This window comes from Bacillus sp. HY001 (assembly GCF_007558965.1).
Lineage (GTDB): Bacteria > Bacillota > Bacilli > Bacillales > Bacillaceae_G > Bacillus_A > Bacillus_A mobilis.
This window is the reverse complement of sequence record NZ_VLTE01000038.1, coordinates 1-42,095: the sequence shown is the minus strand read 5'-3', so window position 1 is coordinate 42,095 and position 42,095 is coordinate 1. Positions and strand designations below refer to the sequence as shown.

Genomic DNA, 42,095 nt, shown 5'->3' with positions numbered 1-42,095 from the left:
GGAATTTAAAAAAGATGACTCCTGTTGGATACAGAAATCATCTTCTTGATGTTGCCTAACTTTTTTCAAAATGTCCTTTACAAAGGGTACAGATTAATATCTTCTTTCCTTTTTACTATAGTTGTTCAAATTCATTATTACTTATCCTGATTAGCTATGTACTATGGGTGAATCCCGATTTCTAATAGTTCAGTAAATGCATGCGTATGGATAGGTTTACTATAATAGTAACCTTGAATAAACCGACATTTATTTTTTTGAAGGAAATTTACGTGTTCTTTTGTTTCTACCCCTTCAGCAATGACAGACATTTCTAATGTATGTGCTAATGTAATAATCGTTTTAATAATTTCCATTCCATCTTCACACGTTTCAGACATTGTAATAAATTCTCTTGGGATTTTTAAAGTATCGATTGGATATAAAGGTAAGTAGGCTAGCGAAGAATAGCCTGTACCAAAGTCGTCGATTGAAATGTGAATCCCTAAACTTTTTAGTGTGCGCAATTTTATCAATGTTTCTCGCTCATCCATCATTGCAATTCGCTCTGTTAACTCAAGATCGAGAGAACTTGCTGGTAAACCTGTATTTGCTAATGTAGAAGAAATAGACTTTACAAAATCTTCTTGTTCAAATTCTTTAGCAGATAAATTTACGCCTATTTTTAAATGAGAATATCCGAGTGTATGCCAACGTTTCATTTGCTCACAGGCTTGCTGCAATGTCCACTTTCCTATTGGAATAATTTGTAGTGTTTCTTCAGCAATCGGAATAAATTCATATGGAGAAATAACACCTAATTCGGGATGGTTCCACCTGATTAAAGCTTCAGCACCGATAATTTTGTTAGATTGGCTATCAACTTGAGGTTGATATAAAAGGAGCAATTCTTTATTTTGTATTGCGTTTGGTAAATCTTTTTCTAATCGTAATCGTCTTTCAATCTTTCTAGCGATTACATCGTCATAAATAGAGACAGAGTTAAGCTCTTTTGCCTTCGCATCATACATTGCAACATTAGCGTTTTTCAGAAGTGTAGCGGTATCGATTCCGGAATGTGGATAAATTGCGATGCCGATACTTAGTGATAAAGTTAATGTATGCTCATGTATGACAAACGGCTTTTCCATGCATTCAAATAACTGGTTACATAATTGGAATAAGGAATCTTCGTCAGTATAGTTTTCAATTAAAATTGTAAATTCATCGCCACCGATTCTTGACAGATGAGTATGTGATGGAAGACAGGATTGGAATCGCTTTGCTACTTCTTCTAATATGTAATCTCCTGACGAATGTCCCAGTGTATCGTTAATTGCTTTAAAACGATCTAAATCTAAATATAATAATGCGAACTCACTGTCTGTTGTTCTAGCATTTTTTATAACTCTTTTTAATTTCTTATGGAAAAAGGCACGGTTCCCAATTTTCGTTACAGTATCATGGAATGCTAAATATTTTATTTCTTCTTGCTGTTTTTTTAGTGCAGTAATATCTTTCACCATTATATAGCTTCCTGAAATTTGCCCGTCTATCATAATAGGGACGATGGTAACGTATAAAAAATAAGTAAAGCCATCTTTATATTGAGAACTAAGTTGTAAGGATGCCGATTCTTGTTGTTTCACTTTTTCTAATGCTGATGCTAGTTTATGTTTATCTTCATCTAAAATAATCGAAAAACAAGTTTCACCAAGTAACTCGTCCGTTGGTGCTCCAAGTAGTATACTTCCAGCTTTATTTACATTTAAGAATACCCCATTTAAATCAATTGTAAAAATAGGATCAGGGTGATATTCATATAATGATTTAAATTTTTGTTGCTTTTGAGACAGAGCCTCTGATTTATGAACTAAATCTGAAGTCCGTAAAGTAACTTTTTCTTCTAATTGGGCATTAAATGCCTGTAAGCGTTTGGTTAGGGAATTGTTTTGCATACGTACAATAGAATGACGAATGAGTACGAAAATAAAAGTAATACAATTTCCCGTAATGAGAGTTGAAGATGATGTTTGTTCTTTTAACGTAAACCCGATTAGTATTGCAACGGCAAGATAGGGAAATACAACTAAAACCTTTTTTCCTATTATAGGGTTAACAATGAAATAATTTTTATGGCTATTATGATCTTCTGAAATAGATCCAGCTATTGCAATAAGTAATATAGGTATTCTATATAAAAGACGTAATAATGTTATCGTTTCTGTTGATAAATGGTTATTTAAGTAAAAATAAATATAGTTAAAAGTTGCAGAACTTATTAATACAAAAATAAAGATGTAAATTTTCCGCTTGGAATTAAAAATTGTTGGACGGAAAATGAGACTAACACCTAGTAGAAGAAATAATAAATCTGCAATTGGATATAGAAATGAAAGGAAAACATCTCCTAGTGAAAGAGAGAATATATTTAAATTTGGTTGATTAAATAAATACCACTCCAATGTGAATATGGAAGTAAGTACTATGCATATATCACAAATAAAGAACGCTTTTTCCCATTTATCGCATTCTTTTAAGATTTTATAGCAGAAAGCGATAAGACAGAAGAGTAGAAAAAACATGTAAAATACATCAGAAATAGTAAAACGATGTATTGGAATTTCGAAGAAGCTATCTTGATATGTATATACTATTTTTCCTAATAAAAAACTCCCAATTGCTATTGTGATACATATCCAAAACGGATTTGAACTAACTTTTTTAGAATATATAGAGTAAATGAGTGATACAAATGTAATGGCTTCAACAATAAGAGAAGCGAAGCGTACGTCTGAATTTGAAAAATGAGTAGGGAGCAGATAAAAAAACATAAAATAGATTGAATAGCATATCAATGTCCCAATTAATATACATAGTTGTAAATTTTTATTTAATTTCAATAAAATCACCTTCTTTAATTATGCACTATATTCGTAATATCTATACATAATAATATTATTTAAGAATTGTATCAGATTTCCTTATAAAAATCATGTTTATAAGGAAAGTGTTAAAAAGTGTAATACTTCTTAAAATTAAAAAAGTGTTGTTTTTAATAATATGTACTTCATCAAGATTTTAAATGGGAATTGTATATTTAGTCATCCTTTGAATTCTATAGGTTTTTTAATAGTTCGCAAGTGAATATGCATAATTGCATAAAGATAATACATTCAATTTTATATAAAATGTTTTTGTTATAAAGTATGAACTAAACTTTTGTATGTATTTATTCTCATACTAATGAGGGATTTCAAAAAGAGGTTACGTATATACAATAATACGTAAGCATGTATGAAATTTTTAGTATGGGAGGAAAAGCATGAAGAATTGGGTGAAATTTCGAATAGCACGTCCAACTGATCAGTTTGAAAAGGTTATAGAATTTTATGAAAAAGGATTAGGATTAAAACGTATAGGTGAATTCTACGATCATGAAGGCTATGATGGGGTCATGTTTGGACTCCCAGATGAAGAATATCATTTAGAATTTACAAGACATATAGATGGGAGTCCATGCCCAGCTCCGACAAAAGATAATTTACTCGTATTTTATATGCGGGAAGATAGTGAAATGAAAAAGGTGAGTAAAAGGCTGCATGCATTGGGATATGATGAGGTCGAACCTGAAAACCCATACTGGAAAGACAAGGGGATAACGATAGAGGATCCAGATGGCTGGAGAATTGTGTTGATGAAATTAGAAGAATAATGTGTGATGATGCTTGAAGTGCAAGTAGGAGGAAATACGTAAAAGAGCTTTCTTTTGAGGGGATACACTCATGGAGGGCTTTTTGTTTAAAATCTGAAAAGTGAAATTTGAATTTATGTTCTGAAGAGTTATAAAATAAGAATGTATATTCCTATTGGTTTGAGAGGGGTGTCTGTAAAGATGAAGAGAAAACTAGGGGGCTTTTTTTATGATATGCCGGATTAAGGATGCAGAAATATATTATGAAATCATTGGTGAAGGAAAACTAGTCATTATTATACATGGCTGTGCTCCTGATCATAGGTTAATGCAGAGATGCATGGAATCAGTATTCGAAAAATATAAAGGTTACCAAAGAATATATATTGATTTACCTGGCATGGGGAAATCGAATGCTCCAGATTGGATAAATAGTTCAGATCATATGTTAGAACTGTTAATTGCATGTATTGAAGAAATTATTCCAACGAAAAACTTTTTATTAGTAGGGGAGTCCTATGGCGGATATTTAGCCAGAGGCATACTCACAAAGCTGTTTGAAAGAGTGACCGGATTACTATTGGTATGTCCTGTTGTTGTAGCGGAGCAAGAAAAAAGGGATCGTCCGAATAAACAGGTAACTGTACAAGATAAGGAGTTTTTAAATACACTAACTTCCACTGATAGAGAAGAGTTTTGCGAGTTAGCAGTAGTCGCGAATGAATATACATATACGAGATTTAAAGAGGAGATTAAGCCGGGACTAGATATTGCTAATTATGAATTTATTGAAAGGTTGCAACAGAATTACTCTCTTACTATGAATTTTCATCATATGAAATATGAGAAACCCGTTCTTTTACTAGCCGGAAGACAAGATATATCGGTAGGTTATCAAGACATTATAAGAATTATTGATGATTATCCAAGAGCGACATTAGCGGTGTTAGATATGGCAGGGCATAATTTACAAATTGAACAACCTGAAGTATTCGAGAGTTTAGTAGGCGAGTGGATTAGACGAACAAATCAACAAAGTTTGTAAAAGACAAATGAATATTTTCAAGGAGGAAGTATGAGTACATATGTTTATATGGTTAGACATGGGGAATCACCAAAATTAGAAGGAAATGAAAGAACGCGTGGGTTAACTGAGAAGGGAAGTTTAGATGCTCATAGAGTAACTGACATATTAAAAACAGAGGGAATCGATACTTTCATTTCGAGTCCGTATAAGAGGGCTATGTTAACGATAGAAAAAGCAGCTGATTTCTATGAAAAAGAAATAGTAGTATATGAAAATCTCAAAGAGTGTATGTTTTCAAATGAGGATCAGATTATATCAGATAAAGAGGTATATCCACTTGTAAAGAAGATGTTCGCAAATCACGATTTTACACTAACGGAAGGAGAGTCATATAAGGATTGTCAGAGACGGGTAGTGAAAGTGTTAAAGGAAATATTGATGGATTTTCAAGAGCAAAAAATTGTAATTGGTACGCATGGGCTTGTAATGACTTTAATGATGAATTACTTTGATAAGCAATACGGGTTTGAATTTCTTATACATACATCGAAGCCCGACATATATAAGTTGGAATTTAAGGATGAGCAATTAATGAACGTAGAAAGATTATGGATAGGAGATAGAAAGAATCTTTATCAACTATTTTTAGAATCTTAAATCAATAAGTAATTATTCAGTTTCTGAATAATATAATTGGAAGTTGGTTTAAGTAAACAATTTTTAATGTGACAAAACTCCAAACGCTGGATTTATATTCAATTGGAGAAAAAGATGTAGAATTTTGTCTTACGGTCCCCGTTTACTTTTCATTTCATTACATATAGGCTTTGTGGTGTAAAGGAGAAAATCACCTTTACACAAAATTTATAAGGAGGGCATTGTGATGAAAAAGATTAAAAAGTTTGCGGGAGTTGCTTTAGCGGGGACGATTGGATTAAGTGGACTACTGTTTTTAGAACCAAGTGTAAGCGCTGCAGAAATACAGCCGGTGAAAGAAGAAAACTTCAATGCAATTGATGTAACGATGAATCAAAGTGAATTTTATGTATTGAGTGGTAGAAGTATTGATGTTCTTTCTGGGGATAAAGAAGCAATTCAGCTAAATAAATACACAATTCGTTTTAGTAAACCGGGGAAGTATGTTGTTAGAGTAAACGGTTGTATTTATGATGATGTATATACTTTTATTGTGAATAAATAGTATATATTCTTAAACCGTGAGATGAAAAAAGAAACACCCTATTTGCGGTGAGAATCGTAAATAGGGTGAATTTATTTGGATTAAGCTGTACTTTAAATATGTTCACTAATGTTCTTTTTGCTATGTAAAGTATGTAAAAGTGTTTGAAACATCTTAAATGATTGTTGAAAGATTGGACTTTGAATAAAGGTGTACAGAAAAGTTACGATGAAAACAGGACCTCCTAGCATAAATCCAATAACTAGTACAACACATTCTACTATAATTCTAGCACGGCTAATAGACAGCCCTGTTTTGTCGGAAATAGTAAGCATGAATCCATCGCGAGGTCCAGCACCAATTCCAGCCGCAACGTACATCCCTCCCCCGATACCTGTAATTGCGATACCAGCAAATAAAATGAGTAAGTTTATCCATAAAAAATCACTAGCGTTTGGAAGGATATTTGATTGTAAGAAAAAGTCCATAATGGGACCGATAAGTAGTGCATTTAAAAATGTACCCACATTTATATATTTTCGATCTACTAGTAAAGAAATGAGAACGAGACATAATCCACATATGACACTCCACGTACCAATCGTCAATCCAAACCTTTGGTAGAGAGCCATGTTTAAAACTTCCCAAGGATGTAAACCGAGAAATTTAACTTTGACTGCAAGAGCATTTCCAAGGCCGAAAAAAATTAATCCTAAGAAAAAAAGAAAATAGCGAAAGAGAGTTAGCCTCATCTTTAAACCTCCCATATTGTATAATTATGTATATTACATGTAAGAGTTTTAATGTACAAATATTACGACTTTTTAGCTGCTATTTATAATTTCTAAAATACAAATGAAATATATATTCACAGTCAAAAAAGTTAAAATATTTTGTCTCAAGGATTATAATAGAGAAAGAAATATAAAAGGGAGTGAATGAATTTGAAACAAGAACTTATTGAAAGATTTACGAGATATGTAAAGATTGACACACAATCAAATGAAGAAAGTCATACAGTACCAACAACACCAGGACAAATTGAGTTTGGTAAGTTATTATTGGACGAGTTAAAAGAGATTGGGTTAACAGAAGTAACGATGGATGATAATGGGTATGTAATGGCAACACTTCCTGCTAATACGGATAAGGATGTTCCAGTAATCGGCTTTTTAGCACATTTAGATACGGCAACAGACTTTACTGGGAAAAACGTAAAACCACAAATTCATGAAAATTTTGATGGCAATGCGATTACGTTAAATGAAGAGCTAAATGTTGTGTTAACGCCAGAACAGTTCCCAGAGTTACCATCATATAAAGGACATACGATTATTACAACAGATGGTACGACACTTCTAGGAGCAGATGATAAAGCAGGTCTGACTGAAATTATGGTTGCAATGAACTATTTAATACATAATCCGCAAATTAAACATGGGAAAATAAGAGTAGCATTTACGCCGGATGAAGAAATCGGTCGTGGGCCAGCGCATTTTGATGTAGAAGCGTTTGGTGCATCATGTGCTTATACGATGGATGGAGGGCCATTAGGTGGTTTAGAGTATGAAAGCTTTAATGCTGCAGGTGCTAAGTTAACGTTTAACGGAACGAATACACATCCTGGAACAGCGAAAAATAAAATGCGTAACGCAACTAAACTTGCTATGGAGTTTAATGGGCATTTACCAGTAGAAGAGGCACCAGAATATACAGAAGGCTATGAAGGATTCTATCATTTACTTTCATTAAATGGTGATGTTGAACAAAGTAAAGCGTATTATATTATTCGAGATTTTGATCGTGAAAATTTTGAGACGCGTAAACATAACGTTGAAAATATTGTGAAGCAAATGCAAGAGAAGTATGGACAAGATGCAGTCGTTTTAGAAATGAATGATCAATACTATAACATGCTTGAAAAAATTGAACCAGTGAGAGAAATTGTTGATATTGCATATGAAGCGATGAAAAGCTTAAATATCGAACCAAACATTCATCCGATTCGTGGTGGAACAGATGGATCACAATTATCGTATATGGGATTACCAACGCCGAATATTTTCACAGGTGGTGAAAACTATCACGGTAAATTTGAATATGTTTCGGTAGATACGATGGAAAAAGCTGTTCAAGTTATTGTGGAAATCGCAAGACGATTCGAAGAACAAGCTTAAAAAAGAACCAAGTAGTGCGGATACGCTACTTGGTTTTTTAGTATAATATCCGCCACAAATAAAAAGTTGCGTAAGACTCCCAGTTGGTCCAATTTACCGCAAAATCTTTTATTTCACGTTTAGTCGGTTTACTTTCAGAACCTGTTATATATTTAATTGCATTATGCAAACCAACATCGTCAATCGGAAAAGCGGAAGGAAATCGTAAACAGCGCATTAAAACATAGTTGGCAGTCCACGGCCCTATACCATGTATAGCAGTTAATTGCTTTTCAGCTTGTTTCACGTCTTGTATTTGCAGTAAAGCTTCTTTTGATAGTTTTCCTTCTGTAATAAGCTTTGCAATACCGATTATATATTCACATTTTCTAGTCGTCATTTTTAAGTTTTTGAGATCCTCTACGTGTAAATTGGCAATTGTTTCAGGAGAAGGGAATATCCAATGTTTTCTATCATTCCACTCTACATAACTTCCAAAGTGTTCGACTAATCTTCTTTTTAGTGTATAAGCATATGTGAGGTTAATTTGCTGACCGATAATTCCCCAGGAAAGTGCTTCAAATAAGTCTGGAATACCTAAAGTGCGAAGGCCATAATATTGTTCAATTGGTCTTTGAAGGAGTACATCATGTTTAGCTAATGTATAAAAGGGAGCTAAATCAGTAGTTAAATCAAACCACTCTTTCACATAGTGAGCTACAGCTTCGCATATCGATTCTTCAGATGTATATAATTCTTCTAAAAAACGTATTTGGATATGTCCATCCATATTCATACTAATTTCCACCAAAGGATTTACATCCTGAACAGGGATCACTTTATAAATTTTGTTATCTTCAATGTGGAACATACATTCATTGTTAGAGCGCGATAGATAGCGTAAATTTTCTTGGAAACTAAATTCTGTTGGAACTACTAAAGTTAATGCGCTAGTATGTTCTGCTGTCATATACATTTTACCTGCGACTTTTCTAATGTAAGCAATTCTTTTTTCATTGCTAATCCACCTCTAAATCCGGTTAATTTACCATTCTTTCCAATAACACGATGGCAAGGAATCGTAATGAGAAGAGGGTTGGCAGCAATAGCGGTAGCAACAGCACGTACAGCCGTAGGCTTTTGCATTCTTTCAGCAATTTCTGAATAAGAATATGTTTTCCCATAAGGAATTTCACGTACCGTATTCCAAACAGATAATTGAAAATCAGTTCCGTAAGCATCGATAGGGAATGTAAAAGTTTCTCGTTTACTTTCTAAATACTCGGTAACTTCTTTCGCATATGATTGCAGATAATTTGGATTACAGGCCAATATATATTGTGGCAATTTTTTTCTAGCCCATATATTTAGTTCTTCAAAATTTTCATCTTGTGATCCAATGAAGCATAGCCCATTTTCTGTTGCAGCAATATGAAATTGCCAATTTTTATGTGTAAGTAGCGTCCAATAAATAAATTTATTTTTGTTGGAATTCATTATTATATCCTTCTTTCATTTCGTTCTTTTTTCGATATTCAGTAGGAGTAAATCCAGTTTTCTTTTTAAATAAAGTTGCGAAATACTCGGGGTTTTCTATCCCGACAGCAGTACTAATTTCTTTAATGGATTGATTTGTTTGTAATAGCTGTTCTGCTGCTTTAACAATCCTGAATTGTAGTATATATTCTATTGGACTTATTCCTGTTGTTTTTTTGAAAGTACGTTGTAAATGAAATGGGCTACCATGACACATTTCTGCAAGTATGTCGAGAGTTAATAATTCATCGAAGTGTTTTTCAATATAATTTTTAATTTGTTCTATCCACTCTTCATTAGGTAAAGTGAGCCCATTTGGCTTACAACGTTTGCACGGGCGAAAGTTTTCACTTAATGCTTGCTCTGCATGATGAAAAATTCGTACATTGTTTCTATTCGGTATTCTTGATTTGCATGAAGGCCGGCAAAAGATTCCGGTTGATTTCACAGCATAAAAGAATTTGCTATCATAGGAAGAATCATTATGAATAATTGCTTGCCAATGCTCATTTGTTAACGCAACTCCTTCATTGTGCAAAGAACATCACCTCTGAAATTAGTATAACCTGAATAAAGTGCGTATGTATGTATTCACAAATGTAAGAGCAAGATTACAAAGATGAAGATATGATTGTTTTTCTATTTTGTGATAGCATGAAATTTGAAAGTGAACATCAAGAGGAGGACTATAGGTGAAGTTAATTTCGTGGAATGTAAATGGTTTGCGAGCAGTTATCGCAAAAGGTGGATTTTTAGAATATCTTGAGGAATCAAATGCTGATATATTTTGTTTACAAGAGATTAAACTACAAGATGGGCAAATTGATTTAAATCCAGAGGGATATTATACATACTGGAATTATGCTGTGAAAAAAGGCTATTCAGGAACGGCTATTTTCACGAAAAAAGAACCGCTTTCTGTTACATACGGTTTAGGCATCGAAGAGCATGATCAAGAAGGCCGAGTTATTACTGTAGAATTCGAAGATTTTTATATGATAACGTTATATACACCAAATTCAAAACGTGGATTAGAACGATTAGATTACAGAATGAAATGGGAAGATGATTTCCGGGCGTATATTAAAGGGTTAGATGAGAAGAAACCAGTTGTTTTTTGCGGTGATTTAAACGTTGCTCATAAAGAAATCGATTTAAAAAATCCAAAAAGTAATCGTAAAAATCCTGGATTCTCTGATGAGGAACGAGAGAAATTGACACGTATTTTAGAAGAAGGATTTATTGATACGTATCGTTATCTGTATCCTGACCAGGAAGGCGCATACTCATGGTGGTCGTATCGTATGGGAGCGAGAGCAAAAAATATTGGATGGCGTTTAGATTATTTTGTTGTTTCCGAAAGAGTGAAAGACAAAATAACAGAGGCGAAAATTAATAGTGAAGTAATGGGATCAGACCACTGCCCAGTTGAATTACACATAAATTTCTAAAAAAAGAAGTATCTCCCTGATATTAGGTGGATACTTCTTTTTTTATTCAGTTTGTTAAAATTTTTCAAATCTTTCTTGAAATAATTGCATATTAAATATATACTTAGTAACGATAATCATTATCATTGAAAAGGATTATCAATGAATGAGGTGTAAAAGAATTATAGTTTAGGGGAAGTGAACGAGAATGAGTTCTGGATAGAATTATTAATCTAATGAAATATATATGTAAGACAAGTTTCATATAGTTAAATTTTATTGAGAATATAGTTTGAAAATTCGAGAGGAGATATATAAAGATGAACAAGAAGTTATTTACATTAGGGATGGTTACAGTATTAAGTGTAGGATTAGCAGCATGTAATAGTGCTGATAAAACTTCTGGGGAGCAAAAGCAACAGACAAAAGCTACGGAAACGAAAAAAGACGAAAAAAGAAAAATTACATATTTAGGTAAAGAATATACAGTGCCGGCAAAAGTCGATAAAATTGCGACAGCTAGTTTAGAGTCAATGGAAGATGCAGCGGTACTTGGTATTAAGCCGGTCGGTGCTATTACTGTTGGTGGTAAATTACCGAAGTATCTTGAAAAAGATTTAGAAGGTGCAAAATCTGTTGGTGAGAAAATGGAACCAAATTTTGAAACATTACTACAATTAAAACCAGATGTTATTACATCAAGTACGAAATTCCCAGCAGAAACAGCTGAAAAGTTCACGAAAGTAGCTCCGACATTCCCAGTATCGCACGTTTCAACAAATTGGGAAGATAATTTAAAGTTAATGGGAGAATTAACTGGTAAAAAAGATAAAGCAGAAAAGATTATTAAAGATTACAATACGGATGCTGAAAAAGCAAAAGCAAAATTAGGAGATAAGTTAAAAGACAAAAAAGTACTTGTCATTAGACTAAGAGCAAACGACTTATTCCTATACCCAGAAGGAGTATACTTTAATCCTGTAATTTATAAAGATCTTGGACTAACTGCTCCAGAACAACTTAAAACGGTAAAAGCACAAGAAAAGATTTCTTTAGAAAAATTAGCTGAAGTTAATCCTGATTATATCTTCTTACAATACGAGGCTAGTGAAAATAATAAACCGAAAGTGTTAGAAGACATTGAAAAGAATCCAATTTGGCAAAGTATGAATGCGGCGAAAGAAAAGAAAGTATTTGTAAACGTTGTAGACCCAATGGCACAAGGTGGTACAGCTTGGAGTAAAACAGCATTCTTAAAAGAAGCAGTGAAAAATTTATCTAAATAATACAATAAGTAAGGTGCGTTGAATGATATGCAGAAAACGAATGCGGTACCAGTAACCATTTTATGTATAGCACCCATATTGATTTTATTTACGGTTATACTTTCTATTTTATATGGTGCGAAAAACATTGATGCTCAAACAGTGTGGAATGCATTATTTCATTTTGATTCAAGCAATGTAAATCATAATATTATTATTACTTCACGTTTACCAAGGGTAGTTGCAGCTCTTTTAGTCGGAGCATTTCTAGCCATATCAGGAGCACTTATGCAGGGGATGACAAGAAACTATCTTGCATCCCCTTCTATTATGGGTGTGACGGATGGTGCAGCTTTTGTTATTACACTTTGTATGATTTTTCTTCCGGGAATGTCATCAATCGGTATGGTTTTATGTTCAATGATTGGTTCTGCATTAGGAGCAGGTATCGTGTTTGGTTTCGGTTCGCTCCTTCAAAATGGCTTATCGCCTGTTAGATTAGCGATTATCGGAACAGTTATTGGAACATTTTTAAGTAGTGTATCCGCTGCGATGGCTTCGTATTTCCAAATTTCTCAAAATGTTAGTTTTTGGTTTAATGCAAAGTTAGATCAAGTGGACCCTAATGTAATTATAATCACGATACCTTTTGGGATAATTGGGATAGCTTTAGCATTAGTAATATCAAAATCTATTACAATTCTTTCTTTAGGAGAAGAGGTATCTATTAATCTAGGACAACGTACAAAACTAGTTAAAGGGATGGCGATTTTATCCGTTATTCTTTTAACAGGAACAGCAGTTGCATTAGTCGGGAAAGTAGGTTTTGTAGGTTTAATTATTCCGCACATTACTCGCTTTATAATTGGGGTAGATTATAAGTGGATTTTGCCATGTGCAGGTGTTATTGGCGGAGTGTTCTTAGCATTGTGTGACGTTTTGAGTAGATTTGTAAACTATCCATTTGAAACACCAATTGGCGTCGTTACTTCCTTAATTGGAATTCCGTTCTTCCTTTATTTAATCCGTACAAGAGGGGGAGAGAGACATGCCTAAAAGTTCAAGTCAACGTTTCGGAATGACAATGGGGATTATTATATTTTTAATTTTTGGTGCTATTTATATTAGTTTAACGAACGGTACGTTTGATATTACGATTACGGATGTATTTAAAACACTTTTTAGAATTGATCCAGTACCAGAACATGATCTAGTTATCTTTGATTTTCGTCTTCCACGCATCGTAATTGCTGGGTTAGTAGGATTAGGACTTGGCGTTGCAGGTGCTGTTATTCAAGGGATTACGAGAAATGGATTGGCAGACCCAGGTATTTTAGGAGTGAATGCTGGAGCCGGAACAGCCATCGTTATTTTTATGTTTTTCTTTCAAGGGCAATTAAAGAGCACAGACTGGATGTCTATTATGATGATGCCAATGTTTGGTTTAGTCGGCGGATTAGGGGCAGCTATCATCATTTATCTGTTTTCATGGAAAAACGGTAAGCTAGATTCGCAACGTCTTTTATTAACAGGGATTGCAATTGGATCAGGATTTGGAGCATTTTCTATGTACTTATCACTTAAAATGAAGTCAACTGATTTCGAGATGGCTGCAGTTTGGGTGTCTGGAAGCATATATAGCGCAAACTGGAAGTATATTGTTGCTATGTTGCCGTGGCTTATCATATTAATTCCGCTTATACAAAAGAAAGCTTATTTATTAGATTTATTTCAATTGGAAGAAACGAGTATTACAAGTTTAGGTGTTTCAGTTGAAAGAGAGAAATCTATTTTACTACTAAGTAGTATCGGACTTGTGAGCGCATGTGTTGCTGTTTCAGGAAGTATTGGCTTCATTGGACTAATGGCACCGCATATAGCGAAAAGGCTAGTTGGTATTCAGCATAAATATATCATTCCTACGTGCGGAGTAATCGGAATGTTCCTTGTAATTGCTTCAGACTTTATTGCAAAAACAGTGTTCACACCTGTAGAGTTACCAGTTGGAATCGTTATTTCTATTGTCGGTGTACCGTATTTCTTATATTTACTTTATAAGGCGAAAGCGTAAGAGGAGGAATAAAAGTGAGTATTTTAAGTGCAAAAAATTTAGAAACGAGTTATGAAAAGCTTACAGTGTTTCGCGATTTAAATGTGGAAATACAAGAAGGAAAAGTAACGACAATTATAGGGCCAAACGGGTGCGGTAAATCGACATTGTTAAAAACAATGGGAAGAATTTTAAAGCAAAAGAGCGGTAAAGTATATTTGCAAGGACAGGATTTAAATACAATTCCAACGAAGGAAATTGCGAAGCAGTTAGCTTTACTTCCGCAAACTCCAATTGCGCCAGGAGAGCTTAAAGTAGAAGAGTTAATTTCTTATGGACGCTATCCACATCGAAATAACGTAAATAAGTTAACTTCAAAAGATAAAGAAATGATTGATTGGGCATTAGAAATAACGAAAACTTCTGAATTTCGAACGAGACAAATTGCAAATTTATCAGGTGGTCAAAGGCAAAAGGTATGGCTAGCGATGGCTTTAGCACAAGAGACAGAAGTGTTACTACTAGATGAACCAACGACATATCTTGATATGTCTCATCAATTAGATGTATTACAAATTGTGGAGAAATTAAATAAAGAACATAATTGTACGGTCGTAATGGTACTACATGATATTAACCATGCAGCAAGGTTTTCAGATGAAATTATTGCAATGAAGGAAGGGGAAATCGTTACAACTGGTAGCCCAGAAGAAATTATTACAAATGAAGTGTTAAAAGAAGTATTTCATATTGATGCGCGTGTCATGATTGATCCGTATAACGGGTCTCCTGTTTGTTTTGGATACGATAGCGTTGTATCTCAAGAAGAGAAAGTAGAAATATATGTAACGAGTTAAGGAGGGGGGAAATAAGATGAATACTACTATTGAAAAACAGCAGATTATAACATTTAATACAGAGCAGTGGAAAATGTATTCAAAACTAGAAGGTAAGGAATATCAAATTCTTATTTCAAAGCCGAAGCAGCCAGCACCAGAGTCAGGATATCCTGTTATATACGTATTAGATGGCAATGCCTTTTTTCAAACATTTCATGAAGCAGTTAAAATACAATCAGTTAGAGCAGAAAAAACAGGTGTTTCACCAGCCATTATAGTAGGTATTGGTTATCGTATTGAAGGGGCATTTTCAGGTGAAGAAAGATGCTATGATTTTACGCCTAGCGTAATTTCAAAAGATGCGCCTTTAAAACCAGATGGCAAACCGTGGCCTAAAACAGGAGGAGCGCATAACTTCTTTACTTTTATAGAAGAAGAACTGAAGCCTCAAATCGAAAATGATTTTGAGATTGATAAAGGAAAACAAACATTATTTGGGCATTCGCTAGGTGGTTTATTTGCTTTACATATACTATTTACAAACATAAATGCCTTTCAAAATTATTTTATTAGTAGTCCATCTATTTGGTGGAATAACCAATCTGTGCTTGAAAAAGAAGAGAATCTTATAAGTGAATTAAATAGTGCCAAGTTTGAAACGGGGGTGTTCCTTACAGTTGGATCACTAGAACGAGAGCATATGGTTGTAGGAGCAAACGAATTGTCAGAGCGCTTTCTCCAAGTAAAACACGATCAGTTTAGATTTACGTTTTATGAAGCTGAAGGGGAGAATCATGCATCAGTTGTGCCGACTTCTTTAAGTAAAGGGTTAAGGTTTATTAGTCATGTATAGAAGAGGGAAAAAGGTAAGCAATTGCTTACCTTTTTTCATTATTGTTTAAAGGCAACGTATCCATCAATTAAAAAGCTACTGAAAAAGCGAGTGATGTGAGTAAAGCCACATTCCTCCATAATAGTTAGTAGATTTGTTTCGGAAATAGGAAATATTTCTGTTTCAAAAGAATTTTCAAATCGGTCCCAATCTTTTAATGGAATTTGATTTTGCATCATATGGTTGCGCCAAGCATTTAATTGTGCAGAAAACATACTTGTATGGGGTATACCATTTATTGAAGAGAGAAAGAGTGGAGCACTTGGCTTTAAGCGACTACTAATTTCATTAAGTAACTCTTTTTTCTCCTTCATAGTTGGGATGAAATGAAGAACAAGCATACAAGTAGCAGCATCAAATAATGGATTGGTTAATAATGAATGAACAGTTCCATCTACAAAGTGAATTTGATTTTGCAAGTCTTCGTTTTCAATTCTTTTTTTAGCTAACTGTAGCATGTTTTTAGATGGATCAACACCTGTAAAAGATAAGTTGCTATTTTGTTTACCTATTGAGAGAATTTCTTGTCCACCACCAGCACCTATAACTAGTAAATTTGGATTCATGTTTTCTTTAGGGAGTGTCGTAAATAAAAAATGGTTCACCATTTCATAAAGGGTAAAATATCCAGGGATTTTTAACGGAATTGTTCGTTCATATGTATGTACAGTACGATCATTCCAGCTCATTTTTTAGCCTCCTCTTTTACAATAAGTTTCACTTTATTATGAAATGAAATGGTTAGAGGAAACAATCCCATAAATCTGGGGGGAAATCAAGATGCTTTATGAACAGGCAACGAAAGAAATAACAGTGTTGATGAAAAGTGAGAGATCGATTAGACAATTTCAAAAAGAGTTTTTAAATATTTTAAAAAAGGTAATTCCTTTTGATGCTTTCTGTTTTACTGCTATAGACCCGCGCACATTTTTATCAACCGGGGCATATACAGATCGAAGAATTGAACAACTGCATTCGCAGTTATTTATGAATGAATTTTTAGAGGATGATTACAACAAATTTAAAGACTTAGCACGAAATCCTCCTCATGTTGGTGCGATGTGTATTATCACAAATGATAACCCAATAAAAAGTACTAGGTATCGAAACATTTTAAAACCAGCTGGTTTTATAGATGAAGTAAGAGTGGTTTGTATGAGTAAAGGAAAATGTTTTGGACATTTAAGTTTGTTTCGAGATAAGACAAAAATACCTTTTCAGCATGATGAATGTAAGTATTTATCGAAGGTCGGTTTATTGGCAGGAGATACTTTAAGAACATCCTTTATAATCAGGTCAGAAGAACAAGTGAAAGTAGTAGGAAGGGGCATGATTGTATTAAATGAAAATCTTAGACTAAATTATTGGGATGAAACAGGATACATATGGTTATCAAACTTTAGAAAATATGAACAATTGAATGAAGATGACATTCCGAGGCCGATACGGGCAGTTTGTTCGCAAGTAAAAGCGAATGAAACTAATAAAGAAGCAACAGTCTGTATAAGTTTAACGTGTGGGGAATTTTTGGTTATTCGTGCGAGCAGGCTAGAAGGTTATAGTAGTTGTCATACAGGATATAGGGTTTTGTTCGAAAGTGCACGGCCAGAAGAAGTTTTTCCACTTCTTGCAGATTCTTATTGTTTGTCTCAAAGAGAGAAAGAAGTGATAGTAGGAATTGTTAGAGGGATGTCAACGAAAGAACTGGCAAAAGAATTGTGTATTTCTACGTATACAGTTCAGGATCATTTCAAGTCAATTTTTGAAAAGGTCGGAGTATGCAGTAGAAACGAACTTATATGGGAGCTCTTTACAAAGTTTTGTTTTTCTCAGGACGAATACTAAAAGAAAACACGGTTTGATTTATTCGGTATTAACAATCGGAAAGCTCATAAGATTGATAGCTACGGGTTAATAATCAGTGGGATTTTTAGTATAAACGAGAAACATTCAAATAAACGTTTGAATGTTTCTCGTTTATACTGTATACTACATACATAATCAAATATGTATTTGAATAAGAGGTGTTACATATGAAGGAAGAGCATTGCGAACTTTGTTATCATGATGAGAAGAAAGTAAAACATGCAAGTGACATGCTTGAGAAAGAAAATATAAGTAGTGTAGCGAAAATGTTTAAGGCGCTTGCAGATGAAACACGTTTGAAAATTGCTTATGCGTTGTATACGGAAAAAGAGCTTTGCGTGCGTGATGTCGCAAGTATTATTCATAGTAGTATTGCAACAGCTTCACATCACTTAAGACTATTACAAACGATAGGATTGGCGAAAAAGCGTAAAGAGGGGAAACTTGTTTTTTATTCATTAGATGACTCCCACGTAAATGGATTAATTGAATTAGTGTTTAGTCACAGTAGTGAAATGAAGCATAAAGATCTTGATATGTAATTATGCATTTTCATAAAGATACTTCTTTATGAAAATGCAACTTTAAAAAGAGAGGAGATAGTAAGTATGGTAAAGCTAGTTTTAATACGACACGGACAAAGTGAATGGAATGTTGAAAATAGGTTTACAGGTTGGACGGATGTTGATTTATCTAGTAAAGGTTTGGAAGAAGCAAGAGAAGCCGGAGTAATGCTGAAAGCTAATGGTTTCTCATTTGATATCGCATATACATCTGTTTTGCGAAGAGCGATGCGTACTTTATGGATTACTCTCGAAGAAATGGATTTGATGTGGATACCTGTTCATAAAACATGGAAATTAAATGAGCGACATTACGGTGCGCTTCAAGGATTAAATAAGGAAGAAACAGCGAGAAAATATGGGGATGAACAAGTAACCTTATGGAGACGTTCAACAAATGTACGTCCACCAGCACTTACAAAAGATGACGAAAGATATGAAGCAGCACATCCGAAATATAGAGATGTAAAAGAGTATGAGTTTCCTCTTACAGAAGATCTAGAAGATACAGAAAAACGAGTTGTTTCATATTGGAATGAAGAGATAGCTCCTAATATAAAAGCTGGTAAACAAGTAATTATAGCAGCCCATGGCAATACAATACGTGCTTTAGTAAAACATTTAGATCAAATTTCAGATGAAGATATAGAAAATCTAAACATTCCAACAGGAACACCATTGGTTTATGAATTGGATAAAGATTTAAAACCGACAGGCCATTATTATTTAAATAGGGAAATTTGTATACAATAAACACTTTTATATACCCTACCTATGTATTGTATGTTTGTAACGGAGGTGAGTTAAATTGCTACATTATACGGTTGTAAATAAAAAAAATTGTGAGGCATGTGGACTATGTACTTCTATAGCACCTGATATATATCAATTAGACGGAAGAGGAAAATCATTTGGTGTATTAGATAACAACCAAGGAATAATGGGTATTCCCAAAACTTTCTTGCAGGCAATGTTGGCGGCAAGTGACGGCTGTCCAACAAGTTCGATTCAGATAAGAAAAGAGTCATTTGTAAATAAAGTGAAAATTTAATAGTGGAATTATGAAAGACAAAACAAAATTAAAAGGAGGCATTTATATGGGACATCATCACGGTCACCAACATCATGGGCATGCTCACGGGCATTCCCATGGACATCATCATTTTGAGGAGAGTAGGAAAGGAAATAGAAAAGGATTAATTACAGCTTTAGTCATTACAGCAACTATTATGTTCCTTGAATTTTTCGGGGGACTAGTTACAAATAGTTTAGCTTTATTATCAGATTCAGGACATATGTTAAGTGATACAAGTTCATTGTTATTAAGTTTAATTGCTATTGGATTAGCAGCTAGAACAGTTACTTCTACAAAAACGTATGGATATTATCGTTTTGAAATTTTAGCGGCACTAATTAATGGTATTACGTTATTTGTTGTAGCAGGGCTTATCGTATGGGAAGCAATTGATCGTTTTTTTGAACCGCCAACTGTAGCAAGTGGTCCAATGATGTTAATCGCATCAATTGGTTTACTAGCAAATTTAATTAGTGCATGGGCACTTATGAGACAAGGTGACGTGAAAAATAATGTGAATTTACGCAGCGCGTATTTACATGTTCTTGGGGATGCTTTAGGATCAGTGGGCGCATTAGTAGCTGGTGTACTTATGTCATTATTTTCATGGTATATAGCAGATCCAATTATTTCAGTAGTTGTAGCTTTATTAATTTTAAAGAGTGCATGGGGCGTAACAAAACATTCTATTCATATACTTATGGAGGGGACACCGGTTGCAATTGAACTAGAGAAAGTGAAGCAAGCGATTAAAGGAGTAGAAGGTGTACGTGATTTACATGATCTTCATATTTGGACAATTACATCTGGATTAGATGCATTAAGCGTCCATGTAATGATTGATAAAAAGCAAGATGATCAAGAAGTACTTCAAAATATTATCAATATGTTAAAGCAAGAGTTCCATATTGAACATGCTACCATTCAAATTGAAACACTTAATATTAAACATAATGAAATGATTGTCTAGTAACATGCAAACAAAAGGCTATGGAGAAATTCTCCATAGCCTTTTGTTTGTTCAAGTAGAATTGTCCTTTTTGAACGTTTTGTTTCAACTTTTCGTCTAAAGAGACAAAAAGTTGTCACAATTCGGTCACAATTAGCATAAACATAAAATAGACGAAATGAACTTATTTCCAAAAAGCTTGATTCATTCCATTCATGATTAGTAGAGCTGAAAAAGCATGGATTAAAAGTTCACTATATTCTCAAGGAGGTAGATCGTATGAAAACTATTCTTGCTATCGCTGGGCTTATTTGGGTTTTATCACATGGCATTCCAATTTATGAAGGAGAACAAATTCGCAGTGCTCTAAATAAAAATTTTAATGAATATCATATCATTGATCGGCAAGATAATGTTGTGACAGTTCGTGTAAATGACTGTTTTCATACGGTAACCGTTGAAGGAACTTCAGTAGTGAATGATACAAAAGTATGTGATCAGCAGTAATTATATATAGGAAGAAAGAAGTCTCAATTTACACGTGTGAATTGAGACTTTTATATTTGTGATTGAAGTTTTTTTCATAAACAATTATTGACATAACGATTTTATGTTGATAAAATTCAATTCATAAAATATAGATAATTTAATAGATTTCGAATCAGATGAAAATTAAATCTGATTTCTCTTATCCAGAGAGGTGGAGGGACTGTGCCCTATGAAACCCAGCAACCATCAATTTTTACATTGAAATGGTGCTAATTCCTGCAAAGCAAATGCTTTGAGAGATGAGAGAAAGGGATAGTATCGATATATGCATACAAACCTTTCTGCTCATTCTAAGGGCAGAAAGGTTTTTTGTTGTTCTACTGTGAGTGAAGACTATTCTGAGGGGAAATAGAGCGATTTATACAGTCCGTGTGCAGGAGGAATAACGATGTGAAAATCAATGAACCAATTTGTGCATGCCCTAGTGTTGTTCTAATAAAATGGATTATTGATTTGTTACAGCGTGAATTAATAAATAAATACATAAAAGAAGAAGGGTGTTTACAACATGAAAAAACTATTACTATCAGGACTTATTACAACGGCAATTTTTGGTTTAACTGCTTGTGGAGGAAAAAGTGAAGATAAGCTTGTTGTTGGTGCTTCTAATGTACCTCATGCAGTTATTTTGGAAAAAGCAAAACCATTACTTGAGAAAAAAGGTGTGGAACTAGAAATTAAAAAATTCCAAGACTACGTATTACCAAATAAATCATTGGCAAATAAAGAATTAGATGCAAACTATTTCCAAGGTATTCCATACCTAGAGAAAGAAATGAAAGACAAAAAATATGATTTTGAAGTAGCTGGAAAAATACATATTGAACCAATCGGTTTATATTCTCAAAAATATAAAAATCTAAAAGAGCTTCCAGATGGTGCAACAATTATTATGAGTAATGCAATTACTGATCATGGACGTGGTTTAGCGATTTTACAAAAAGAAGGTATTTTAAAAATTAAAGATCGTATAGATCCTGTAAAAGCAACCGTAAAAGATATTGCGGAAAATCCAAAAAATTTGAAATTCAAAACAGACATTGAGCCTGGTTTATTAACACAAATGTATAAAAATAAAGAAGGTGATGCTATTTTAATTAATGCTAACTATGCGATTGATGCAAAATTAAATCCAAGAAAAGATGCAATTGCGATTGAAGGTAAGGATTCTCCATATGTAAACGTAGTTGCAGTTCGTAAAGGTGACAAAGATAAGAAAGAAATTAAAGCACTTGTAGAAGTATTACATTCGAAAGAAATTGAAGATTTTATTAATAAGGAATATAACGGTGCTGTTATTCCTGTAAAAGAATAAGTTTGAAAACTAAGGAATTGAGTTTTTACAACTACGTATTTTATAACCGGTGAAAATTAATTGTTATATTAAGGGCTACTAAGGTAGCCCTTTTATATTTGCAACGAAAATTTGTCAGGGAATGTACATTAATGGAGGATTTAGTTGAAGAATATAGCACAAAAGTGATTAAACATTTTACTTTATTAAGTTTTGATGGAGAATGTATTGTTTTTTGAAAAAAGGAAAGGGTATCATGATAATTGAGACTGAGAGGCTAATAAATTGTTAAGAATAAGCATAGAGTGGAAATATACTCTTATGGGGTATCATACGTAGATAATTAGTGCTATAATTGGTATACTCGTAAAAGCAATTGTTTTATTGGATGAAGAGAAACTTTAAGAAGGTGATAATATGGATCATAAAGAGCATGAAGCGGTAACACATAGATCAGAAAAAGAAAAAGAACAAATTATAAATAGATTAAAGAGAATTGAAGGACAAGTCCGCGGTATTCAAAATATGATTGAAAATGATCGTTATTGCGTGGATATTTTAGTGCAAATTTCAGCGATTAATGCAGCGATGAAAAAAGTAGGAATGGGTGTATTAAAAAACCATACAAGTCATTGTGTTTCAGGTGCCATTAAAGATGGCAATGGTGACGAAGCAATTGAAGAATTAATGACAGTATTTGAACGTTTTTCAAAAGCGTAAAAACAAGCTAGTATGTAACTGGCTTGTTTTTTGTTTACCTTCATATAGGATTTAGGGGTATTGGTGTGAAAAAATGTGTGTAAAATAAACTTTTAGAAAATAATTGAAAAATCATGATACAAAACCATTGATTACCTTAGGGGGGTATGGTAAGATGAAATTGTGATTAACAAACAATGAAGAAACAAGAGGAGGATTTTAAATGGAACAGTTAACATTACAAGTTGAAGGTATGTCTTGTGGACATTGTGTAAATTCAATTGAAAGCAGCGTGAAAGAACTAAACGGTGTTGAACAAGTGAAAGTTCAATTGGCAGAAGGAACTGTTGAAGTTACTATCGACTCATCAGTTGTAACGTTAAAAGATATAGTTGCTGTAATTGAAGATCAAGGATACGATGTTCAATAATTATTTTTAGATATGGAAATAAATCGTACTTTATAGGAAGTACGATTTATTTTGTTAATAATTATACCTTATGAGGGTATATAGAGGTGAGAGACATGAATGAACAAAAAGAGGCCAATCTTCAAATATCAGGAATGACATGTGCGGCATGTGCGAATAGAATTGAAAAAGGTCTGAAAAAAGTAGAAGGTGTTCATGATGCAAATGTAAATTTTGCACTTGAAAAAACAAAAATAATGTATGATCCCCAAAAGACAAATCCGCAACAATTTAAGCAAAAAGTTGAATCGTTAGGATATGGAATTGTCAGCGATAAAGCAGAGTTTACTGTTTCAGGGATGACTTGCGCAGCATGTGCCAATAGAGTAGAAAAGCGTTTAAATAAGTTAGAAGGTGTGAACGGAGCGACAGTGAATTTCGCTTTAGAATCAGCTACAGTAGATTTTAATCCTGATGAGATTAATGTAAATGAGATGAAGAGTGCAATTACGAAATTAGGATATAAATTAGAAGTGAAATCAGATGAGCAAAATGGATCAACTGATCATCGCTTACAAGAAATTGAGCGACAAAAGAAGAAATTTATCATTTCGTTTATTTTATCATTTCCGTTATTGTGGGCAATGGTAAGTCATTTCTCATTTACATCGTTTATTTATTTACCTGATATGCTTATGAATCCTTGGGTGCAGCTAGCTCTTGCAACTCCAGTTCAGTTTATCATTGGTGGGCAGTTTTATGTTGGGGCTTATAAAGCGTTACGTAATAAAAGCGCTAATATGGATGTTCTCGTGGCACTTGGAACGTCTGCAGCGTATTTCTACAGTGTGTATTTAAGTATTAGGTCGATTGGTTCTTCGGAACATATGACAGACTTGTATTTTGAAACGAGTGCAGTACTTATTACATTAATTATTTTAGGTAAATTATTTGAGGCGAAAGCAAAAGGACGCTCGTCAGAAGCAATTAAAAAATTAATGGGATTACAGGCGAAAACCGCTACTGTTGTACGAGATGGAACAGAAATAAAAATTTTAATTGAAGAAGTGGTAGCTGGTGATATCGTTTATGTGAAACCAGGGGAAAAAATCCCGGTAGATGGGGAAATTGTAGAAGGAAAGTCAGCAATTGATGAATCGATGTTAACAGGAGAGAGTATCCCGGTTGATAAAACAATTGGGGATGTAGTAATCGGTTCTACAATAAATAAAAATGGCTTTTTAAAAGTGAAAGCAACTAAGGTAGGAAGAGATACTGCATTAGCTCAAATTATTAAAGTAGTAGAAGAGGCTCAAGGTTCAAAAGCTCCTATTCAAAGGGTAGCAGATCAAATTTCAGGTATTTTCGTACCGGTTGTAGTTGTGATTGCTATTATCACATTTGCAGTGTGGATGCTATTTGTTACACCTGGTGATTTTGGCGGAGCACTTGAGAAAATGATAGCCGTACTTGTTATCGCTTGTCCGTGTGCATTAGGTCTTGCAACGCCTACGTCTATTATGGCGGGATCAGGAAGATCGGCTGAATATGGCATTTTATTTAAAGGCGGGGAGCATTTAGAGGCAACCCACCGATTAGATACAGTTATTCTAGATAAAACAGGTACTGTGACAAATGGGAAGCCGGTGTTAACAGATGTAATTGTAGCAGATGGATTCCATGAAGAAGAAATACTACGTTTAGTAGGTGCGGCAGAAAAAAATTCTGAACACCCACTTGCAGAAGCGATTGTAGAAGGAATTAAAGAAAAGAAAATTGATATCCCAAGTTCAGCAACGTTTGAAGCAATTCCAGGATTCGGTATTGAATCAGTTGTAGAAGGGAAACAATTATTAATTGGTACACGTCGATTAATGAAGAAATTTGATATTGATATTGAAGAAGTTTCTAAATCGATGGAAGCGCTAGAACGAGAAGGAAAAACAGCGATGCTTATTGCGATCAATAAAGAATATGCTGGTATAGTTGCCGTTGCGGATACTGTAAAAGATACTTCAAAAGCAGCTATCGCAAGACTTAAGAAAATGGGTCTAGACGTTGTTATGATTACAGGAGATAATACACAAACTGCTCAGGCAATCGCTAAGCAAGTTGGTATTGATCACGTAATTGCAGAAGTATTACCAGAAGGAAAAGCTGAAGAAGTAAAAAAACTGCAAGCGCAAGGTAAGAAAGTAGCAATGGTTGGAGATGGAATAAATGATGCTCCTGCACTGGCTACGGCGGATATCGGTATGGCAATTGGAACAGGTACGGATGTAGCGATGGAAGCGGCAGACATTACGTTAATCCGTGGTGATTTAAATAGTATTGCTGATGCAATCTTTATGAGCAAGATGACGATAAGAAATATTAAGCAAAATTTATTCTGGGCACTAGCTTATAATGGGTTAGGAATCCCGATTGCAGCGTTCGGTTTTTTAGCACCTTGGGTTGCTGGAGCTGCGATGGCATTTAGTTCTGTATCCGTTGTATTAAATGCATTACGATTGCAAAGAGTGAAATTAAAAAAATAAAAATCTATAGAGTAATTGCATATGCTTTTAAACAAAAAACAATACTTTGAAATAAGTATTGTTTTTTGTTTATATAGAAAGAAAAAAGATATAATAAAGCAGAAATATTGAATACTAGATGGTAGAAAAGTTCAATGATAGTTTAGTAAGGAGGTTTATATATGTTAAAAGACACGATCATTAGAACATTCCATAAAGAGGATTTAGAACAAGCTTTGCAGTTGTTCTATGAAACAGTTCATACAATTAATGCAAAAGATTATAACGTATTACAGCTACAGGCATGGGCACCAGAGCGACTAGATAGAGAAAGCTGGTTACAGTCTTTAGAGAAGAATATTAGTTATGTAGCGGATTATAACGGTGTGATAGTGGGATTTGGTGATTATAATGATGAGCATTACGTAGATCGCTTATTTACGCATAAAGATTATCAAGGGAAAAGGATAGCGTCATACATACTACAGGAGTTAGAAAAAGAAGCAGTGCACTTGGGACATAAGGAGATATATACAGAAGCGAGTATTACAGCAAAACCTTTCTTTGAAAGTAACGGTTTTATTTGCATAAAGGAACAAAAGAAACAGCATAATGGTCAGATTTTTACTAATTATGTAATGAAAAAAATAGCCCTCTCATAAACGAGAAGGCTATTTTTTCATTATTTTACAGCTTCTTTAAGTTCTTTACCAGCTTTGAAAGCAGGTACTTTAGAAGCTGCGATTTGCATTTCTTCACCAGTTTGTGGGTTACGGCCTGTACGAGCAGCTCTTTCGCGAACTTCGAATGTACCGAATCCGATAAGTTGTACTTTTTCACCAGCAGCTAAAGTGTTAGTGATTGATTCTACTACAGTTTGTAAAACTACAGTAGCTTCTTTTTGAGAAATCTCAGCATTTTGTGCTACGTTTTTGATTAATTCTGTTTTGTTCATGTTTTTCACCTCATATGTAAATAATGCTATTTAAGTTGTTATTATAACGTATAAAACATTCGAGAACAAGTGTACGCACATATATTCGTAAAAAAAATGAAATTTGTAATATTTTTTAGAGCTACTGTATAGACAGTTCATTTAAGCGGATACAGATTGTTTCTTTAATTCGGTTTGCTCTTTATTGGAAGGTTGTTTCTTATTATAAGATATGAAATAAGGTAACGCTACAAATAACATACCGCCTACTAAGTTTCCGAAGAAAACAAAAATGAAGTTTGGAAAATATTCAATCCAAGTTAACTGTCCAGCAAAAATTGCAGCTGGGATAACAAACATATTGGCTACAACGTGTTGAAATCCAATCGCAACAAAAGTCATAACTGGGAACCAGATGCCGATAATCTTTCCGATAAATTCTTTACTTCCTATACTGAGCCAAACGGCTAAACAAACGAGCCAATTACATCCAATTGCAGAAATGAAGGCTTGTATTGGTGTATCTTGTAGTTTAGCTTGCGCAATAGAAACTGTTTTCGCTAAAAAAGCGCCCTCTGTTAATCCGACGATATGACCGAAAAAATAAGCCACGAATACAGCACCTATGAAGTTGCTAAACGTAACAATAATTAAATTTCGTATGAAATGAAATAAAGTAATTTTCTTTTGAAGCCAAGCCATAGAAACTGTCATCATGTTACCAGTTACTAGTTCACCGCCTGCAAGAATAACGAGTATAAGACCGATAGGGAATACAGCAGCGCCTAGAAAACTAGTAAATGATCCCCAATATTTTGGCATTGTTCCGATAACATGGATATCGAGTAAATACCCTAATGCTATGAAAGCACCACCAAAAAAACCGAGAATTAGCATAGGGAGTAATGATAAATGAGCTTTTTTTCTTCCGGAATTCGCAGCAAGTTCCGTAATTTCCTCTGGTGTAAATACAGACATGAATAATCTCTCCTCAATAAAATGTTAGAATGAATAGAAGGAACATTTTTAAGAATCTATGTATTATAAAAATATGTTATGACTTCTGTATAAGTTTGTCAAAGTGAATGGGGTAGAATTGGATATAACTAACATTGTTCATGTTGTCACATTAATGTAACAATAAGGCTGTAAAGTACTTCTAGAGGTGAGAACATGAATCCGCATCATGTAAAAAAAGAACAAAAAAAATCAATCATAAAAATATTTATAATCAGTTTTATAAGTATAGTAATGATTTCAGTAAGTTTGTATTTCTATGCGACAGAAATAGAACGAAAACTAGTAACAGTTACGTGGAATGAAATAGAAGCATCTACAATTCCTAAAGAGTTTAATAATAAAAAGATATTGCAATTCTCAGATGTACATTTAGGGCCAGAATTTACACTTAAACAACTAGAAAATTTGGTGGAGAAGATGAATGTGTTACATCCAGATATAGTAGTTTTTACAGGGGATTTAATAGATAAGTTTGGATCGTATAAGGCGGAAAGAGAAGAAGCAAAAGGTATATTACAAAAAATACATGCACCCTTAGGGAAATATGCAGTGTTTGGGAATCATGATAGAGGCGGGGGAGGTAGTTTATTTTATAAAAAGTATATGGAGGAAGCTGGTTTCTCTGTGTTAGTAAATGAAATGCAAAAAATTAAAGTAGAAAACGGAAAATATATTACAATATCAGGTTTGGATGATTTCTTATTAGGAAAGCCGCAAATAGATTCGACTTTAAAACATGTGAGACAACAAGATTTCAATATGCTCTTAGTACATGAGCCGGATGTTGTAGACAAAGTAGCTCGTTACCCAGTTGATTTTCAAATGTCAGGCCATAGTCACGGAGGACAAGTTCAAATTCCTTTTATAGGTCCATTAATTACTACAAAATTAGCTGAGAGCTATGTGGAAGGTATGTATGAATTAGAAGGGAAGAATAAGCCGTTACATTTATACGTAAATCGTGGTATTGGGACAACCCGAATGCCTGTTAGATTTTGGAGTGTACCTGAACTTTCAGTATTTGTGTTAAGGCAAAATAGCAACTAGACTATTCAAGAGTAGTAGGACTTTCAGAGAAAGTTCTCTTTTTTTATTAGTTAAACATGGAATATTATGTGAGTTTTATTTAAAGTGTTAAAATGGAAAGGAATCTTTTCATCATGTAGAAGTGAAAAAGTAATTTACATAAATAAAAAACCAACAATAGATCATATAAAACCTATTGTTGGTTTTTTTATTATTTTTTCAAGGGAATCGCATCAAAATATGTTCTGTAGTTATTAGAGAATTCAAAGTTGTTTTTTGCATCCCAATTAATAGACCAGGACATTAGGCCGCGGAATGCAGGATAGCCACTTTGATTTGAAAGTTTATACTTTCCTCCGAAAGGAATTCCTTTAATGATATAATCTAAAGCTTTTTTCATTTCAGTTGGAGAAATATATCCGCCACTTGGAGCGGCAGCTGGTGCTGCAGGAAGTCCAATCATGACTTGATCCGAACGAAGAGCTGGGAAAATGTTATTTGCATTACCACCTACTGGAAAACCATGTAAGAGCATATCTGCCATAGCGACTTCGTAGTCTGCAGTACCTTGATTGTAGTTATTACCGTCCATTCCAATCCCACTACCAGCGTTGTAGTGTTGAACGTGAATGTATGTTAGTTTGTCTTTCACTCCGTAAATAATCGGTAAATATGCACCCCAGATGCTTCCATATGCGCTATAACCGCCTTGAACATAAGCTGTTTCAGGAGCCATGCTTAATAGAAAATTTGTACCATAATGATCTGAGATTGTCCGAATAGCTGAAATAAGATTTACGATTTGAGGAGTCGTTGGGTTTTTGAAATTAGTGTCATTTCCGTTTAAGTAAATTCCTGATTCAAGGTCGATATCTATTCCATCAAAACCGTATTTATCAATTAGAGATTGTATGGAATTAATAAAACGTTGCTTAGCGGCATTATCAGGAAGTAAAACGACCCCATTTTGTCCACCTATTGAAAGAACTACTTTCTTTCCTTTACTTTTTAAATAAGCAATATCTGATTTGAATTCTGCATCCGTACCATACACAGGAGAAAATTCAACAGTGGAACGATCACCACCAGTTTCACCGAAAGATACATTGATTACATCCCATTTCGGTGAAACGTCTCTTAATTTAATAATACCAGTACCATTATCGAAGTTATGCCAGTATCCAACGAGTAATTTTGATCCTAAATTGTTTGCTGCTTGTGCTTGAAAGGGAGCTAGCGGTAGCAGTAAGAAAATTACTAAAGTACAACAAATGAATTTGAACTTGTTTAACATATCAACACTCCTATACAAAAAGTTGTCTAGATGTATAATCTTGTTTATTTAATAATATCTAAAAATTCACCCTTTTGTAAGGCGACTATAATTTTCTCAACAATTGTGTATGGGAAATTATTAAACCTAATGAAATAATTTCTGGAGGAGGTCGAATTACGATTGTTAAATTCAGAATATTTTGATATATTTTAAAGTATAGGACAAGATTTTTCGCATAATACTCTTACATAAATTTCAAAATTAAGTTTGGAAGGGGATGTACAAGAGTTGGATAAAAATCTTAAGAAAGACCTCAAAATACGCCACATTACAATGATTTCCATTGGCGGCGTAATAGGAGCTGGTTTGTTTGTTGGAAGTGGTGCGGTTGTGCATTCAGCAGGTCCAGGTTCTATCGTTTCATATGCATTAGCAGGACTTCTAGTTATTTTCGTTATGAGAATGCTAGGAGAAATGGCAGCTATTAATCCGACAAGTGGTTCATTTGCAACATATGCAAGAGAGGCAATTGGTCCATGGGCAGGTTATACAATTGGGTGGCTATATTGGTTTTTCTGGGTAATTGTTATTGCAATAGAAGCTACAGCAGGTGCTGGTATTATTCAATACTGGATTCCAGAAATCCCGCTCTGGTTATTAAGCTTAATATTAACGATTTTATTAACATTGACGAATGTTTTCTCGGTGAAATCATTTGGAGAATTTGAATATTGGTTTTCATTTATTAAAGTAATAAGTATTGTTTTGTTCCTTTGTCTTGGACTAGCTGTTATTTTAGGATTTGTACCAGGAACGGAAGCACCTGGCACTTCGAATTTAGTAGGTCAAGGAGGATTTATGCCAAATGGTATAAGTTCGGTGTTACTTGGAATCACCGTCGTTATATTTTCATTTATGGGATCTGAGATTGTTGCAGTAGCCGCTGGAGAGTCTGCCGAACCTGTAAAAGCCGTAAAAACAGCAACAAATAGTGTAATTTGGCGTATTCTCGTATTTTTCATTGGATCGATCGCTGTAGTTGTTACACTCCTTCCGTGGAATTCGGCGAACATACTAAAAAGTCCGTTTGTGGCGGTACTGGAACATATAGGGATACCAGCGGCAGCGCAAATTATGAATTTTATCGTTTTAACAGCTGTACTTTCTTGTTTAAATTCGGGTTTATATACGAACTCAAGAATGCTTTTTTCAATGGCAGAAAGAGGAGATGCGCCAAAGGCATTTTTGAAATTGAATAGTAGTGGTGTTCCAGTTCGGGCGGTTTTATTTGGAACTTTCTTTGCTTACGTTGGAGTGGTTTTTAGTTACATATCTCCAGATAAAGTATTTTTATTTTTAGTGAATGCATCTGGTGGGATTGCGTTACTCGTTTATCTCGTTATAGCAGTTTCACATTTCAAGATACGTAAAAAAATGGGGAAAGCGGAACAACAAAATTTGAAAGTGAAAATGTGGCTTTTTCCATATGTAACATATGTTACAATTGCTGCGATTATAGCAGTTTTAGTTGCAATGCTCGTAATTGAATCTTTACGTTCACAGGCACTATTAACGATGCTTGTTACTGTTCTTATAATACTTTCTTATTTTATTTTCAATAGAAATAAAAATAGTGCAGTGTTGAATCCTAAAAGTAAAAATGAGGAATCTGTTCGATTCTAATTTCTTGTTTTAGAAGAGAGTTACACCCAATCATTGCTATAAAAGAATCATATATAATCATAGAAACAAGTAATTACTATTGTCATAGTGAATATAAACTTTTTTCTTGACTTTTTATACGAAGGCGAGCAAAATGGTAAAAAAGGAAGGGGGGATGACAATGGAAGAGTACGTATTAGAGCTGTATAACCTGTTATATACGACAGAATGGCAAGATATTGTTTCGTTTCTAGGAATAATGTTTTGTATGAAAATTGTAATTGTATATATGGAAGAGCAAGGTATGTTCTATTCCTTCTCATCCCCGTTCGATGTGCAGCGCGAGCCGTTGCCAAACTATGCCAAGGTAAATTACGAACAAATTCCTTTTGTTATATTCTTTATGATTCGATTTATAACAGCAATTGTAAAGAAAAAGGAAAGTGACGATGAAGAGTGCCACTCAACTTGTAATATAGCGACTGCTTTTTAAGCTAAATACAAGGAGGAGATTTATATGTGGTTTCGATTTCTTATGATTGGTTTCTTTTCATTAACAGCAATTTCTTTAATGGGATATCAAGTGTCTGAAATTTTTCAAGCATATAGCAATACGTTTTTCAACAAAAACTAATTACATTGCTATTTAAATAATAAAGCGATAAAATCCTTCTTAAGAAGTTTTATTAAGAAGGATTTTTTTCTTTGCTCTGTCTTACTGTGTCAAACTATTGTCACATTTACACTGTGAATAATATGTTAAAATAGTGAGGTTACGTATACATATTTGAAGGAAGAGGAGTGACCATTTTGGTGGATCAATCAACTAATCAGAAAAGCTATGCTCCTATTGTGATAACGCTTTCTGTAATTGTAAATGCGATTATTTTATTTTTGTTCTTTGGACCTGTTGGCTATGAAGGAGAAGTACATTTTGATGTAACGATTTTACCAATGTTAAATGCAATTTTTAATAGCTTTACGTTCGTATTCTTATTAGCAGCTTTATACTCGATTATTAAGAAGAATGTGAAAATGCACCGCGGTTTCATCCTGGCAGCATTTACAACGACGTTGCTATTTTGTGTTTCTTATTTATCGTATCATTACTTGGCGCCGGCAACACATTTTGGTGGGGAAGGATTCATTAAATATGTGTACTTCATTATTTTAATTACACATATTATCCTTGCAGCAATTATTGTACCACTTGCATTGTTTGCACTTGTATTTGGTTTTACAAATCAATTAACACGTCATCGTAAAATTGTACGTTGGACGATGCCGATTTGGTTATATGTAAGTTTATCTGGTGTTATTGTTTACTTAATGATCTCACCTTATTACCAATAAAAAATCTCAGCCTGTAGGCTGGGATTTTTTTGTTAGGCAAATATTTTTGTGAAATGAAAAAAATATGGTATACAAAAGTATAGTTGCTTTTCATATAGAAGGGATGGTAAAGGGATATGCAAAATTTTGTATTTCGTAATCCGACGAAACTTATTTTTGGTAAAGGTCAATTGGAACAGTTAAAAACTGAAATTCCACAGTTCGGAAAAAAAGTTCTTCTCGTATACGGGGGAGGCAGCATTAAAAGAAACGGTATTTATGATAATGTACTTTCTATTTTAAAAGATATAAATGCAGAAGTATTTGAATTGACAGGCGTTGAACCGAATCCACGTGTATCAACTGTAAAGAAAGGGATTCAAATTTGTAAAGATAATGGTGTTGAATTTATTTTAGCAGTTGGCGGAGGAAGTGTGATCGACTGTACGAAGGCAATTGCTGCTGGTAGTAAGTACGATGGAGATGTATGGGAAATTGTAACGAAAAAAGTATTTGCTAGTGAGGCGTTACCATTTGGTACGGTGCTTACTCTTGCAGCGACAGGGTCTGAAATGAATGCGGGTTCTGTCATTACAAACTGGGAAACGAATGAAAAATATGGCTGGGGTAGCCCAGTTACTTTCCCGCAGTTTTCGATTTTAGATCCAGTTCATACTGCGTCTGTACCGAGGGACCAAACAATTTACGGTATGGTAGATATTATGTCACACGTATTAGAGCAATATTTCCATCACGGAACAAATACAGAGTTACAAGATCGTTATTGTGAATCTATTTTAAAAACAGTAATTGAAACTGCTCCTAAGCTTTTAAGTGATTTAGAAAATTATGAGCATAGAGAAACCATTTTATATTGCGGTACTATGGCGTTAAACGGCATTTTAGCGATGGGAGTAAAAGGGGACTGGGCAACTCACAATATTGAGCATGCAGTTTCTGCGGTTCATGATATACCACACGGGGGTGGCCTTGCAATTTTATTCCCGAACTGGATGAAGCATGTCGTAGATGAAAATGTAAGTCGTTTTAAACAGTTCGCTATTCGTGTATTCGATGTTGAAACAGATGGGAAAACTGATCGAGAAATTGCGTTAGAAGGAATTGAGGCGTTACGTCAATTTTGGACTTCAATTGAGGCGCCGGTAACATTAGCTGATTACGCTATTGGAGAAAATGAAATTGATTTAATGGCGGATAAAGCGATGGCTTATGGCGAATTTGGTAACTTTAAAAAATTAAATAAAGACGATGTTTTAAGCATATATAAAGCTTCTTTATAAGTGAATCAAGCAAAGAAACCCATTTGATTGGTATATCAAATGGGTTTCTTTTTTGTTGTTTATAACTGTTTGTGATTGATTTTGGTTATTTATGAATGTTTATGGTTGATTTTTGTGATCGTTTTCATTATACTGTAATCAAAGAAGAGGTGAATGAAATGTTAACTCCTGAACGTCATCAAATGATATTGCAACTTGTAAAAGAGCTGAAGGTTGTTAAATTACAACAATTAGTGGAAAGAACAGAAAGCTCTGAATCAACAATTCGTCGTGATTTAGCGCAATTGGAAAAACAAAGGTTATTAAAAAGAGTTCACGGTGGTGCGGCTGTTTTAACAGGAAAAGGACAGGAGCCGACGATGGTTGAAAAATCATCCAAAAACATTCAAATAAAACAACAAATTGCGAAGCATGCGGCTAGCATTGTTGAACAAGGTGATTGTATTTATTTAGATGCAGGAAGTACGACATTTGAAATGATTCCATTTTTAATAAATAAAGACGTCACTGTCGTTACAAATGGACTTATGCATATTGAAGCTTTAGTTGAAAATAATATTCGTGCATATTTACTAGGCGGAATGATGAAAAGTAGGACGAAAGCCTTAATTGGTGCTATGGCACAGGAAAGTATGCAAAAGTATCGTTTTGATAAATGTTTTTTAGGCGCGAATGGTGTGCATGAACAACTTGGTTTTACAACACCGGATCCAGAAGAGGCGCTTTTAAAACAAATGGCATTAACATTAGCAAACGAAGGATATTTCTTAATTGATGAAAGTAAGTTTTCAGAAGTTGCGTTTGCGAAAATTGCCAATGTTGAAGAGGCAAATATTATTACAAACCATTTAGAAATTGATTTAGAAAAATATAAAAGACAAACCAATGTAATTGAGGCTGATAAACAATGATCTATACAGTTACTTTAAATCCATCTATTGATTATGTAGTACAAGTTAATTCCTTCGATTTAGGCGCAGTAAATCGAGCAAAGAAAGATATGAAATTTCCTGGAGGAAAAGGCATTAACGTTTCTCGCGTTCTCCATCGTTTAGGTGTGGAAAATATAGCACTTGGATTTACTGGTGGATTTACCGGTCGATTTATTAAAGATATATTACAGGCGGAAGGTGTAACAACAAACTTCATCCAAGTAGACGGAGATTCCCGAATTAATGTGAAAATAAAAGGACAAGAAGAGACGGAATTAAATGGGCAAGGTCCTAATGTGACAAAAGAACAATTTGAACAATTAATGAAACAGATTGAAAGTATGAAGCAGGGAGATTGTGTTGTACTGGCTGGAAGTGTACCAGCGTCTATCTCAACTACTTTTTATGAATCGATCGCAGCGCTCGGAGCTGAAAAAGGTATTCGCGTAGTGGTTGATGCAAGTGGTAGTGCACTGCAGCATGTAATTAAAAATAAACCATTTTTAATAAAGCCTAATCATCATGAACTTGGTGAGTTATTCGGTGTAGAGATTTCCACAGTAGAAGATATTTTACCGTATGGAAGAAAATTAATTGAACAAGGTGTAGAGCACGTTATCGTATCAATGGCTGGAGATGGAGCTTTACTATTTACGGCAGAAGGTATATATGAAGCAACTGTTCCAAAAGGTGTTGTAATTAATTCGGTTGGGGCTGGAGATTCTCTCGTTGCAGGATTTGTAGGGAAATATGAACAGACGAAAGATATTGAAAAGGCATTTCAATATGGCGTTGCAACAGGGAGTGCAACAGCATTTTCAGCTGATTTATGTGAAAAGGAAAAAGTAGAAGAATTATTGTCGCAAGTAATTGTAACTAAGCGATAGGGGGAAGCAACATATGAAAATTACAGAACTATTAAAAAGGGATACAGTTATTATGAATTTGACAGCTTCAAATAAAGAAGCTGTCATAGATGAATTAGTTGAGAAATTAGACGGTGCAAATCGTTTAAATAGTAAAGCGGAATTTAAAGAAGCTATTTTAAAGAGGGAGTCACAAAGTACGACTGGAATAGGGGAAGGGATTGCGATCCCTCATGCGAAAACAAAAGCTGTTAAGCAACCAGCGATTTGTTTTGGTAGAAGTGTAAGCGGTATCAACTATAAATCGCTTGACGGACAGCCAGCGCATTTATTCTTTATGATTGCTGCGAGCGAAGGGGCGAATAATACTCATTTAGAAACGTTATCGCGTCTATCTACAGTATTAATGGATGAAGGATTTCGTAAGCAATTATTAGAAGCAAAGGATGAAGAGGAACTTCTTCGTTTATTTGATGAAAAAGAGAATGAAAAAGAAGAAGAAGAGGTTGAAGTTGCAAAACCAGAAGGAAATGAACCGTACGTATTAGCGGTTACGGCTTGCCCAACTGGAATCGCTCACACGTATATGGCAGCGGATAGCTTGAAAGCAAAAGCAGCAGAGCTGGGTATAGCAATTAAAGTTGAAACGAATGGATCAACAGGCATAAAAAACGGTTTAACGAAAGAAGATATTGAACGCGCAACGGCTATAATTGTTGCAGCAGACAAACAAGTAGAAATGAACCGCTTTGCTGGGAAACATGTCATCCAGGTGCCAGTCGCTGATGGGATTAGAAAAACGGAAGTGCTTCTTAATCGAGCTGTAAAACAAGATGCGTCAATTTTTAAAGGGATAAAGGAAGATGGGAAGACAGAGAGCACAGAGAAAGGAAAAGGGTTAGGCATTTATAAGCACTTAATGAGCGGTGTAAGTAATATGCTTCCATTCGTTGTTGGTGGCGGAATTTTAATTGCACTAGCATTTTGGATTGGTGGTATAAAAGCAGAAGGACCATTGGCTGAATTGTTAATGTCTATTGGTGGAGGTAAAACAGGGGCGTTTTTATTCCTCGTACCAATTTTAGCTGGATTTATTGCGAGTTCTATTGCTGATCGACCTGGTTTTATGCCTGGTGTTGTCGGTGGATTTTTAGCAGCACATGCGAATGCTGGGTTTTTAGGTGGATTAATAGCTGGTTTCTTAGCTGGGTATGTTGTTGTAGGATTGAAACGATTGTTCTCAGGATTACCAGTACAGTTAGAAGGAATTAAGCCTGTATTGTTATATCCAGTCTTTGGATTATTGATTACAGGAGTTGTTATGCAAAAAATAGTAATTCCGCCTGTAGTAGCATTGAATGAAATGTTAACAGGATGGTTAAATGGTTTGAACGGTACAAATGCTATATTATTAGGTCTTATTTTAGGTGGCATGATGGCAATTGATATGGGTGGTCCAATTAATAAAGCTGCATTTACATTTGGCATTGCTGCAATAGAAGCGCAAAACTTTGGAATTCACTCAGCAGTTATGGCTGGTGGTATGGTACCGCCGTTAGCGATTGCATTCGCAACTACTTTCTTTAAATCAAAATTTACTGAGGCAGAACGTAAATCTGGTTTAACAAATTATATTATGGGAGCGTCGTTTATTACAGAAGGTGCGATTCCATTTGCAGCTGCAGATCCGATTCGAGTAATAGTAAGTTGTGTTGTTGGTTCAAGTATTGCGGGTGCATTATCTATGTTATTCCAAATTACATTACCAGCACCACATGGTGGATTGTTTGTTATCGCATTAGTAAATAAACCGGTGTTATATATTTTCTCGATATTGATAGGGACAGTTGTTTCAGCTCTTATGATGGGGATTTGGAAAAAGAAAGTTAAATAACACATGAAAAAGGAGGAGCTTTTATTAGCTGCTCCTTTTTATTACAAAAAAGAAGGTTAATAATTGGAGAATGATGGATTTTGGTAAAAGATGTAATGAAATATGAATTTTTTGTAACAAAAAAGTAATACTGTAATTTTTTCTGGAAAAAAATTCTGGTGCTTGTACGTGGAAAATATATGAAAACTATTGGGAATTCTATTGGAAAGAGAATTCATTAATATGGAAATTTATGTTACAACTCATTAATCGCATATTACGAATGGTTTGTAATTGTGTGATTTCTAAAAATCTCAAAAATCTGTTGCTATAATGAAAATACGAAAACAAAGCAAATGGAGGCTATTCATGAAAAAATTATTAGGTATAGCAACAGCAGCAGTTTTTGGTCTTGGGATTTTTGCGGGTTCTGCGAAAGCAGAAACGATTGTAACAACAGATGTATTAAATGTTAGAGAAAACCCAAATGTAGAATCAAAGCTTGTAGGTAAAATGTTGAGTGGAAATACATTAGATGTTGTAAATACAGAAAATGGATGGACAAAAATTAAATTAAATGGTCAAGAAGCGTTTGTGAGTGCTGAGTTTACAAAAAGTACATATTATGTAACAGCAGGCGTGCTAAATGTTCGTACTGGAGCGAATACGGACTCTGAAATTCTTGGTAAACTTAATAAAAATGATGTAATTGAAACGACAAATCAAGTTCAAAATGAATGGTTACAATTTGACTATAATGGAAAAACAGGATATGTTCACGTGCCATTTTTAACGGGGACGGCACCTGTGATTGAAAAGAAAGAAGTTGTCACGCAAGAAGAAGCACCGGAAAAAGTAAATACGACGGTTAAAAATAATAAAGCAGTTAAGAGTAAAGAGTCTGTTAAGAATGTAGAATCAAGTAAACCTGTGGTAAAAGAGAAGCCAACTGCGAAACCAGTTGCGAAATCTACTGGAACAAGTGCGCCTGCTGGTGGACGTGAAATAACAGTAGAAGCGACAGCGTATACAGCGCACCCAAGTGAGAATGGTACGTATGGTGGTCGTGTATTAACTGCAATGGGGCATGATTTAACAGCAAATCCAAATATGAAAGTCATTGCTGTTGATCCTAAAGTGATTCCACTTGGATCAAAAGTATGGGTAGAAGGATATGGAGAAGCGATTGCTGGAGATACAGGTGGCGCGATTAAAGGAAATCGTATTGATGTTTTAGTTGGTTCAGATGGTAGTGCTGATAACTGGGGGCGCAAATCTGTAAAAGTGAAAGTTATAGAGTAGTATATATGTATGAATATGAAAGGCGGTTGCTTGAAATTGTATAAGCAACCGCCTTTTGTGGATTATTGAAAAGGATAAATCGTTTTACCTGTAATAATTTTATATGCACTGCAAAATTGATTTTGAATATATTCTGTATTTTCATTTTCTGGATGTAATGTTGTTTCTTGGAGAGTAGAATGAAAAGAACGTAGCAAACAATTTAAGGCGAAGTATAATTCTTCTTGTGAGCAATTTTGTTCTTTTGTAGCAGTAGCTAAAATGAGGTCTTTTGTTAAAGATGAAAAATTAATGGTGGATTGTTTCATAGTCAACTCATCCTCTCGAAGGTATTTTTTATCATGTATATGCGGAATTGGACAAACTATGTTCTTTTTTATTTATCCCGCTTTAATGGGCAGTAAGACCCCCACCTCAAAATTCAGCGAAAGCAAAGAAGTTAGGTGGGGGATCAACTGCCCATAAAAGTCCGATTGGTGAGGGCTGATTAAAGTTTCACTTTATAATTTCATGTACCGGAATGAAAGAACTTGCAATCATGCCGTTAAAATTGGTAAGATTGGATATAATCAATAGATGGAGTACATCACATAAAGAGAGTTGAATGATATGGGAGAAGTGCAACGTGAAAAAGTTGCTGTCATCATTGGGCCAACGGCTGTTGGGAAGACGAAGTTAAGTATTGATCTTGCTAAAGCGTTGAATGGTGAAATTATAAGTGGAGATTCCATGCAGATTTATCGTACGATGGATATTGGAACTGCAAAGGTGACGAAAGAAGAGATGGATGGAATTCCACATTATATGGTCGATATAAAAAATCCGGAAGAATCATTTTCTGTTGCCGAATTTCAAGAACGTGTTCGTAAGCATATTCGAGAGATTACAGAGCGTGGTAAATTGCCAATTATCGTTGGTGGAACTGGCCTGTATATACAATCTGTTTTATTCGATTATCAGTTTACGGATGATGCTGGTGATACTATATACCGAGCGCAAATGGAACAGTTAGCATTAGAACGTGGTGTGGAATATGTACATAAAAAGTTACAAGAAGTAGACCCAGAAAGCGCTGAGCGTATTCATGCAAATAATGTACGCCGTGTCATTAGGGCGTTAGAAATTTTCCACACGACGGGTGAAAAAATGAGTGATCAACTTGAAAAACAAGAAAACGAGTTATTATACGATGTTTCCTTGATTGGCTTGACAATGGATCGAGAAATGCTATACGATCGCATTAACTTGCGAGTTGATATAATGATGGACCAAGGTTTATTAAAAGAAGTAGAAGGATTGTATAATAGCGGGATACGAGATTGTCAATCTATTCAAGCGATTGGGTATAAAGAGATATATGATTATTTTGAGGATCGTGTCTCTTTAGAAGAAGCGGTATCACAATTAAAGACGAATTCACGTCGTTATGCAAAGCGTCAATTAACATGGTTCCGTAATAAGATGGATGTCACATGGTTTGATGTTACAGACGGTGAAAAAACGTCAGAAATTTTACGATACATAGAAGGAAAGTTACAACTAAAGTCGAATAATAGTAAGTAGAGAAAAAGAGGAGGATTCGACATGAAGCAATCAATCAATATTCAAGATCAGTTTTTAAATCAACTCCGTAAAGAGAATACGTTTGTTACGCTGTACTTATTAAATGGTTTCCAGCTTCGTGGATTAATTAAAGGATTTGATAATTTTACAGTCCTACTGGAAACAGAAGGTAAGCAACAGCTTATTTATAAACATGCAATTTCTACATTTGTACCACAAAAAAATGTTTCAATTGAATTAGAGTAGTAATGAATTATTGTACATAACAAAAAAAGAGCGAGTTTCTCGCTCTTTTTTTATTTGCCATAAACAATAGATCGTGGAATTTAAGCGATTCTAAATACAGTAAGACGAATGTTAGTGTTGCCTGTTTCAGGAATTGTAATTTCGCTAAGAGTAGATTTAACAGAAATGTTTGCGCCGGCAGCTAATGTTTCGATCGTAGTGAATGAAAGTGAGTCGCCTATTAGATTTGAAGAGAAGTTGTCAGTTGCGACTGCTCCATTTATTGAAATTCCTACTCCAAGTGGGGCACATCCTGGTGCAGTTGTAGAGATGGATACGCTAATGACATAAATACCAGCGTTGATAACAGTAACTGTATCTGTGCCGTTGAAGATAATGTTGTTTATGTTAATTGCAGTATTAAAAATGAAGTTGTTAAATTGAAGTATTGTTTGCTGAATGTTGTTTGTAACGACAATTGTTGCCACAGGGAAGCTAGGTCCGGTAGGCCCAGTAGGTCCAGTTGGTCCACCAGAAGGTCCGGTAGGCCCAGTAACTCCTATACCAGTAGCGCCGGTAGCACCTGTTGGACCTTGAATACCTTGAGGTCCAGTGGCACCGGTAGCACCCGCTGGTCCTTGAACACCTTGAGGTCCAGTAGCACCCGTGTTACCTTGAACACCTTGAGGTCCAGTGGCACCGGTAGCACCCGCTGGTCCTTGAGCACCCTGAGGTCCAGTAGCACCCGTGTTACCTTGAACACCTTGAGGTCCAGTGGCACCGGTAGCACCCGCTGGTCCTTGAGCACCTTGAGG

Annotated in this window: 44 protein-coding genes and 1 riboswitch; of the genes, 33 read left to right on the top strand and 11 right to left on the bottom strand. The window is 34.6% G+C overall.

Annotation, left to right across the window (positions count from 1 at the left end):
* Positions 1-161: 161 nt before the first annotated feature.
* On the bottom strand, positions 162-2,882 hold the full coding sequence (locus tag FOT98_RS19210) for a sensor domain-containing phosphodiesterase (RefSeq protein ID WP_063260669.1): 2,721 nt from the start codon (positions 2,880-2,882) through the stop codon (positions 162-164).
* A gap of 422 nt (positions 2,883-3,304) precedes the next feature.
* Here FOT98_RS19210 and FOT98_RS19205 point away from each other — a divergent pair, with 422 nt between their 5' ends.
* From FOT98_RS19205 to FOT98_RS19190, 4 genes are all read left to right on the top strand, one after another.
* Entirely contained in the window at positions 3,305-3,694 is a 390-nt protein-coding gene (locus FOT98_RS19205; protein ID WP_063260668.1) for a VOC family protein, read from the top strand.
* A 208-nt stretch (positions 3,695-3,902) separates the two neighbouring features.
* Positions 3,903-4,718: an alpha/beta fold hydrolase gene (locus tag FOT98_RS19200; protein ID WP_063260667.1), complete on the top strand. Its 816-nt coding sequence runs from the start codon at positions 3,903-3,905 to the stop codon at positions 4,716-4,718.
* 30 nt (positions 4,719-4,748) lie between these two features.
* Positions 4,749-5,357: a histidine phosphatase family protein gene (locus FOT98_RS19195; protein WP_063260666.1), complete on the top strand. Its 609-nt coding sequence runs from the start codon at positions 4,749-4,751 to the stop codon at positions 5,355-5,357.
* A 226-nt stretch (positions 5,358-5,583) separates the two neighbouring features.
* Positions 5,584-5,901 carry a hypothetical protein gene (locus FOT98_RS19190; RefSeq protein ID WP_063260665.1) on the top strand — a complete coding sequence of 106 codons (318 nt, stop codon included), beginning with the start codon at positions 5,584-5,586 and terminating at the stop codon, positions 5,899-5,901.
* A gap of 92 nt (positions 5,902-5,993) precedes the next feature.
* Here the strand turns inward: FOT98_RS19190 and FOT98_RS19185 are convergent, their stop codons facing one another.
* Positions 5,994-6,632, bottom strand: a complete 639-nt coding sequence (locus FOT98_RS19185; RefSeq protein WP_061678148.1) for a YczE/YyaS/YitT family protein — start codon at positions 6,630-6,632, stop codon at positions 5,994-5,996.
* Between the two features lie 192 nt (positions 6,633-6,824).
* Between FOT98_RS19185 and pepT the strand changes: the two genes are divergently transcribed.
* On the top strand, positions 6,825-8,057 hold the full coding sequence (pepT, locus tag FOT98_RS19180) for a peptidase T (RefSeq protein ID WP_063260664.1): 1,233 nt from the start codon (positions 6,825-6,827) through the stop codon (positions 8,055-8,057).
* 37 nt (positions 8,058-8,094) lie between these two features.
* Here the strand turns inward: pepT and FOT98_RS19175 are convergent, their stop codons facing one another.
* The 3 genes from FOT98_RS19175 to FOT98_RS19165 are packed head-to-tail and all read right to left on the bottom strand — an operon-like array spanning position 8,095 to position 10,110.
* The gene (locus FOT98_RS19175) at positions 8,095-9,006 is read right to left on the bottom strand and encodes a DNA-3-methyladenine glycosylase family protein (protein WP_063260663.1); all 912 of its coding nucleotides are present in this window, start codon (positions 9,004-9,006) and stop codon (positions 8,095-8,097) included.
* A complete protein-coding gene (locus FOT98_RS19170) occupies positions 9,003-9,533 on the bottom strand; it encodes a methylated-DNA--[protein]-cysteine S-methyltransferase (protein WP_063260662.1) in 531 nt (176 codons plus the stop codon). Before FOT98_RS19170 ends, FOT98_RS19175 begins: the two co-directional genes overlap by 4 nt.
* Complete coding sequence (locus FOT98_RS19165) at positions 9,514-10,110, bottom strand: bifunctional transcriptional activator/DNA repair enzyme AdaA (RefSeq protein WP_063260661.1); 597 nt, start codon at positions 10,108-10,110, stop codon at positions 9,514-9,516. Before FOT98_RS19165 ends, FOT98_RS19170 begins: the two co-directional genes overlap by 20 nt.
* A gap of 154 nt (positions 10,111-10,264) precedes the next feature.
* Between FOT98_RS19165 and FOT98_RS19160 the strand changes: the two genes are divergently transcribed.
* The 6 genes from FOT98_RS19160 to FOT98_RS19135 all read left to right on the top strand — a co-directional run bounded on the left by FOT98_RS19160 (position 10,265) and on the right by FOT98_RS19135 (position 16,009).
* A complete protein-coding gene (locus FOT98_RS19160; protein WP_063260660.1) occupies positions 10,265-11,023 on the top strand; it encodes an exodeoxyribonuclease III in 759 nt (252 codons plus the stop codon).
* Positions 11,024-11,322: 299 nt separating this feature from the next.
* On the top strand, positions 11,323-12,288 hold the full coding sequence (locus FOT98_RS19155) for an iron-hydroxamate ABC transporter substrate-binding protein (protein ID WP_061678142.1): 966 nt from the start codon (positions 11,323-11,325) through the stop codon (positions 12,286-12,288).
* A 27-nt stretch (positions 12,289-12,315) separates the two neighbouring features.
* The gene (locus FOT98_RS19150) at positions 12,316-13,323 is read left to right on the top strand and encodes a FecCD family ABC transporter permease (protein ID WP_063260659.1); all 1,008 of its coding nucleotides are present in this window, start codon (positions 12,316-12,318) and stop codon (positions 13,321-13,323) included.
* A complete protein-coding gene (locus tag FOT98_RS19145; protein ID WP_061678140.1) occupies positions 13,316-14,338 on the top strand; it encodes a FecCD family ABC transporter permease in 1,023 nt (340 codons plus the stop codon). Before FOT98_RS19150 ends, FOT98_RS19145 begins: the two co-directional genes overlap by 8 nt.
* 14 nt (positions 14,339-14,352) lie before the next feature.
* Positions 14,353-15,174: an ABC transporter ATP-binding protein gene (locus FOT98_RS19140; protein ID WP_002014663.1), complete on the top strand. Its 822-nt coding sequence runs from the start codon at positions 14,353-14,355 to the stop codon at positions 15,172-15,174.
* 16 nt (positions 15,175-15,190) lie between these two features.
* Entirely contained in the window at positions 15,191-16,009 is an 819-nt protein-coding gene (locus tag FOT98_RS19135) for an alpha/beta hydrolase (protein WP_063260658.1), read from the top strand.
* A gap of 38 nt (positions 16,010-16,047) precedes the next feature.
* On the opposite strand, the gene FOT98_RS19130 is transcribed toward FOT98_RS19135, so the two are convergent.
* A complete protein-coding gene (locus tag FOT98_RS19130; RefSeq protein WP_063260657.1) occupies positions 16,048-16,737 on the bottom strand; it encodes a class I SAM-dependent methyltransferase in 690 nt (229 codons plus the stop codon).
* Positions 16,738-16,828: 91 nt separating this feature from the next.
* On the opposite strand from FOT98_RS19130, the gene FOT98_RS19125 reads away from it, so the two are divergent.
* From FOT98_RS19125 to FOT98_RS19075, 11 genes are all read left to right on the top strand, one after another.
* A complete protein-coding gene (locus FOT98_RS19125; protein ID WP_063260656.1) occupies positions 16,829-17,893 on the top strand; it encodes a helix-turn-helix transcriptional regulator in 1,065 nt (354 codons plus the stop codon).
* Between the two features lie 188 nt (positions 17,894-18,081).
* Positions 18,082-18,456 carry an ArsR/SmtB family transcription factor gene (locus tag FOT98_RS19120; RefSeq protein WP_063260655.1) on the top strand — a complete coding sequence of 125 codons (375 nt, stop codon included), beginning with the start codon at positions 18,082-18,084 and terminating at the stop codon, positions 18,454-18,456.
* 66 nt (positions 18,457-18,522) lie between these two features.
* Positions 18,523-19,230 (top strand): 2,3-diphosphoglycerate-dependent phosphoglycerate mutase, encoded by a 708-nt coding sequence (gene gpmA, locus FOT98_RS19115; RefSeq protein WP_063260654.1) that lies wholly within the window; start codon positions 18,523-18,525, stop codon positions 19,228-19,230.
* Between the two features lie 55 nt (positions 19,231-19,285).
* The gene (locus FOT98_RS19110; RefSeq protein ID WP_063260653.1) at positions 19,286-19,528 is read left to right on the top strand and encodes a ferredoxin; all 243 of its coding nucleotides are present in this window, start codon (positions 19,286-19,288) and stop codon (positions 19,526-19,528) included.
* Positions 19,529-19,574: 46 nt separating this feature from the next.
* Entirely contained in the window at positions 19,575-20,522 is a 948-nt protein-coding gene (locus tag FOT98_RS19105; protein ID WP_063260652.1) for a cation diffusion facilitator family transporter, read from the top strand.
* Positions 20,523-20,780: 258 nt separating this feature from the next.
* The gene (locus tag FOT98_RS19100; RefSeq protein WP_000849103.1) at positions 20,781-21,008 is read left to right on the top strand and encodes a hypothetical protein; all 228 of its coding nucleotides are present in this window, start codon (positions 20,781-20,783) and stop codon (positions 21,006-21,008) included.
* A gap of 178 nt (positions 21,009-21,186) precedes the next feature.
* Positions 21,187-21,296, top strand: a riboswitch (SAM riboswitch).
* A gap of 262 nt (positions 21,297-21,558) precedes the next feature.
* Positions 21,559-22,365, top strand: a complete 807-nt coding sequence (gene metQ / locus FOT98_RS19095; RefSeq protein WP_063260651.1) for a methionine ABC transporter substrate-binding lipoprotein MetQ — start codon at positions 21,559-21,561, stop codon at positions 22,363-22,365.
* A gap of 396 nt (positions 22,366-22,761) precedes the next feature.
* Positions 22,762-23,064, top strand: a complete 303-nt coding sequence (locus tag FOT98_RS19090) for a metal-sensing transcriptional repressor (RefSeq protein WP_000349636.1) — start codon at positions 22,762-22,764, stop codon at positions 23,062-23,064.
* A gap of 202 nt (positions 23,065-23,266) precedes the next feature.
* Positions 23,267-23,473: a copper chaperone CopZ gene (copZ, locus tag FOT98_RS19085; protein ID WP_000436980.1), complete on the top strand. Its 207-nt coding sequence runs from the start codon at positions 23,267-23,269 to the stop codon at positions 23,471-23,473.
* Positions 23,474-23,568: 95 nt separating this feature from the next.
* Entirely contained in the window at positions 23,569-25,989 is a 2,421-nt protein-coding gene (locus tag FOT98_RS19080; protein WP_063260650.1) for a heavy metal translocating P-type ATPase, read from the top strand.
* A gap of 161 nt (positions 25,990-26,150) precedes the next feature.
* Positions 26,151-26,630 carry a GNAT family N-acetyltransferase gene (locus FOT98_RS19075; RefSeq protein ID WP_063260649.1) on the top strand — a complete coding sequence of 160 codons (480 nt, stop codon included), beginning with the start codon at positions 26,151-26,153 and terminating at the stop codon, positions 26,628-26,630.
* Between the two features lie 20 nt (positions 26,631-26,650).
* On the opposite strand, the gene FOT98_RS19070 is transcribed toward FOT98_RS19075, so the two are convergent.
* Together FOT98_RS19070 and FOT98_RS19065 are read right to left on the bottom strand one after the other, a co-directional pair.
* The gene (locus FOT98_RS19070; RefSeq protein WP_001043902.1) at positions 26,651-26,923 is read right to left on the bottom strand and encodes an HU family DNA-binding protein; all 273 of its coding nucleotides are present in this window, start codon (positions 26,921-26,923) and stop codon (positions 26,651-26,653) included.
* Between the two features lie 141 nt (positions 26,924-27,064).
* On the bottom strand, positions 27,065-27,880 hold the full coding sequence (locus FOT98_RS19065; RefSeq protein ID WP_063260648.1) for a formate/nitrite transporter family protein: 816 nt from the start codon (positions 27,878-27,880) through the stop codon (positions 27,065-27,067).
* 195 nt (positions 27,881-28,075) lie between these two features.
* Between FOT98_RS19065 and FOT98_RS19060 the strand changes: the two genes are divergently transcribed.
* A complete protein-coding gene (locus tag FOT98_RS19060) occupies positions 28,076-28,969 on the top strand; it encodes a metallophosphoesterase (protein WP_063260647.1) in 894 nt (297 codons plus the stop codon).
* A 190-nt stretch (positions 28,970-29,159) separates the two neighbouring features.
* Here the strand turns inward: FOT98_RS19060 and FOT98_RS19055 are convergent, their stop codons facing one another.
* Positions 29,160-30,242, bottom strand: coding sequence for a chitinase (locus FOT98_RS19055; RefSeq protein WP_063260646.1), 1,083 nt, complete (start codon positions 30,240-30,242; stop codon positions 29,160-29,162).
* 270 nt (positions 30,243-30,512) lie between these two features.
* On the opposite strand from FOT98_RS19055, the gene gabP reads away from it, so the two are divergent.
* From gabP to entD, 8 genes are all read left to right on the top strand, one after another.
* Positions 30,513-31,907 (top strand): GABA permease, encoded by a 1,395-nt coding sequence (gabP, locus tag FOT98_RS19045; RefSeq protein ID WP_061680369.1) that lies wholly within the window; start codon positions 30,513-30,515, stop codon positions 31,905-31,907.
* 133 nt (positions 31,908-32,040) lie between these two features.
* The gene (locus tag FOT98_RS19040) at positions 32,041-32,379 is read left to right on the top strand and encodes a hypothetical protein (RefSeq protein WP_002072695.1); all 339 of its coding nucleotides are present in this window, start codon (positions 32,041-32,043) and stop codon (positions 32,377-32,379) included.
* A 317-nt stretch (positions 32,380-32,696) separates the two neighbouring features.
* Entirely contained in the window at positions 32,697-33,239 is a 543-nt protein-coding gene (locus tag FOT98_RS19035) for a DUF420 domain-containing protein (protein ID WP_000228316.1), read from the top strand.
* Positions 33,240-33,355: 116 nt separating this feature from the next.
* Positions 33,356-34,519: an iron-containing alcohol dehydrogenase gene (locus tag FOT98_RS19030; RefSeq protein ID WP_063260645.1), complete on the top strand. Its 1,164-nt coding sequence runs from the start codon at positions 33,356-33,358 to the stop codon at positions 34,517-34,519.
* A 158-nt stretch (positions 34,520-34,677) separates the two neighbouring features.
* Complete coding sequence (locus FOT98_RS19025; protein WP_061680371.1) at positions 34,678-35,430, top strand: DeoR/GlpR family DNA-binding transcription regulator; 753 nt, start codon at positions 34,678-34,680, stop codon at positions 35,428-35,430.
* Positions 35,427-36,338, top strand: coding sequence for a 1-phosphofructokinase (pfkB, locus tag FOT98_RS19020; RefSeq protein ID WP_063260644.1), 912 nt, complete (start codon positions 35,427-35,429; stop codon positions 36,336-36,338). The genes FOT98_RS19025 and pfkB overlap by 4 nt, the downstream gene beginning before the upstream one ends.
* 13 nt (positions 36,339-36,351) lie before the next feature.
* Complete coding sequence (locus tag FOT98_RS19015; RefSeq protein WP_063260643.1) at positions 36,352-38,211, top strand: PTS fructose transporter subunit IIABC; 1,860 nt, start codon at positions 36,352-36,354, stop codon at positions 38,209-38,211.
* A 348-nt stretch (positions 38,212-38,559) separates the two neighbouring features.
* On the top strand, positions 38,560-39,492 hold the full coding sequence (gene entD / locus FOT98_RS19010; protein ID WP_063260642.1) for a cell wall-binding protein EntD: 933 nt from the start codon (positions 38,560-38,562) through the stop codon (positions 39,490-39,492).
* A gap of 62 nt (positions 39,493-39,554) precedes the next feature.
* On the opposite strand, the gene FOT98_RS19005 is transcribed toward entD, so the two are convergent.
* A complete protein-coding gene (locus FOT98_RS19005; protein ID WP_048545845.1) occupies positions 39,555-39,800 on the bottom strand; it encodes a hypothetical protein in 246 nt (81 codons plus the stop codon).
* Between the two features lie 301 nt (positions 39,801-40,101).
* Here FOT98_RS19005 and miaA point away from each other — a divergent pair, with 301 nt between their 5' ends.
* On the top strand, positions 40,102-41,055 hold the full coding sequence (gene miaA, locus FOT98_RS19000) for a tRNA (adenosine(37)-N6)-dimethylallyltransferase MiaA (protein WP_063260641.1): 954 nt from the start codon (positions 40,102-40,104) through the stop codon (positions 41,053-41,055).
* A 21-nt stretch (positions 41,056-41,076) separates the two neighbouring features.
* Positions 41,077-41,301, top strand: coding sequence for an RNA chaperone Hfq (gene hfq, locus FOT98_RS18995; protein ID WP_000813896.1), 225 nt, complete (start codon positions 41,077-41,079; stop codon positions 41,299-41,301).
* Between the two features lie 80 nt (positions 41,302-41,381).
* Here hfq and FOT98_RS18990 read toward each other — a convergent pair.
* Positions 41,382-42,095, bottom strand: a 714-nt coding sequence (locus tag FOT98_RS18990) for a Gly-Xaa-Xaa repeat protein (RefSeq protein WP_144291121.1), incomplete at its 5' end; no start/stop codon positions are given.

Excerpts from the sequence above, each read along its gene's own strand:
- FOT98_RS19055 (WP_063260646.1), bottom strand. The coding sequence starts at position 30,242 with ATGTTAAACAAGTTCAAATTCATTTGTTGTACTTTAGTAATTTTCTTA.
- miaA (WP_063260641.1), top strand. The coding sequence starts at position 40,102 with ATGGGAGAAGTGCAACGTGAAAAAGTTGCTGTCATCATTGGGCCAACG.
- FOT98_RS19030 (WP_063260645.1), top strand. The coding sequence starts at position 33,356 with ATGCAAAATTTTGTATTTCGTAATCCGACGAAACTTATTTTTGGTAAA.
- FOT98_RS19080 (WP_063260650.1), top strand. The coding sequence starts at position 23,569 with ATGAATGAACAAAAAGAGGCCAATCTTCAAATATCAGGAATGACATGT.
- FOT98_RS19130 (WP_063260657.1), bottom strand. The coding sequence starts at position 16,737 with ATGAGCTGGAATGATCGTACTGTACATACATATGAACGAACAATTCCG.
- FOT98_RS19015 (WP_063260643.1), top strand. The coding sequence starts at position 36,352 with ATGAAAATTACAGAACTATTAAAAAGGGATACAGTTATTATGAATTTG.
- FOT98_RS19195 (WP_063260666.1), top strand. The coding sequence starts at position 4,749 with ATGAGTACATATGTTTATATGGTTAGACATGGGGAATCACCAAAATTA.
- FOT98_RS19070 (WP_001043902.1), bottom strand. The coding sequence starts at position 26,923 with ATGAACAAAACAGAATTAATCAAAAACGTAGCACAAAATGCTGAGATT.
- gpmA (WP_063260654.1), top strand. The coding sequence starts at position 18,523 with ATGGTAAAGCTAGTTTTAATACGACACGGACAAAGTGAATGGAATGTT.
- FOT98_RS19125 (WP_063260656.1), top strand. The coding sequence starts at position 16,829 with ATGCTTTATGAACAGGCAACGAAAGAAATAACAGTGTTGATGAAAAGT.
- FOT98_RS19190 (WP_063260665.1), top strand. The coding sequence starts at position 5,584 with ATGAAAAAGATTAAAAAGTTTGCGGGAGTTGCTTTAGCGGGGACGATT.
- FOT98_RS19170 (WP_063260662.1), bottom strand. The coding sequence starts at position 9,533 with ATGAATTCCAACAAAAATAAATTTATTTATTGGACGCTACTTACACAT.
- FOT98_RS19200 (WP_063260667.1), top strand. The coding sequence starts at position 3,903 with ATGATATGCCGGATTAAGGATGCAGAAATATATTATGAAATCATTGGT.
- FOT98_RS19175 (WP_063260663.1), bottom strand. The coding sequence starts at position 9,006 with ATGACAGCAGAACATACTAGCGCATTAACTTTAGTAGTTCCAACAGAA.
- FOT98_RS19075 (WP_063260649.1), top strand. The coding sequence starts at position 26,151 with ATGTTAAAAGACACGATCATTAGAACATTCCATAAAGAGGATTTAGAA.
- FOT98_RS19145 (WP_061678140.1), top strand. The coding sequence starts at position 13,316 with ATGCCTAAAAGTTCAAGTCAACGTTTCGGAATGACAATGGGGATTATT.
- FOT98_RS19150 (WP_063260659.1), top strand. The coding sequence starts at position 12,316 with ATGCAGAAAACGAATGCGGTACCAGTAACCATTTTATGTATAGCACCC.
- FOT98_RS19205 (WP_063260668.1), top strand. The coding sequence starts at position 3,305 with ATGAAGAATTGGGTGAAATTTCGAATAGCACGTCCAACTGATCAGTTT.
- FOT98_RS19135 (WP_063260658.1), top strand. The coding sequence starts at position 15,191 with ATGAATACTACTATTGAAAAACAGCAGATTATAACATTTAATACAGAG.
- FOT98_RS19005 (WP_048545845.1), bottom strand. The coding sequence starts at position 39,800 with ATGAAACAATCCACCATTAATTTTTCATCTTTAACAAAAGACCTCATT.
- FOT98_RS19155 (WP_061678142.1), top strand. The coding sequence starts at position 11,323 with ATGAACAAGAAGTTATTTACATTAGGGATGGTTACAGTATTAAGTGTA.
- FOT98_RS19120 (WP_063260655.1), top strand. The coding sequence starts at position 18,082 with ATGAAGGAAGAGCATTGCGAACTTTGTTATCATGATGAGAAGAAAGTA.
- FOT98_RS19060 (WP_063260647.1), top strand. The coding sequence starts at position 28,076 with ATGAATCCGCATCATGTAAAAAAAGAACAAAAAAAATCAATCATAAAA.
- FOT98_RS19040 (WP_002072695.1), top strand. The coding sequence starts at position 32,041 with ATGGTAAAAAAGGAAGGGGGGATGACAATGGAAGAGTACGTATTAGAG.
- FOT98_RS19105 (WP_063260652.1), top strand. The coding sequence starts at position 19,575 with ATGGGACATCATCACGGTCACCAACATCATGGGCATGCTCACGGGCAT.
- entD (WP_063260642.1), top strand. The coding sequence starts at position 38,560 with ATGAAAAAATTATTAGGTATAGCAACAGCAGCAGTTTTTGGTCTTGGG.
- FOT98_RS19100 (WP_000849103.1), top strand. The coding sequence starts at position 20,781 with ATGAAAACTATTCTTGCTATCGCTGGGCTTATTTGGGTTTTATCACAT.
- FOT98_RS19090 (WP_000349636.1), top strand. The coding sequence starts at position 22,762 with ATGGATCATAAAGAGCATGAAGCGGTAACACATAGATCAGAAAAAGAA.
- copZ (WP_000436980.1), top strand. The coding sequence starts at position 23,267 with ATGGAACAGTTAACATTACAAGTTGAAGGTATGTCTTGTGGACATTGT.
- FOT98_RS19185 (WP_061678148.1), bottom strand. The coding sequence starts at position 6,632 with ATGAGGCTAACTCTCTTTCGCTATTTTCTTTTTTTCTTAGGATTAATT.
- pfkB (WP_063260644.1), top strand. The coding sequence starts at position 35,427 with ATGATCTATACAGTTACTTTAAATCCATCTATTGATTATGTAGTACAA.
- FOT98_RS19025 (WP_061680371.1), top strand. The coding sequence starts at position 34,678 with ATGTTAACTCCTGAACGTCATCAAATGATATTGCAACTTGTAAAAGAG.
- FOT98_RS19065 (WP_063260648.1), bottom strand. The coding sequence starts at position 27,880 with ATGTCTGTATTTACACCAGAGGAAATTACGGAACTTGCTGCGAATTCC.
- hfq (WP_000813896.1), top strand. The coding sequence starts at position 41,077 with ATGAAGCAATCAATCAATATTCAAGATCAGTTTTTAAATCAACTCCGT.
- metQ (WP_063260651.1), top strand. The coding sequence starts at position 21,559 with ATGAAAAAACTATTACTATCAGGACTTATTACAACGGCAATTTTTGGT.